General features: G+C 63.3%; 46 protein-coding genes and 3 tRNA genes (2 of these 49 only partly in view). 25 read left to right on the top strand and 24 right to left on the bottom strand.

Going from position 1 to position 57,671, the window contains the following annotated elements; translation table 11 throughout:
• From LVJ94_04275 to LVJ94_04260, 4 genes are all read left to right on the top strand, one after another.
• Positions 1 to 333, top strand: the 3' portion of a protein-coding gene (locus LVJ94_04275; GenBank protein ID WXB06459.1) for a hypothetical protein. 123 nt of this gene lie to the left of the window's left edge; only the last 333 of its 456 coding nucleotides appear in the window; the start codon falls outside the window, past its left edge; the stop codon is at positions 331 to 333.
• Positions 320 to 1,756 carry a hypothetical protein gene (locus LVJ94_04270; protein ID WXB06458.1) on the top strand — a complete coding sequence of 479 codons (1,437 nt, stop codon included), beginning with the start codon at positions 320 to 322 and terminating at the stop codon, positions 1,754 to 1,756. Before LVJ94_04275 ends, LVJ94_04270 begins: the two co-directional genes overlap by 14 nt.
• A 91-nt stretch (positions 1,757 to 1,847) precedes the next feature.
• A complete protein-coding gene (locus LVJ94_04265) occupies positions 1,848 to 2,276 on the top strand; it encodes a hypothetical protein (GenBank protein WXB06457.1) in 429 nt (142 codons plus the stop codon).
• Positions 2,277 to 2,285: 9 nt separating this feature from the next.
• Positions 2,286 to 3,266 (top strand): hypothetical protein, encoded by a 981-nt coding sequence (locus tag LVJ94_04260; protein WXB06456.1) that lies wholly within the window; start codon positions 2,286 to 2,288, stop codon positions 3,264 to 3,266.
• Between the two features lie 16 nt (positions 3,267 to 3,282).
• Here LVJ94_04260 and LVJ94_04255 read toward each other — a convergent pair whose 3' ends face one another.
• Positions 3,283 to 3,528, bottom strand: coding sequence for a hypothetical protein (locus LVJ94_04255; GenBank protein ID WXB06455.1), 246 nt, complete (start codon positions 3,526 to 3,528; stop codon positions 3,283 to 3,285).
• Positions 3,521 to 4,729: a cyclopropane fatty acyl phospholipid synthase gene (cfa, locus tag LVJ94_04250; GenBank protein WXB06454.1), complete on the bottom strand. Its 1,209-nt coding sequence runs from the start codon at positions 4,727 to 4,729 to the stop codon at positions 3,521 to 3,523. Before cfa ends, LVJ94_04255 begins: the two co-directional genes overlap by 8 nt.
• A gap of 567 nt (positions 4,730 to 5,296) precedes the next feature.
• Here cfa and LVJ94_04245 point away from each other — a divergent pair.
• Positions 5,297 to 6,940: a hypothetical protein gene (locus LVJ94_04245; GenBank protein ID WXB06453.1), complete on the top strand. Its 1,644-nt coding sequence runs from the start codon at positions 5,297 to 5,299 to the stop codon at positions 6,938 to 6,940.
• A 73-nt stretch (positions 6,941 to 7,013) separates the two neighbouring features.
• Here the strand turns inward: LVJ94_04245 and LVJ94_04240 are convergent, their stop codons facing one another.
• Positions 7,014 to 7,553, bottom strand: coding sequence for a hypothetical protein (locus LVJ94_04240; GenBank protein ID WXB06452.1), 540 nt, complete (start codon positions 7,551 to 7,553; stop codon positions 7,014 to 7,016).
• 1,937 nt (positions 7,554 to 9,490) lie between these two features.
• Here LVJ94_04240 and LVJ94_04235 point away from each other — a divergent pair.
• The 4 genes from LVJ94_04235 to LVJ94_04220 all read left to right on the top strand — a co-directional run bounded on the left by LVJ94_04235 (position 9,491) and on the right by LVJ94_04220 (position 14,892).
• Entirely contained in the window at positions 9,491 to 11,113 is a 1,623-nt protein-coding gene (locus LVJ94_04235) for a DUF4157 domain-containing protein (protein ID WXB06451.1), read from the top strand.
• Positions 11,114 to 12,531: 1,418 nt separating this feature from the next.
• A complete protein-coding gene (locus LVJ94_04230; protein WXB06450.1) occupies positions 12,532 to 13,326 on the top strand; it encodes a TIGR04255 family protein in 795 nt (264 codons plus the stop codon).
• A complete protein-coding gene (locus tag LVJ94_04225; protein ID WXB06449.1) occupies positions 13,323 to 14,030 on the top strand; it encodes a hypothetical protein in 708 nt (235 codons plus the stop codon). The genes LVJ94_04230 and LVJ94_04225 overlap by 4 nt, the downstream gene beginning before the upstream one ends.
• Before the next feature lie 4 nt (positions 14,031 to 14,034).
• A complete protein-coding gene (locus LVJ94_04220) occupies positions 14,035 to 14,892 on the top strand; it encodes a hypothetical protein (GenBank protein ID WXB06448.1) in 858 nt (285 codons plus the stop codon).
• Between the two features lie 436 nt (positions 14,893 to 15,328).
• On the opposite strand, the gene LVJ94_04215 is transcribed toward LVJ94_04220, so the two are convergent.
• Positions 15,329 to 15,402, bottom strand: a tRNA-Pro gene (locus LVJ94_04215).
• Between the two features lie 76 nt (positions 15,403 to 15,478).
• Here LVJ94_04215 and LVJ94_04210 point away from each other — a divergent pair.
• From LVJ94_04210 to LVJ94_04200, 3 genes are all read left to right on the top strand, one after another.
• Positions 15,479 to 16,546: a site-specific DNA-methyltransferase gene (locus LVJ94_04210; GenBank protein WXB06447.1), complete on the top strand. Its 1,068-nt coding sequence runs from the start codon at positions 15,479 to 15,481 to the stop codon at positions 16,544 to 16,546.
• A gap of 34 nt (positions 16,547 to 16,580) precedes the next feature.
• Positions 16,581 to 16,669: transfer RNA gene (locus LVJ94_04205), tRNA-Ser, on the top strand.
• A gap of 421 nt (positions 16,670 to 17,090) precedes the next feature.
• The gene (locus LVJ94_04200; GenBank protein WXB06446.1) at positions 17,091 to 17,426 is read left to right on the top strand and encodes a hypothetical protein; all 336 of its coding nucleotides are present in this window, start codon (positions 17,091 to 17,093) and stop codon (positions 17,424 to 17,426) included.
• Here the strand turns inward: LVJ94_04200 and LVJ94_04195 are convergent.
• From LVJ94_04195 to LVJ94_04185, 3 genes are all read right to left on the bottom strand, one after another.
• Positions 17,423 to 19,231, bottom strand: a complete 1,809-nt coding sequence (locus LVJ94_04195; protein WXB06445.1) for a family 20 glycosylhydrolase — start codon at positions 19,229 to 19,231, stop codon at positions 17,423 to 17,425. The genes LVJ94_04200 and LVJ94_04195 overlap by 4 nt on opposite strands.
• A gap of 240 nt (positions 19,232 to 19,471) precedes the next feature.
• On the bottom strand, positions 19,472 to 20,134 hold the full coding sequence (locus LVJ94_04190) for a hypothetical protein (protein WXB06444.1): 663 nt from the start codon (positions 20,132 to 20,134) through the stop codon (positions 19,472 to 19,474).
• Positions 20,131 to 20,712: a hypothetical protein gene (locus tag LVJ94_04185; protein ID WXB06443.1), complete on the bottom strand. Its 582-nt coding sequence runs from the start codon at positions 20,710 to 20,712 to the stop codon at positions 20,131 to 20,133. Before LVJ94_04185 ends, LVJ94_04190 begins: the two co-directional genes overlap by 4 nt.
• A gap of 453 nt (positions 20,713 to 21,165) precedes the next feature.
• Between LVJ94_04185 and LVJ94_04180 the strand changes: the two genes are divergently transcribed.
• Positions 21,166 to 21,912, top strand: a complete 747-nt coding sequence (locus LVJ94_04180) for a TetR/AcrR family transcriptional regulator (protein WXB06442.1) — start codon at positions 21,166 to 21,168, stop codon at positions 21,910 to 21,912.
• A 15-nt stretch (positions 21,913 to 21,927) separates the two neighbouring features.
• Here the strand turns inward: LVJ94_04180 and LVJ94_04175 are convergent, their stop codons facing one another.
• Genes LVJ94_04175 through LVJ94_04155 form a run of 5 tightly spaced genes read right to left on the bottom strand, consistent with a single transcriptional unit; the run spans position 21,928 to position 29,020 of the window.
• A complete protein-coding gene (locus LVJ94_04175) occupies positions 21,928 to 22,122 on the bottom strand; it encodes a hypothetical protein (protein WXB06441.1) in 195 nt (64 codons plus the stop codon).
• Between the two features lie 34 nt (positions 22,123 to 22,156).
• A complete protein-coding gene (locus LVJ94_04170) occupies positions 22,157 to 22,846 on the bottom strand; it encodes a hypothetical protein (protein ID WXB06440.1) in 690 nt (229 codons plus the stop codon).
• The gene (locus LVJ94_04165) at positions 22,843 to 25,101 is read right to left on the bottom strand and encodes a hypothetical protein (protein ID WXB06439.1); all 2,259 of its coding nucleotides are present in this window, start codon (positions 25,099 to 25,101) and stop codon (positions 22,843 to 22,845) included. Before LVJ94_04165 ends, LVJ94_04170 begins: the two co-directional genes overlap by 4 nt.
• Positions 25,102 to 25,160: 59 nt before the next feature.
• Positions 25,161 to 27,554, bottom strand: a complete 2,394-nt coding sequence (locus tag LVJ94_04160; GenBank protein WXB06438.1) for a hypothetical protein — start codon at positions 27,552 to 27,554, stop codon at positions 25,161 to 25,163.
• Between the two features lie 32 nt (positions 27,555 to 27,586).
• Positions 27,587 to 29,020: a M28 family peptidase gene (locus LVJ94_04155; protein ID WXB06437.1), complete on the bottom strand. Its 1,434-nt coding sequence runs from the start codon at positions 29,018 to 29,020 to the stop codon at positions 27,587 to 27,589.
• Positions 29,021 to 29,152: 132 nt separating this feature from the next.
• Between LVJ94_04155 and LVJ94_04150 the strand changes: the two genes are divergently transcribed.
• Positions 29,153 to 31,078 (top strand): hypothetical protein, encoded by a 1,926-nt coding sequence (locus LVJ94_04150; GenBank protein WXB06436.1) that lies wholly within the window; start codon positions 29,153 to 29,155, stop codon positions 31,076 to 31,078.
• On the top strand, positions 31,075 to 31,845 hold the full coding sequence (locus LVJ94_04145; GenBank protein ID WXB06435.1) for a hypothetical protein: 771 nt from the start codon (positions 31,075 to 31,077) through the stop codon (positions 31,843 to 31,845). Before LVJ94_04150 ends, LVJ94_04145 begins: the two co-directional genes overlap by 4 nt.
• Here LVJ94_04145 and LVJ94_04140 read toward each other — a convergent pair.
• A complete protein-coding gene (locus LVJ94_04140) occupies positions 31,766 to 32,710 on the bottom strand; it encodes a LysR family transcriptional regulator (protein WXB06434.1) in 945 nt (314 codons plus the stop codon). The two genes, LVJ94_04145 and LVJ94_04140, sit on opposite strands and share 80 nt — an antisense overlap.
• 75 nt (positions 32,711 to 32,785) lie before the next feature.
• Here LVJ94_04140 and LVJ94_04135 point away from each other — a divergent pair, with 75 nt between their 5' ends.
• Both LVJ94_04135 and LVJ94_04130 read left to right on the top strand, forming a co-directional pair.
• Positions 32,786 to 33,811: an alcohol dehydrogenase catalytic domain-containing protein gene (locus LVJ94_04135; GenBank protein WXB06433.1), complete on the top strand. Its 1,026-nt coding sequence runs from the start codon at positions 32,786 to 32,788 to the stop codon at positions 33,809 to 33,811.
• Positions 33,812 to 33,881: 70 nt separating this feature from the next.
• Positions 33,882 to 36,674, top strand: coding sequence for a beta galactosidase jelly roll domain-containing protein (locus LVJ94_04130; protein WXB06432.1), 2,793 nt, complete (start codon positions 33,882 to 33,884; stop codon positions 36,672 to 36,674).
• Here the strand turns inward: LVJ94_04130 and LVJ94_04125 are convergent.
• The gene (locus LVJ94_04125; GenBank protein ID WXB06431.1) at positions 36,671 to 37,954 is read right to left on the bottom strand and encodes an APC family permease; all 1,284 of its coding nucleotides are present in this window, start codon (positions 37,952 to 37,954) and stop codon (positions 36,671 to 36,673) included. The two genes, LVJ94_04130 and LVJ94_04125, sit on opposite strands and share 4 nt — an antisense overlap.
• Before the next feature lie 75 nt (positions 37,955 to 38,029).
• Entirely contained in the window at positions 38,030 to 38,983 is a 954-nt protein-coding gene (locus LVJ94_04120; protein WXB06430.1) for a hypothetical protein, read from the bottom strand.
• Between the two features lie 171 nt (positions 38,984 to 39,154).
• On the opposite strand from LVJ94_04120, the gene LVJ94_04115 reads away from it, so the two are divergent.
• Together LVJ94_04115 and LVJ94_04110 are read left to right on the top strand one after the other, a co-directional pair.
• Positions 39,155 to 39,700: a peroxiredoxin gene (locus LVJ94_04115; GenBank protein ID WXB10679.1), complete on the top strand. Its 546-nt coding sequence runs from the start codon at positions 39,155 to 39,157 to the stop codon at positions 39,698 to 39,700.
• An 8-nt stretch (positions 39,701 to 39,708) separates the two neighbouring features.
• A complete protein-coding gene (locus tag LVJ94_04110; protein ID WXB10678.1) occupies positions 39,709 to 40,242 on the top strand; it encodes a carboxymuconolactone decarboxylase family protein in 534 nt (177 codons plus the stop codon).
• Between the two features lie 118 nt (positions 40,243 to 40,360).
• Here LVJ94_04110 and LVJ94_04105 read toward each other — a convergent pair whose 3' ends face one another.
• From LVJ94_04105 to LVJ94_04095, 3 genes are all read right to left on the bottom strand, one after another.
• On the bottom strand, positions 40,361 to 41,149 hold the full coding sequence (locus LVJ94_04105; protein WXB06429.1) for a hypothetical protein: 789 nt from the start codon (positions 41,147 to 41,149) through the stop codon (positions 40,361 to 40,363).
• A gap of 236 nt (positions 41,150 to 41,385) precedes the next feature.
• On the bottom strand, positions 41,386 to 42,738 hold the full coding sequence (locus tag LVJ94_04100; protein ID WXB06428.1) for a HAMP domain-containing histidine kinase: 1,353 nt from the start codon (positions 42,736 to 42,738) through the stop codon (positions 41,386 to 41,388).
• Positions 42,735 to 43,406, bottom strand: a complete 672-nt coding sequence (locus LVJ94_04095) for a response regulator transcription factor (GenBank protein ID WXB06427.1) — start codon at positions 43,404 to 43,406, stop codon at positions 42,735 to 42,737. The genes LVJ94_04100 and LVJ94_04095 overlap by 4 nt, the downstream gene beginning before the upstream one ends.
• A 123-nt stretch (positions 43,407 to 43,529) precedes the next feature.
• Between LVJ94_04095 and LVJ94_04090 the strand changes: the two genes are divergently transcribed.
• The 3 genes from LVJ94_04090 to LVJ94_04080 all read left to right on the top strand — a co-directional run bounded on the left by LVJ94_04090 (position 43,530) and on the right by LVJ94_04080 (position 49,875).
• A complete protein-coding gene (locus LVJ94_04090; protein ID WXB06426.1) occupies positions 43,530 to 44,684 on the top strand; it encodes an efflux RND transporter periplasmic adaptor subunit in 1,155 nt (384 codons plus the stop codon).
• Between the two features lie 2 nt (positions 44,685 to 44,686).
• Positions 44,687 to 49,006 (top strand): CusA/CzcA family heavy metal efflux RND transporter, encoded by a 4,320-nt coding sequence (locus tag LVJ94_04085; GenBank protein WXB06425.1) that lies wholly within the window; start codon positions 44,687 to 44,689, stop codon positions 49,004 to 49,006.
• A 521-nt stretch (positions 49,007 to 49,527) separates the two neighbouring features.
• Complete coding sequence (locus LVJ94_04080) at positions 49,528 to 49,875, top strand: hypothetical protein (GenBank protein WXB06424.1); 348 nt, start codon at positions 49,528 to 49,530, stop codon at positions 49,873 to 49,875.
• A gap of 59 nt (positions 49,876 to 49,934) precedes the next feature.
• Here LVJ94_04080 and LVJ94_04075 read toward each other — a convergent pair whose 3' ends face one another.
• The 3 genes from LVJ94_04075 to LVJ94_04065 all read right to left on the bottom strand — a co-directional run bounded on the left by LVJ94_04075 (position 49,935) and on the right by LVJ94_04065 (position 54,112).
• Positions 49,935 to 52,340 carry a hypothetical protein gene (locus LVJ94_04075; protein ID WXB06423.1) on the bottom strand — a complete coding sequence of 802 codons (2,406 nt, stop codon included), beginning with the start codon at positions 52,338 to 52,340 and terminating at the stop codon, positions 49,935 to 49,937.
• Positions 52,341 to 52,482: 142 nt separating this feature from the next.
• Complete coding sequence (locus LVJ94_04070; GenBank protein WXB06422.1) at positions 52,483 to 52,914, bottom strand: hypothetical protein; 432 nt, start codon at positions 52,912 to 52,914, stop codon at positions 52,483 to 52,485.
• 247 nt (positions 52,915 to 53,161) lie between these two features.
• Positions 53,162 to 54,112 (bottom strand): cation diffusion facilitator family transporter, encoded by a 951-nt coding sequence (locus LVJ94_04065; GenBank protein ID WXB06421.1) that lies wholly within the window; start codon positions 54,110 to 54,112, stop codon positions 53,162 to 53,164.
• Between the two features lie 104 nt (positions 54,113 to 54,216).
• Here LVJ94_04065 and LVJ94_04060 point away from each other — a divergent pair, with 104 nt between their 5' ends.
• Positions 54,217 to 55,467, top strand: a complete 1,251-nt coding sequence (locus LVJ94_04060; protein ID WXB06420.1) for an NAD(P)-binding protein — start codon at positions 54,217 to 54,219, stop codon at positions 55,465 to 55,467.
• Positions 55,468 to 55,682: 215 nt separating this feature from the next.
• Here LVJ94_04060 and LVJ94_04055 read toward each other — a convergent pair whose 3' ends face one another.
• Positions 55,683 to 56,141 (bottom strand): GAF domain-containing protein, encoded by a 459-nt coding sequence (locus LVJ94_04055; GenBank protein ID WXB06419.1) that lies wholly within the window; start codon positions 56,139 to 56,141, stop codon positions 55,683 to 55,685.
• Positions 56,142 to 56,202: 61 nt separating this feature from the next.
• Positions 56,203 to 56,289 (bottom strand) — tRNA-Ser (locus LVJ94_04050).
• A gap of 177 nt (positions 56,290 to 56,466) precedes the next feature.
• Between LVJ94_04050 and rpoZ the strand changes: the two genes are divergently transcribed.
• Both rpoZ and LVJ94_04040 read left to right on the top strand, forming a co-directional pair.
• Positions 56,467 to 56,709, top strand: coding sequence for a DNA-directed RNA polymerase subunit omega (gene rpoZ, locus LVJ94_04045; GenBank protein WXB06418.1), 243 nt, complete (start codon positions 56,467 to 56,469; stop codon positions 56,707 to 56,709).
• 11 nt (positions 56,710 to 56,720) lie between these two features.
• Positions 56,721 to 57,401 (top strand): YggS family pyridoxal phosphate-dependent enzyme, encoded by a 681-nt coding sequence (locus LVJ94_04040; protein ID WXB06417.1) that lies wholly within the window; start codon positions 56,721 to 56,723, stop codon positions 57,399 to 57,401.
• Positions 57,402 to 57,406: 5 nt separating this feature from the next.
• Here the strand turns inward: LVJ94_04040 and LVJ94_04035 are convergent, their stop codons facing one another.
• Positions 57,407 to 57,671, bottom strand: the 3' portion of a protein-coding gene (locus LVJ94_04035; GenBank protein WXB06416.1) for a 3-deoxy-7-phosphoheptulonate synthase. It continues 800 nt past the right edge of the window; only the last 265 of its 1,065 coding nucleotides appear in the window; its start codon lies off the right edge, out of view; its stop codon occupies positions 57,407 to 57,409.

Below are 57,671 nucleotides of genomic sequence, written 5' to 3'. Positions count from 1 at the left end.
GCGGGCATCGTCATGCGGCACGCCGCGACGGTCACCGCACGTTATGCATCCGTGACGCAGGGCAAATGCATGCCGGGTAGTCCCGCATCCGACCTGCCCGCCGCGGCAAAGGCGGCGCTGGGACCGTGGTCGTCGAAGATCGAGGTCCAGAGCGTGGAAGCATCGTACTCGGGCGCAGGACCGTACGGCCCGCTGCCGGCGACCTTGCGATTTGCATACACGTGCAATGTGCCGCTGGGAAAGAACATCGTCTGCAACGGCGGAAAGCTGCAGAAAGAAATCCGCGTGACCCTCCCGCATCACGGAGCGCCCTACAGCCATGCTTGCGAGTGAAACCCGAATCGGAAACGCGTCCCTGAAGGACGATCAGCGCGGTGCCATCATGGTCATGGGCCTGTTCATGGCCCTGTCGCTGGTGGCCTCGCTCTGGTTCTTGATCGGCATTGGCCAGGCCATCATCTTCCGCGATCGCGGGCAAGAAGCCGCCGATGCCATGGCGTTCTCCGTCGCGGCCGTGGACGCGCGGGGGATGGACCTCATCGCGGTCATCAACATCATCATGATGGCGCTGGTGGGCATTTACCTGCTCATTCAAATCGTGGCCGACGCCATGATGGCCTCGATCATTTTCGAACCCGAGGGGATCAGCGTCGATCGGTTCAACACCAACGTCGTGCAGAACGGTGTGCTGACCGTCGCGCTGCCGGTTCTCGGCGCAAGCCAGGCGGTCATTGCCGTGGCAACCCCGTGGGTCGGTACCTTGATGATCGCCCCCGAGGTCGCGTCGCACTATCAAGGATTCGAGAACAGCGGGCCATTCCCCGCGTTCGGACTGCAAAATATACCCGGAGCTGGATTCTCCACGGGCAAGGCGGTGGTCAAGAACAAGTCCAGAGCCAAGAAGAATGCCAAGGAACGCGAGGGCGAGGAGCCGCTCTCGCCGGAGAAGCAAGCGGAGCGCGATCGCGAAGACAAGATGAAGGATGTCAACGACGTTGCCGGAACGATCCGTCTCGGGTTGCCCGTGGCCTTCGAGCCGAACAAGACGTTGTGCGTCCGCGCCATGATCTTCGTGCCCGATCTCATTGCGGATTTGCTGCATCTTCCCGATCCGGTGAAGTGGGCCATCGATTTGGTCATTGGCACGGTGGCCGGTATCTACGCCGACCGCGCCTGCAGCAAGAGGCCATTCGATTGGCCTGGCCCCAAGAAGATGGCCGGAAGCAATGGCGGCGCGCAGATGCAAGTCTACGGATTCGCGAACGGCCAATTCGCCGACAAGTGGGAGCGCAAGGTCAAATTGGGCGGCGCGCGATCGATCTGGGGTGGCGGCGACGGCGGGTCGAAGGAGTACGCCTACAACGCCCAGGCCGAGTTCTTCTACGAGTGCAAAGGGTACTTCTTCGAACGCGACTGCAACGGCCAATCCATTGCCGGCACCGGCGTCGGACGCGAGCATGCGCTCTACTCGATTGGCTGGAAAGCCCGGCTGATGAAGTATAAGAGCCCCGCGCAGCTTCTGTTCGAGAACCTGGTCGGTGGCACGCAAACGGCGGTCCTCGGTCTGGCCTTCGACGGGCTCGAGGCCGGCCTGAAGGGCATCGGCGCACCCGACAAGCTCGCAACGGCGGTCACCAAGCAGGCACGCAACGCCTTCGACAGGTCGGACTTCGCCAACAAGGAACTGCCGAAGGCGACCAACGCGATCAAGAACGCGGGCAAGGAAATCCTCGACGATGCCGAGAACTACCACTGATCATCCGGAGAATGTGCTCGTGAACGCTTCCTCTCGAAAGGCCCTTCACCGAAGCCGCATCCGACGCGCGATCCGAAGGCGCGGTGCGGCCATGATCGAAGCCGCGGTGATCATGCCGGTGCTCATCGGCTTCTTCGGCTTTCTGACCTTCTTCTACGCGGGCTACAGCACCAAGCAGGAGGTCATGGCCGCGAGCCGCAATGGAGCCTTTTCGCAGGCGCTTCAGGGTGGATGCGGCGGCGGAAAAGCCTTCCCCATCAAGCCGGAGATGCCCAGCGAGCAAGGCGCTGGCGAGGTTGCGGCGAATAGCCCCCTCAATGGCATGGTGAGCCAAGGCGTTTTCACGACCACGGGCAACGCCAGCAAGGCTGCGACGAATGCCGGCCTGAGCGTGCTGAATTGGACGAAGAACGTGACGGCGAGTTCGTATGTATTTTGCAGCCCCGCCACCGGTTTCGATTTTCTTCTCGAGGCCTTCAAAGCCGGATTCAACGCGCTCAAGGGCGCCGCAGGACTGTAGGAGCCGATCATGTGGGCACTGATGTGGATGGCCTTGCGCAACAAGAGCAATTTCAATTCGAAGCGCGCCCGTTCCTACCGTGGCATCGCGCGTGTCTTCGGGTACGTGCTTTTGCTCGCACTCGTGTTTGGTGCATTTTCCATGCACTCGGCGCGCGCCGAGGTGGTCAAAACCGGCATGCGGCTCGGGCGCAGTTTGGCCCCGTTGGCGCACATGATTCAGGAGCACTCGAAGATCGATATCGATGGAGAATCGATTTCGATGGGCATGGGCACGAGCCCCGATGATTTGAACACCGTGCTGGACAAGTTCGAACATCACTGCCGCGAGAACGGCGTCGTGGGCACGTGGAGCAAGGCCGCGGTGGACTCGGCCAAGGTGCTACCGCAGGCGCTGCCCGACATGGGCGTGATCCGCTCGACGACGAAGCTCGAGGGCGTGGTGCTCTGTTTCATCAAGGCGGACGACACGCCGGATACCTTGCTCGCCAAGCTGCACCAGTTCGACAGGACCCACGATCTGAGCGCGCTGGGCAAGCTTCGCTATGCGTATGCCGCCGTCGACAAGGGCGTGACGAGCATTACGACGCTGTGGACCGAGGGGCATTTTCGCGTCGATCGGCTGCTCCCGACGGAGAGCTTCGAGCCGGGCTCGGACAGTCCGCTCCTCCCCCGCCCCATTCAAGCGCGCCGCATTCTCTCGGGCACCGTGGAGGGAACGCCCTACGGCGTGCGAGGTTACCTCTCCACGGCGGCACCGCGCGCGGTGCTCGATCACATGGACACGGATATGAGCAACGGCGGCTGGAAAGGCCTGCAGCACCCGGACGATGCGCTCGGGCGCGCGTACCTGAAGGACGGAGTCATCGTGTTCGCGAGTGCCGTCGAGAAGGACGGCAAAACCATGGTGTCGATGGCTGAAATGGGCGGACAGCAACCGGTGACGTTGGGCATCGAGGCGGCGAAGTCGCTGTCCGTGACGGAGAACTGAGGGGGCGGGATTCCGATCACGGCCAGCGCATCAAAGCTCCATCGGGGAGCGCGAGGCGCTGCTGCGCGATGCCACCACCCTCCAGCTCGATCGAGAAATAGAAACTCGGCGAGCTTTCCGCGTAGCCGTCCCACTCGAACCGGCCCGTGATCCAGCCGCCCGAGCAGCAAAGCTGCACGATATCACCGCCACTGAGCGGACGGCCGAGAAGGAAATAACGAGGCGCGCCCTGTGCGTGCCCGATATGAAGAGATTCAGACATTTGCAATGAGGCCTCGTCTACCGGCTCCGTCCGTTCCTCGACCGGCGACCACGTCGGTGATCCGGCCGGTAGCCGGCTGGGGCGCGCCCGTGGGGGTGAGCAGGAGGTGCCAATTGTGGAGGGCGCGTGCTCGGAAGTAGCCTGCGATCATGCGGAAGTAGTAACTGAAAATGCGATGCACGCGCTCACCATAGCGCGAGCGGAGGTCGGGCCAGGCTGCCTCGAGGCGCGCATCCCATGCCCGTAGCGTCTTGATGTAGTGCGGGCCGAAGTTGTGAATGTCCTCGGCCACGAAGAGCCCTTCCAAGGCACGGAAGGTCTGGGCGCCCGACGGGATCGTCGCCCCGGGAAACACGTATTTGTCGATCCAGCCGTCGATACGGTTCATGGAAACGTTGCCCCACACGCCCTCGAGCAGAAACGCACCCGTGGGCGCGAGGACGCGGTGGATTGCCGCCATGAAGGCACGGTAGTTTCGGCGGCCAATGTGGGTAAACATCGCGATCGCGGCAACCTTGTCGAAAAGCCCGCGTACGTCGCGGTAGTCGCAGTGCACGATGCTCACGTCGAGCCCCTTGCAGTGCTCTCGAGCAAAGCGCATCTGCTCTTCCGAAATGTTGATGCTGGTAACCACGGCCCCGTATTCCTTCGCGGCGTGGCGTGCGAGCTCCCCCCAGCCACCGCCCACGTCGAGAAGTCGGTCACCGGGCCGCAAATCGAGCTTTCGGCAAATGAGATCGAGCTTGAGACGTTGGGCGCGGTCGAGGTCGTCGGTATCCTGGAAATAGGCACAACTATAGTTCCTGCATTGTCCGAGAAATGCAGAAAACAGATCGTTGCCCAAGTCGTAATGCTCCTCCGCAACCCGACGAGCGAGAATCTTGCTCTGCTGGTTGAAAATACGTTCGCCGAGGTTTTGCCAAATAGCACGGGGCAGCCACTCCGCCACACGTTCGAGCCGTGCCGATGCCAGGCGGAAGGCAAACCCTTCGAGATCGTCCGTGCTCCACCACCCATCGAGGTAAGCCTCGCCCAACCCTACCGATCCTTGCAGTGCGACGCGCATGAACGCGCGTGGATCATGGATGCGCACATCGTGAGGCCGATTTCCGTCCAGCCGTATGTCGGCCTTTTCGAGAAGCCTTTGGAATGCCGCGCGGAGGCGTGTGCTTGGTGATCCCCATCTCGAGAAATGACTCACGGTATCGAGAGAATCATTGCGTCATATGGATGTCCACCTTCTTCCAGTAAGGTCGGCGATAGCGTGAAATTCATAGTGGGGGACGAGCACGAGTCGCGACGTCACGACTTTCATATTGAATACCGCATTGCGCAGGACGTCAGTGTCCCGGGGTGGCGATCCAAAATCCGGAACGCCGGAATGAGCAACAGGCGCGCGCATGCCTTGGCCATGCCCGACTTGATCTCCTCGGGCATCCTCCGAGCGCGGTCGTAATATTCCGAGCCCTCGAGGGGGTCCTGGTTTCGACATTGTGCGTCAAGCCATGGTGGTGGCGATCTCCATTGCGTGGCGGACGGAGCTTCGGTAAAGGTTTCTCATGGGATAATGACACCGGTATCAACGCCGTACTTTGGCAATGACACCGGTGTCAATATTGAGTTCGAAAGCATGAAGGGTTGCGCATAGCTCGATACCCGCGAGCGCATGCCGGAGGCACCGGTGTGCCTTTTCGGCGATGGACGCAGCACGGCGTCCATCGTCACCAGACTTTCTCTTTCGTTTGCGATGCAGAAGGAGCGACGAGATATGGATTTGAATTCGTTCCGCATTCCATTCATCACCTCCGCTTTCTTGGTGTCGGCCTTGGTCGCAAAGCCGGCGGGGGCCCAGACGGTCCCCGCTCCGGAATCGCCCGGCGGTGCCGAGGCCAAGCCACCGACGCCGCCCGCGCAAACGCCGGCCGCAGAGCCACCGTTGGAGCCGCCGCCGCCATTGCCCCCGATGGGTGCGACGGCTCCGACGGCCGCGCCACCGCCCGCCGGACCGGGCCCCGTGCCCGAGGGGCCCCCCAAGGCTGCCGCGGCGCCATCCGCCCCCGCGTTCCCACAAACGCTGGTGGGACACTATTTGAAAGACCCCGCGTCGACCATGTTCAATGGCTTTCGCGTCACGCTGCTGAACTTCATCGAGCTCGATGTCATGCACGATTCGACCCAGAGCTTTCCCCAAGGGGACGGATTTGGCGGGAGCCCGGCCCTCGCGCGGTCGACGCTCACGGACGGAACGCCCAATTATGCGGGCCAGCATGGTCGGCTCGTCATATCGCCCCGGAACACGCAACTCGGTCTTCAAGTCGAGGCGCCGGAGTTCGCAAAGATCAAAGGCACGGGCCACTGCCGCATGGACTTCATGGGCCACGAGCCCTCGAACCCGCAGTCGCCCCCGTCCAATCTAAGCGAGGCCGGCTTCTACAATTCCCCCACGGCGCGTGTCTTCCATTGTTACGCAAAGGCGGAGACACCCTACGTCGATGTCCTCGGCGGTATGACGTACACGTTGTTCGGGCAGGCGCCTCACTTTTTCCCGGCGTCCATCATCTATTTGGGTTTGCCGGGCATGGTCTTCGCTCGGGCTGCACAGGTTCGCCTGTCGCACCAATTTCATACGGATCCGATCGACGTCTACGTGGGGGCTGGCGTTTTTCGGCCGCCGCAGCGCGATTCGGGCGAGCCTGATCTCGAGGGCGCCCTGCGCGTGATGTTCAATGGCTGGCGCGGGGCGCACACGTTGGGCGCCCTTGGGACGAAGATCGATCCCCTCTCCCTCGGCGTGTCGGGCGTCTATCGCAACTACAAGGTGCAAGAAAGGACGGCTGTCCCGGTCAACCTGAACAAAGCCACCGGCGCAGGCGTCTCGTTCGATGCATTGATCCCCATCATTCCGGCCAAGAACAACCGCGATGTCGGCAATTCATTGACAGCGAACGCATCGTTCGTCACGGGCACGGGCATCGCCGACCAATGGCTGGGCGTCACGGGAGGCGTCCCCGCGCAAACCCGTCCACCGGCCACGCCGAGCGGGCCCCCGGGGCCGATGCTCAACATCGATCCCGGGCTTGCATTGTACGACCCCAACGGCGACCTCAAGACGGTCAATTGGCAGTCGTACCAAGTCGGCCTTCAGTATTACCTTCCGGGCCCGCTCGACATTTGGATCATGGGCAACTACACGCATCTATCGTCGAGCAATCTGAGTCGGATTGCCCCTTGGGACGGAAAGAGCGTGTCCACGGTCTTCGACAAGCAAGACTATTTCGACGTCGATCTTTTCTGGGCCCTCACGCCGAACCTTCAAATCGCGTTCGGATACGCGAACACTCGGCAAACGTTCCTCGACGGGGGCAAGGAGACGAACGACCGCTTCATGGGCGCCACGTATTACATTTTCTAGCGCCGCGGGCGCGTCCCGGTGAGTTGGAGACGACCCCGTGCGCGCGGGGTCGTCGTTTCCGGTGACCTGCGATTCATTGCGCGCTCGACGCGGGCGCGGTGCCTGCAGCTTGCGTGGCAGCTGGAGCCGGGGCGGCGCTGGGGGCAGGCGCCGGAGCGGGATTGCCTGCGGGCGCGGCGGATGTTCGAGGCAGGTTCGCGGTAATGCGATCGAAAACCTCGCGGTAGTCGTCTTTCGCCGTGACGTTCGTCGCCATGGCCTTCTTCGCGTAGAGACGCACGTAGGCGCCGCCGTCTTGCTTTTCCACGACCACGCGCACGTAGCTTCCCCAACTGGTCATATTCGCGCCATCTTTGCCGAGAACCATCCACGTGTGGTCGTCGACGGCATAATTCAGTTCGATGTCGAGTCCGCCGTCGGTGAGTGCCTTGCGCGATGCTTCGATGATCGTCTTGTAATCACCCGTGAACAGTCGGGGGGTGCCATACGTAAGCGGTTCATCCCGCACGCTATCCATGGTGGCGCACCCCTGGAGAGTCGGGACGAAGGCTGCGCCGGCGAGCGCGACGAGAACGAGGCCAATGAGCTTCACGGAGCGATGACGAACTTGCATGAAATGGGTAACTCCTATTCCAGGAAATGGCGACGGACGGAAATCCAAGAACCGAGCCACTGCGTTTTTGCATGACACACGCAGGTATTCGGCTCGAACCGCGCATCGCCGCGTCCGGGCGTGCACCAGATAGCACACCGATACAGGGATGCATTCGATACACACGTCGGCATCATTAGGTTGCCTTCGACAAGCCCCGCCACGGATCCGCGACATGGCGCTCGGCCACCGTTGTCGTCCGCATTTACCTTGGCGCTACTGGCAAATTCGCACTCCGCGGTCCCTCGTAAAAAGAGCAAATGCTGCCAACATGGCGCGAGAGTCTCACTTGCCTGCTGCTATAGCGCGTAACGTACTCAGCTGCGGCTGGCCCTCCGTTGCGGCCAACGCAGCGCTCGCAACACATGGGAGGCAACGGCGACGAGGCATGCACGAGTTGCATTTCCTCCAACTGCGAGAGCATCACGGAAGAATGCGCGGAGTCGGGCGGGTCGTGCAGTTCGTACATGGAATGCGCCCAGCAAATGCGAATGCGGCGACACGAGGCGCACGAGCAAATGCGGCCAGCCCTCGAACGCGTGCCCAGGGTACCCAGCGCTGGGGAATCGGTTTCCAGTCCTTCGCGGGCGGGGAAAGAACGATGACGTAGCCGAAACCTCCTTCGTCGGCGTCGTCCTGTGGAAACGGCTCCCCGTCTCGATGTGCGAAGAGTCGATGAACGTCGACGCGGTAGGTTCCAGGCGGGCCCCGAAAGCCATGATCCAGCTTCTGGGGAAACTTCTCATCCGCGTACTGCGCGCACATCGTTAGTGAGGTGTAGCTCGAGAGACACAATCCTCGTGTCGTGAGGAGCGCGCTCATCGAAGCGTCGACTTTCGCGAGCTGCTGTTCCGTGAGAGGCCGATGCGTGATCGGATCGAAAGCTCCACATCGGGGCAACTTCAGGCCACGATGTGCCGTGCGTTCATCTGGGCGACAATCTTTCTCGGTCAGGGACGGGTACTCCCAGTCCGGCATGTGGTTCTCGTAGGTGGCGACATCCATGAGCGCCATGTACGCCGACTCGCCGTCCACATCGAGGACCAGGTCGTTGGTCCCAAGATCAGAGGCCTTTTCGTCATTCCGCCATATAGGGCGACGGCGGAGCACCTTGTCGCAATCTTTTTTCGTGCGCGGGGCAAATACATCGAGCGATGCACGCGTCCAGCATCAAGTTTTCGAGTCTGCCGGCACACAGCAAGCTGCGGCGTTCGATTTAGAACATGCAGGTTCGGCCCGATTTGTTGCCGATCCCCGTACATGCCGTCAAACGCGTTGCGGGTGCAACGTTGCACGCGCAACATGCAACGCCGACTCGTTCGACTTTGCGTGCTTTTTCACGAGTAGATACATGGCTCGGAGTTTGCGATCGTGCGACCAAAACAGCGAGGACCGATGATGACACGTGCGATCGCGGCCGAAGGCATTTCTGAGAATACGGGCGCGATGACCAGAATCCGCCCTCTCTCGGCCGTCATCATGCCTGTCGACGCCCCATCGTGCTGCTCGACGTTCGGAGCTGGCCAGTGAGCGGCGGTCGATTCTTCCCTTCACAGCCCCTGTTTCAGAAGACCACGCCTAGCTCATTGCTCGCACCGCCGAAGCCCACTCTCAAACGATCTCGCGAACTGGAGCCAGTTGAGTCGTTCCCGGATTTGCCCCCGCGCGGGTTTGATTTCGCCGGGATTCCTGCCCACGGTCCAGAGGGGCCACGTCCGCACGCGCTCCTCACCGTCAAAAGGCCTCTCTGGCACCGAGCGACCGGGAACGCTCCCCGCCTCCAAACAAAACTGGAGATTGGTGCGGTCGATAACCCGCTCGAACGAGAAGCCGACCGGGTCGCCGACGAGGTTGTGCGTGCGCAGGGTCCCGCGGCGGTCGCGAAGTCAGCGTCTGGCGTGGACGCCGTCCAGCGACAATGCGCAGCGTGCGAAGAAGAATTGGATGCGGCCCTGCAGCGAAAACCCGCGGATGCGGCAACCGCGATGACCGGCGGCCAAGCACCAGGGAGCGTCGAGCACGCGCTCCGTTCCCCCGGTCGCCCGCTCGCAGCGCCGGCGCGCGAGTTCATGGAGCTGCGCTTTGGTCGCGACTTTAGCAACGTGCGCATTCATGACGATGCGTCGGCACATGCATCCGCAACCGCTCTGGGGGCCCGAGCATACACGGTCGGCAAGGAGGTCGTGTTCGGAGCGAACCAGTACCAGCCCGCGAGCGCGGATGGACGAAAGTTGCTCGCCCACGAATTGACTCACGTGGTGCAGCAAAGTGGCGGTAGCGCGGTCATTGAGCGGGCCCCCAAGCATGTCGCCCGTGATGTTGGAGGGGCGGAACGCGAGAGCGGGCAGAACTCAGAACGAGCGCAGGTTCAGGCCCTCCAGCCGCAGGAGATCGCCGGTCGCTGGGTGACGGAGAAAGAAAAACTCGTTCACGTCGCCGCCGATGCATCGAATAGGCTTAGTGCGAAACAGATGTACATAATTTGGCTTCTCCACTCAAAAGAAGAGTGGAGTGCAGCCGGAGAGGAGGTTCGTCGAATCGAGTCCGCGCTGCGGAAGGCCGATGAAGTCGCGTTTGCCAACAAGAAGATGCTATTCGAGCAAGGCGCCCGTCGCGATATACTTGGACCAGAATACGAAAAAGCGAGAAATCGGCTCGCCACCGTGGACGCGCAGCTCTCGGACCTGGAGTCCGTGATGGCGTGGCTCGAGGCGCGCGCCGTTCTCGACCAGCACGTTACGTTGGCACAGGTGGAGGCTGAGGCGAGCGAGCACGCCAAGGCGAGCGCTATGTATCGGCGCTTCGCCGGACCGTTCGTCTTTGGGGTGCAGGCCGCCGGTGCAGGCATGCGGGCGGGAACGTTCGAGCCTGCAGGACCGCGAACTCTTTGGACGGAGACGAGAATACGGGAGGCACGGTCCTCCGCGATGAATCCTGAGGTGCCAGCCACGCGGACAGATGTACCCGTAGTTGAAGGTTCGGGGGCTCAGGAACTTCCCCCGGTCCCACGGGTTCCCGCTCCGCGACCAGCTGCCGGCAGACCGGCAGATGTCGTCGTTCCAGATACCGTTGCACCGGCAGCGGACGAAGGCGTAGTGGCTCCAATTTTCGGGCCCGGGGGCGCACTCAAAGGAACCGGGGCCGCCTACGGGGAGCAGCTTGCCACCCGGCTCGCCGCGGCCGGCAGGCGGGCAGCGCGGGTCGTGCGTCCCCTTGTCGATGACTTGAACGCGCAGTCGTCCATGCCAGCTAGGGCGAAAGCCGAGGCAGCACATGCAGCTTGCCGGGCACAGATGCCCACTTGGGGTCCTGGTCCGCTCGTTGAAATGCCAAATGGAGATTTTGTGATAACTTCGCGGCAGGCCATGCTGGACGCGCCCGTCATCATTGTCGAGTCGAACGGGAATGTGTCGACAGGAAGAGCGAACATGGCGAACGTCGAGAACAACGGCCTGATAACAGGAGTGAGAGTCTGGAACGTCCGCGTAGACGCCCCGTCATCGGGCGGTGGTCCACGATGACAACCTCGCACGCGTTTGAATTTTATCTCATGACGCTCATGCGTGGCGAGACCAAGGTCGACGCAGTACTATCCTCAGTTGGAATGACCGCACACGAGATGCGCGACGCCGTCCGTGAAGTCGAAGAGGATGTGGCATTCGAATTTCGCATCGGCCGACCAGCTCCACGACTTGACGCGTATTGCCGGCACTTAGGCGCCCCCCTTGAGACGGCGTCGGAGCCCATGGATGCATCCGCTCAGAGCTACGTCGGCTCTCTCCGACATAGGTTTCGCTTGATACTCTTCCCTGATGTGGACTTCGTCCTTCGCACCCATCCCGAGGGATGGGTCTGGGGTCCTGAATTCGTCCGACGTCCCGGACGCCCCCCTTTGCAGGTGACGCGCCTCGAGGATCTCGAACCGTGGAAGGTCGTGGAGTCGGATGTGATCAGAAGTCTGGGTCCGTTTGCGTCTGAATCCGCCTGGAACCTCGGCAAAGACGTAAGCTATTTGGTCGACCGGGATGGAGTCCGCCGAGAGATATGGCTTGTCTTTGACCTCGCACTTCTTCAGCGTGTCGAGATCGGCGGTTGAGGAAGCGCGGCCGACGCGAGGCTTGGCGGAGCTTCTGGCTATTGAGAAACTGGGGAGTCTTCGAAGTACAGAAACGACGAAGCCCACCTCGATGGCGCAGCGCACGCTCACGCGAAGCAAGGGTCGGGGAGGGGGGATTTGCTCGTTCCTGTACGGAGTCTTCGAAGTACAGGAACGACGAAGCCCACCTCGATGGCTTTCACGCCTACGTGAAAGCAAGGGTCGGGGAGGGGGGATTTGCTCGTTCCTGTACGGAGTCTTCGAAGTACAGGAACGACGAAGCCCACCTCGATGGCTTTCACGCCTACGTGAAAGCAAGGGTCGGGGAGGGGGGATTTGAACACCTACCGAGCATGGGTCCGCATGGGAATCTTCGGAACCCGTCGGCCTCTGGGGCCGGATACCAGCCACAGAATCCGCCAGCATTTCTACACGGCACCACCGATCGCCCACGCGTCAACACCTCGTTGGTAGAGCAACAACATACGTATCGAATTTCTCGAAGGATTTCTTGTGCCGGTTGCCTAGGCAGCGCAACTTCGGGAGATCCGACTCGGACACCGCCCAGCGCAGCGCCATCAGAAGTGCCAGTTTTCCCCTTACCCCATCCTGGCGCGCGTCGAGCTCATGACTGTATCGAGCGCGACGGCAAAGGTTTCCATCGAGAATCTAGAGAGAGAGGAGGTCGAGAGCGATTTTCCCAGAAGGCTGCAATTCTTCCCCCCAAAGATTGCAGTACGCTATGTCCGGACGAGCGCTGCGCAGCTGGCACAACATTTGCTTCAAATATCGACAGATCACCCTCTACTTCACAACTCAAGGTGCCTGCCGTAAGGTCCTAAAGTGATCGTTGACTTTGACCCATTTGCAATGACGGAGCCAGATGAGGTTCCTCTTGAGCGAGCGCCGCTAACGCGCGTTATCGCCCAAGTACGGTTTCCCACCCTCACATCTCTGGGTCGCGCGGATTTCATAATTCCGTTTCAAGAGCGCATCCGCGAGCGTTACCCAATTCTTCACCCCGAGCATGGGGCGGGGTTCCTTCTTGGACCAGCGGGCGTGACTATCCAAAAAAATGACGTCACAATTTGGCGATTCCAAAGCACAGCGAACGATTGGCGCGTCTCACTCGCTCCCGATTTTGTTGCACTTGAGTCAACAGCCTACAAGGACCGCGACGATTTCTTTGAACGCCTAGAGCACATCGTTACTGCTCTTGAGGTAGTCGTCAATCCAGTAATTTCTGACCGCCTCGGGCTGCGCTATATAAATCGCATCCGAGGTCCTGAGTTTGAAAGGCTGGGCACGATGATTCGACGGGAGATCCTCGGCATCGGGGCCACAACGATTGCTGGTAGAGTCTATTCCGTTTGCGAGAGCGTATTCACGCAAGGTACCGTCTCGCTTCACACTCGATGGGGGTTGGTCCCGCCAGGAGCCACTACTGACCCGACATCAGTAGAACCCATTGGCGAGCCGAGCTGGATTCTTGATTTGGACATGTCCCGTGCCGAGCAGGTACGCTTTGATGTTCGTGGGATCGTGGCCGACGGTCGCTCATTCGCAAAGACGATCCACAATTTCTTCCGTTGGTCCGTTACGCCTGATTTTCTGAAAGCTTATGGGGGCAAACCATGATGACCAGCGAGATCAACGACGCATCAAATAGCGCGCCGCGGGTATCTGTTCCGAGCAACGTAAGACGGACGCCCAGGACCATCGTTGTCCTGGGCGCGCTTAGTATTCTGCCAAGCCCCGACGCTACCGCCGCAACTCAGATTGAACCCCATGACGCGCGTGGGATGGTCGCGGCCGATTGGACGACCAGCGGTGTCCAAGTGGAAATGTCACCGGGCGAAGCCGAAAGGCGAAATGCTGAAGTTTTCTCGTCCAAGGATGCCGTCTTGGAGGTTAAAAAAATCAGCGGCTTATCGTGGGAGCAACTCGCGTCTCTTTTTAAAGTCGACCGTCGTTCAGTTCACCTTTGGGCGAGCGGTCGCCAAATGAACGGACAGAACCGTACAATCCTGTTCCGTGTCCTGACAACACTTCGAACAATAAATCGTGGGACGCCATCGGCAACCAGGACTTGGTTAGAAACCCCGTCGTCAGAGAACGTTATCCCTTTGGATTTGCTTCGAAATGGCAAGTTCGATGACGTGGCGTTCTCCCCACCTTCCGCAACCGCGCCCCGTGCGGCGCCGCGTTTATCAAAAGAAGCGAGAGAAGCTCGCGCGCCCCTTCCACCGCACGTTCTAGTTGAAGCCCTTCAGGACTCGATTCATATCGAGCAGGGGCGCCTACTTTCTGCAATCCCTCTAAAGGTATCTAAGACGAAGTAATCCAGTGGCCCGCCTAATTCGCGAAGATCCTCAGTCGAAAGCGATCGACACTCGCTTGAAAGAATGGCGACAGGGTGATCTAGCTTGCCACGAGAACTGGTTCGTTCATATTGGTGATGGCAGCTCCGGACTCACACCGGAGGCCGCTGACGCTGAACACGGGGTGCAACTCCTACAAGGGTACGCCCCGGGACTTGTCGTACTAACTCAGACGTGCGACATCGTTCGTTCTTGCATTGATCGCCCGTTCATTGAAGTTGCTCCGCTTGTCGAAGTATCGGGCGAAGATGCTCTTCAAGTCAAACGAGCCAGGCGCCCCCAGTACGCGCACATTCCTGCTCTCTGTGAACGTCGCCTGGTGGCGCACCTTGATCGTACTATGACGGTCGAAAAATCGGTGGTTGCTCAATGGGAGCGAACGGCTGGATGGAGCACCGATGCGGAAGCTAGAGATTTTGCAAAAGCGCTGGCGCGAAAGAGAGCGCGATTTGCGTTTCCAGACGACTTCGTCGACATCGTTGGACCATTGCAAGATCGTATTAGTAATCGTCATGAGAAGGCTGCAGTCGATGGCCTCGCCCTTAGGGCGCTGCGTGAGATTCGAGTTGCTGCAAGTCCGTCATGGGATAACGAGATCGTTGACCTGCATTTCTCGTTCGTGAGAAAGGACGAACAAAGCACATTTGATGGAAAGCAATGGGACGAATTACTCGAAGGATGGCTGGCTCTCGTCAAACCAGACTCCCAGAGCCGATTTAAGACGGTCGAAGGCGCAATCTTGCAGCTAAAGGATCTCACCGCCCAAGAATACGTAGAGAGCGATCCACTCGACCTCGACCATCTGAGCATTCCACGAAAATAGGATTCACTCACTGTCAAGTTCGAGATGGGCGCCTGAGTCCGGCCAAAGCTATAAAACTACGGCAGGAAGTACACTGTGCTCGCTTGTCTCCGCTCTCTGCCCGCCCATTTTTCACGCCGAAGAAGAGCGGGCGCTGAATCCACTCGCGCATCTTGCCGAGCAACGCCCGCCGGGGAGACGCGCCGTACGCCCAACTCGCGGCAGACCTTTCGTCCTCGCTTGCGCATCGCTACGATGAAGCCACAAGGACATCGTTGAGCGGCTCACCTCAAGGTCGAGGGTGACATCACACTTACACGACTCGGGGTGGGGCCACTATCGAAGGGGGCAGCCACGCTATTAAAACCCCTTCCACAGAACACGGTTGCACTCTGCATGCATGTTGACGGATTTGTTGACGCTTTTCAGAAAGCGCTCAAATCCTCGTAGAATTTAGTCGGGGAGGGGGGATTTGAACCCCCGACGACGAGCACCCAAAGCTCGTGCACTACCGGGCTGTGCGACTCCCCGTTGAAGCTGGTGAAAACCTAGCACACGTTGGGGAGCGCGTTCCATCCGAACCAGAACGGTCGTAACCTGGCCCGGTATGAAGAGAATCATCCTCGGCGACAACGCGGAGGTGCTCCCGACTTTGCCCGAGGGTTTTGCACGGCTCATCTACATCGATCCGCCTTTTAATACGGGCGAACCCCAGAAGCGCGAGCGCATCCGGGTCGTTTCTACGGATGGGGCCGGTGACCGAGGCGGGTTCGGCGGCCGCCGCTATGAGGTCTCCAAGGTCGAAAGCGGGTCCTACGAGGACGATTTCGGCGATTTCGAAGCGTTTTTGATGCCCCGGATCGAGCTGGCCCTGCGCTGTCTCACGCCGGACGGCTCCCTGTTCGTCCACCTCGACTACCGGGAGGTTCACTACATCAAGGTGGCGCTGGACCGCCTTCTCGGGCGGAAACACTTCAAGAACGAGATCATCTGGGCGTACGACTTCGGTGGCCGCTCGCGAAATCGCTGGCCTTCGAAGCACGACACCATCCTCTGGTACACCAAGGATCCGAACGACTACGTCTTCCACTTCGACGAGATGGACCGCATCCCGTACATGGCGCCGGGCCTCGTCTCGAAGGAAAAAGCCGAACGCGGGAAAACCCCGACGGACGTCTGGTGGCACACCATCGTCCCCACCGCGGGACGCGAAAAAACGGGCTACCCCACCCAAAAGCCGCTCGGCATCCTGAACCGCATCATCAAGGTGCACTCCAGCCCGGGTGACATGGTGCTCGATTTTTTCGCCGGTAGCGGCACAACGGGAGAGTCCGCCATCCGCCACGACCGCGGATTCGTCCTCGTCGACAGCAACCCGGAGGCCGTTCGTGTCGCCGCCACGCGGCTGGCCAGCTTCGAACCCGAGTGCATCGGCTTCGAGCTCGCGCCGCCTCCGCCACCTTCCCCGCCGACGCCAAACCCGCCGATTCCGCCCTCGCCTACCCCGCTGCCGCCTCCTCCACCGTCTTCACCGATCCCCTCGTCGGACTCGAGCCCGGACCTTTCGAGCCCGGTGGTGTGCCCCGAGGTGGAGGCCCCCCTCCCCATCCAGGTCCACGCCGAACCCGCCGAAGCAGTTTCCTCACTGCACGACTTTACGTTCCCTTCGGAGTGAGATAGGTTCGGCGCCTCTTTCGGAGCTCATTCTTGGAGAGGTGACCGAGTGGCCGAAGGTACCCGCTTGCTAAGCGGGCGCAGGGATAAAACCTTGCCGCGGGTTCGAATCCCGCCCTCTCCGCAGATTCATCCGAGAAGTTCGCAAATTCCGGTGGCCAAGTGCCCCAGTTTTTGCTCGGTTTTTCCACAGGTTGTCCCGGCGCGCTCGCGTCCGTACCGACCGCCGTCGCGTCGACATCACCATCGCGTCGAAGGTTCGCGTTGCGCGGACGGCAGGACCAGCTCTCGAGCAACTCGTCGTGGTGGTGACGAAACCACGCAACGTTGAATCGTGAGCGGTCGACCCCCGACTCGCTGGAGACGCGATATCCTTTTCTCGCGCGCGCGCAGATTCTCTTGCCCGAAGAGCAGCGCAGCTCTACGTCGCAGATATGTCGACGTGCCGGCACGTTCTTCCTGGATTCAAAGCGTCCTGCATGACCGTGGCGGTTCTCTACGTTCTACTCGGCGGAAGCATCTTGCTCCGAGGCACGAGTGCAAGCATGGAGCCCTACGGCGTGCCCGAGGCGACGCTGGCTTCTCCACATTACCAAGATGCGATTCTCTGGGTGTACTCCCATATGATCGTGATTGGTCTGCTGACGGGATGCCTCGGCATCATCGCCGAAGGAGAGCGGGCCAAGAAATGGACAGCACGGCTTCTTCTCGTCGTGCACCTCTACTATACATACCTTGATACCCGCTCATCCGACTCGTTCCTCGGGAATGCCCTGTACAAGGGAACCGCGTCGATCGCGCCCGCGCTCATCGTCGCGATGGTGAGCATTCTCTTCGCACATGCCAGTTTTTGCACGCGATCTCGTTCCTCGAACGGCTAGATTCGTCCGTAGACCTCGACCTCGTAGAGCGAGTAGCCATACTGCGTGCCGCGCTTCTTCAGGTTCAATCGAAGGTAACGCGCGTGAGCATCGAGCCCGCCGAGGGTCTCGGTGAGGCCCCGGCCGCTGGTCGTGCGGTAGATCGTCGTCCAACGGGAAGCATCGTCGGAGATCTGCAGTTCGTACGAGGTCGCGTACGCGGCTTCCCAGTTCAAGATGACTTTGCCCACGGATTTGCGGCTGCCCAAGTCAATCTGTAGCCACTGGGCATCCCTCGCCGCGCTCGACCAGCGCGTGGCGTGCGTGCCGTCGACGGCGCCCGAGCCGGGGAAGTTCGGTGTCTCCGTGCTCGATACCGTCACCGGGCGGCCGAAGGCGAGATCGTCGGCCTTCACGTCGTTCCCGCCGGGGGCTTGCCCGACGGAGACCATGACCGTTTGGAAATCGGTGTACGAGGCCGCGGGCTTCGTCGAGCCCCACGTCTGCTGCGCGAGAACCCTCAACGCGGGACGGATGCCGTCGCGAATGTGCTCTTGGGTCTCCGCATTTGGATTGTCGCACCACACGTGAACCTTCGAGCCGAGGTTGTGCGGCTCCGTCGGGGAGACCGTATTTTCACGCTCGAAGACGCTCGGCGTCCACTGCTCGTACCCGTACGTCAAATCCGGCTTTGCGCCGTCCAAAACGTAATACGTGGGCGTCCAGCTGCTGTTGTTGACGTCATGCCCGGTGTCGATGAGCTGCTGCGGCTTTAGCCCGGAGTTGGTCCAATAGTCGACGACGATGTTCGCGTCCACCTTCAGCGAATCCGGTGCACCGTGGCTCACGATTCCATCGTTCCACATCCGCGTGGTTTTGCCCGCCGCGCGGACGATGCCGTTGGCCCAGTGGATGAATCCATAATAGACATCGCGCGCCGTCGCGTTGGGCCCATACTTCGTCCGGGCGTAGGCCAGCAATTGCGGATAATCTGAATACTTGCTGACGTATTCGTCGGCACCGATGTGCCAATACCCCGACGGAAACGAAGGCAGATGCTCCTCGATGAGATCCTGGAGCAGCACGTAGGACCTCTCCATCGAAAGATCGATGAAGCCGTTTTGGACCGTCCCGTTGGAGCTCCTCAACTTGAGCTCCGGGTGTGCGGCCAGGATGGGATCCATGTGACCCGGCATGTCGATCTCGGGAACGATCGCGACGTGGTACGCCTTCGCGAGCGCGATCAACTCGGCGATTTCGGCCTTGGAGTAGTGGTCGGTGGAGACGATTTCGGGGTGCGCGAGGCTTTCGAGTCGGAACCCTTTGTTGTCCGAAAGATGAAGATGGAAGTAATTCATCTTCAAATACGCCAACTCTCGAATGTGCCCGCGAAGCCAACCGACCGTGAAGTACTTCCGGCCCGCGTCGACCATGAGCCCGCGTTCTGGATAACGTGGCCAATCCCGCGCCGTGCCCGCATCGAGTGTGTACTTCTTGGAGAGCCATTGGAGGAGCGTCCGCGTGCCGTAGAAGACACCGTCGGAAGCGCGCGCCTGCACCGCGAGCGACGGTCCCACGGCCAGCGTGTACCCTTCGACGCCGAGGGCCGCGTCGGTAGCTCCAAGGGCGAGAAAGATGTCGCCCTCTCGAACGTCGCTCGCCCCACCAGCGACGATCGCGATGGGAAAACCGGTGAGGCTCTTCAAATCGGCGGCGAACACGGCGGCCGTGTCGAGCAAATCGGATGCGTCGTCCGAGTGCACCACGATGCGCGTGTTGCTCGAGAAGGTATAGGCTGCCCCCGATGTGCCCCTCCACTCGCGCAAGGCGGGAATCGTTGGCGGCGGAGAGGCCACGACGGCCTGGGGGAACGGAGACGAACGGTCACTAGGTTCCGCGCGATCGCTTGCCGTGCAGCCAGCGAGTAGGAGCAATCCACAGCAGAATACTGCGCCGTTCGAATCCGATTTCATCGGCATCGCCTCCGACCCCCTATGGCCGTAGGCGCCAAAGCACGTTTGGCCATGAACGCGATCATCGCATTGACACTGCGATGTCGCCCTCACTCAACGAGGTGGCGCGCGGTCGTCGATTCGGGAAGCCAATGGCACCAGAGCAGCCATGACCACCGACGCTTTCTCGGCTTGGCCAACGTGCAAGGGCGTGCCATTCACATCCTGCAACGGCGTGAGGTAAAGACCGTCGTCTTCCTCGCGCCCCATGAACCTCGCCTGCAGCGCGGGGACTTCCACCAGAACGACGCCCTTCGCATGACGTGCGTCGAGCTGGTTTCGAGTCGCATGCAGAGCCCTGGCAAGGCCCGCGCGTCCGAAACTCGACGGTACCCAACGGCCTTGGCGCTGAACCATCACCACCGACGAGCGCACCTCGTCGCCGACGGTGATGGGGTACAAGAGCGCGCCGTTGTCGATGAGCAGGCGCCGAGCATCCTCCGCGGCATGATAGGAGCGAAGTGCATCGAGCCTCACCATGCGAACTGGAATACCTTCGCCGACGGCGGCCCCGTCCAGGTGCACGGCCGACGGCGTCACGTCTTGCCCCGCGCTTCGTTGATTCTGGGTCACGTGACGCAACGTCTCGATGGCCGCGGCAGCGGCCTTTTCTGGGCTCGGGCTTTGCGCCGTCGGTGCGGCATCCTCGGACGAAGATGCGCACCCGGTGGCCATGGCCAAGGAGAATAGCGCGGCGGCGATCATTCTCGAGCTCATGGCGTCACCCCCGTATTCCTGGTGATATCGTAGTAATCCATTTGATGCGAATGGTCGTAGCCATCCCCGCCGACGTATTCGTCGTAGGGAATGGTTTGCTCTTCACCAACACCGACCGGTCCCGGATTGTTCAAGGTGACATACATGACGCCGTCGGCATCTTGCGACCAGCCGGTGCCGACCATGATGTGTCCTCCGCCGCCGTTCCATCCCCAGGCGAACGCAAAAGGCGTTCTGCGGCTGTCGATCTGGCTTTTGACTTGGTTCTGCGTGAGAGCATATCCCCACGACGTGGTCCTGGACGAAAAGCCGTACTTGTCGAATTCGGGCCAACCGCCATCGTCGCATGCCTCCGGCGTAGGGGACGCGCAGCAATCCGTCCGACCGAATCGCACGTTCGCCTGCTTACACTGGCTCGGTGCATTGGCCGGCGAAATGTACGTCATGATCATTTGGCCGCTGGCCGCCCAGCACCACATGCTCTGCTTCTGTGCAAACAATCTCACGTCGAGGCTACCGTCGGCGGAGGCGTGACGTGCCAATAGCAGTGCCGGGATGGCCGCCATGGCGAAGAACATCTTTCGCATGTTTCTCCTCGCGATTGAAAGGTTAGCGCCGCGCTCCGCAAGCGTCTTCGCGGGCCGCTGCTTCGAGCCGCAAAACCACTCATCCGGGGGACCGTTCACCATTCGAATAGCACGCAAACGTCACATGCGAAATTTAATTTCAATAAAACGAGCCGACTATCCAATTATGTAGTTCGCACCCATCGATCGCGGATTGCGGCATAAGCATCTATCGAACACATTGCCAACCGTGCTCCACTCCGAGGCTCGTCGCGGATTGTCCCAAATTGGTTCTTTGCGCAAATGCATTGGACGTCACGAAGCGCACACCCCGACACAACGAACCACGTCGGCGACCTTCTTCCCTGGTTCGTGTCCCGCGAGAGGACACTTTTTTTGACTGTGTATTGAGTACACTTTTATGTGTATACTATACACAGTGCTGGAAAGATTCTGCGAGCGCGCATGACGAAGAAGAAGAGCCTTTTCGGCGATCGGGCACGCAGCATCGAGCTGCTCTGGCAGATCGAGTCCTCGCGCGAGCGGCCAAATCGCGGCCCCAAGCCGGGACTCAGCGTCGAGCGCATCGCCGAGGCGGGGGTCTCCATTGCCGACGCCGACGGACTCGCGTCCGTGTCCATGCAGCGCGTCGCCGCCACGTTCGGCTTTACGACGATGTCGCTTTACCGGTACGTCCCGAGCAAGACGGAGCTCGTCGATCTGATGATCGACATGGCCATGGGCACCGCACCGCGGCTCGACCGCGCGACCGGCTGGCGGACCAACCTGGAGACGTGGGCCGGGCACCTGTGGGGCGTTTATCGCATGCACCCGTGGCTCCTCGGTGCAACGGTGGGGCACCGCGTGATCGGGCCCAACGAGCTTGGCTGGATGGAATCCGCGCTTGCAGCGCTCGAGGGCACGCCCCTCGACGGCGCCGAGAAGATGGACGCGACCTTCGTCGTCCTGGGCCACGTGCGGAATCTGGCACAACAGACGCTCACGACGAGCACCCAAGAGGGCACCGACGAACCGCGGATGCTCGAGTTGCTGGGGGAGCTCCTGCTCGGGCGCGCCGATCGCTACCCGGCCACCGCCCGGGCGGTCACCTCCGCGTCGACGAGCGCGCTGCAGAACCAGGGCTTCGAATTCGGTCTGGCCCGCATCCTCGATGGCCTCGGCTACCTCATTGGCCGGCGCTCGTATTCGTGAGCGGCCGGCGACTCGTCATCTCTTCTTTTTATCTTCGACCTTTTCGAGATGCTCGATGACGCCCGCGGAGGTACCCCCATTGGGATTCTCCACGGCGACCGCCTCGTCGGAAATGACCCATAGCTCCCGCCCGCCGTAACGAATCTTGAGTGCGTTCACCGCGCCCTTGGCGTTGGTCGCCACCACGAGGGTCTCACCGGCATCCTGCACGATGGTTCCCGGCGCAAGCGTCGCGGCGAGAGCCCTATGGTGCTCGCCCGCGATGTATTCGCCTGGCTCCGTATACGCATCGAGCGGCCCTGCTTTGGTGACCTTCCAGTGCGGCTGGAGGATCGCCTTCTCCACGTACGAGGTGAACTTTGCCTTGCGGGTCGAGCGCCAACTCGATGCGGGCGGTCAGGCTGTGTTCGACGAACCGGCCGTCGAAGCCTCCGTAGACTTCGGTCCACTTTTCCGGCGCATCGTACGTCCACGACATGTTCAAATCGACTTCGACGACGGTCTGCTCGTTGCGTTTGCGGAGCGTGAGTGTCTTCAGGTCGGGGGTGTACGCGACATTCTTTTTCCCGCGGTAGAATTCCCTGGCCGCTGCGCTCATCTTGGCGACCGATACTTGACGGAGCGTGATGAATCGCTCGACGATGGGTACGTAGTAATCGCGGTAAAACTCGAACGACGAGTCCTCGCCGTATCCACCGAAGTAGGCCTCGAGCAACTTCGCCACGTGCTCTTTGTCGATGACGTCCATGTTGGGACGCGGGGGAGCCTGCGCCACGGGCGCACTCGCAGAAGGCGCCGCAGGTGCGGACGGCGTCACGGGCGAAGCGGTCGCCGCGTCGGGTTCCGACGAGCCCTCTCGATGGCAGCCCGCCATCACGAGGAGGGCGCAGGCCGAGACGATCGTGCGATATCGCCCGTGCACGCAGAGGCTCATCGGCCGCCGCTCGAGTTTTCGAAAATGCCGTAGACCGAGGAAGCCGCGAAGAACGTGTGCAGACCCCAGGCAGGGGTCGCGATGACGTCGTTGAAGGAGAGCCCTCGCGTGCCCGCGTTGCTGGGACTCACTTGTTGGCCGCCACCGGTGATGCGGTAGATGCCCTGAAGCTCGGTGGCCGCCATCACGGTGCTGGGATCGTTCGGATCGACGGCCAGCCCCGAGATCTTGCCCGCGCCAAAAATCATATTGAACTGGCAGGTTTCACCACGATCCGTGGAGACGTACAGGTGGCCGTCCGTCGCCCCCATGTAGAGATAGGAACCGGAGATGGCCATCGACAGCAAACCCCGGTCCGGGCCAATGGTGGTCTTGCTGCAGTGGCTCGAGTTCGACCAACTCGCGCCGCCGTTCGTCGACTTCGCGAAGCCCTTGGCCGTGGCCGCGTAGAGCGTCTTCGGGTCCTTGGGATCGAGCATCAGGGCGTTGGCGTTGCCGGGAAGGCCCACACCACCGACGAACCACTGCTTGCCACCGTCCGTGGACTTCCACGCCGTGGCATGCTCGTCGGCCGCCCACAGATTCGTGCCATCGCTAAGCATCGCGACGGCGTCTGGGCCTTTCGCCGACACTTCTTGCCATGACGTGCCGCCATCCGTGGTCCGCCAGATGCTGCCATTGGCCGAGTGTATCCACGCGCCCCCTGCGTGCACCGGATCGGTCGCAATGGCTTTGGCGCCGATGTTGCCAGAAGACCACGTGCGGCCACCGTCCGCACTGCGAAGGATCCCACCGGGATACGCGAGCGCGTAAATCGTCGGTGACGCTCCTGCGCCAACCGCAAGGCGATCCACGCGGATGTTGTGCAAGCCCGTGACGATGGGGTTGAAGGTGCGGCCACCATCCGTCGATTTGACTGGGCCATCATATGCGCTGGCGTAAACGACGGCAGGATCGTTGGGATCGATCGTCAGGGATGTGTAATTTAGATACGTGTTTCCGGTTGAAGCGAAGGTTTCGCCGCCATCGAGCGATTTGTAGAGGCCCTCAGAACCGATGGCGTACACGGTCAAAGAATTTGACGGACTCGTCGCAATGGCACGGACAGATTGTAGATCGCCCAAGCCTGCGCCAGTCAGTGTGCGCCACGTCGAGCTTCCCTTGACCAGCTTGCGGATGGCGACGCCGGTGCACGACGATGCTGAACATTGGCCCCCCACGCTGTAGACGTTGCCCGCGTGATCGACATGATGGAACCACGTATTATAGAGACTAGGAAGCCCCGCTTCCACATTCTCGAAGCTCGTGCCACCGTCCCTGCTGCGACGACGCCCGGCATTGCACAAAAGGATATTCGAATCCGTCGGGTCGATGTCGAGTTGTGAGCACCCCGCATTGGCATTGACCTCGGTCCATTGGCCTCCTCCTGTGGCGCTATGGTAAAGCGCGCTCGCATTCGTGCCGGTGGCCCAGATGGATCCTTTGGTTCGGGCGTCCACGGCCACACTCGATACGGGCATGCCGAAATTGAGATTCGTCCACGATGCGCCCCCGTCGTTGCTCCGCCACGCGTGGTCGTCGTTGTCCAACGCGTACACGGCCGATGACCCGGGGTCGACGCCCACGACCCTCGCGGTGCGAGGCAGGTCTTTGCCCACGGCCGACCACGTTTTCCCGCGCGTCGTGGACGTGAACACGCCCCCGTTACCCCCGGAGACGTATCGGCCAACGCCACTGAAATAGAGCGTGCTCGGCGAGCTTGGGTCGACCGTTACCGTGCCAGCGCCGGCGCCTTCGAGCCCCTGGCCGGGCACGAACCAGTCATAGTTGCTAATCACGAATGGCCGGCTGGTGAGCGGGGCCAATCCCGGGGTGGATGCCACGAGCGAGTACGTGCCCGCGACATTGACCGAAAGGCCTTCGAACTCGCCCGTTCCCTCCACCGCCTTGACGGTGGGCTGGCCCGCCAAAACAGCCCCCGTCGTGTTCCCGCTCAAGGAGATCGTGATGGGCGCCGTCCACGATTTGAACGGCACGCCTTTGTCGTCGACGACCGCGATCCGCACCGTCGGAGCCAACGGCAAATCCGTTGCCGAGTCCATCGGTGGCGTGACGAACGCCAGCCCGGAAATGCGCGGGATACGATCCCCCGTATCGGGCCCCCCATGGTGGGCGGGATCCGAAGCGTCTCCGCAACCCGCAACCGTGACACCAAGGACGAGGAACGCGGCGGCAATCACCCCAATTCGTTTCATTCTGCTCGTTGTTTCGACCGAGCCCCGGGCGTGGTTGCGCCAAAAAAAACACGCTGCTCTTAAAAGCGAGTCACCCCCGGCCCGCCCCCCACGACACCGTGGCGCGTTTCGAGCGTCACCTCGCCGGCGGTGTGCAAATGACCATGGCCGCGACCATCGAGCCGGAGCACGCGGCTGGCAAAATTCCCTGCGCCCAAGGAGAGGCTTCCCCGCGAGGTCGGCTCGATGCCGAGCAAGCGCAAGTACGCCAGCAGCGGCTGCCCGTGCGCGTGCAGGTTGTTCACCGGGAACGGCTGCATGGCGAACTTCGGGGGACTCGCCCATGTGCGACCCGGCCGTGAAGCCTCGGGCGCGTTCCAGGCGTCGGGCCCCGACAGCGTGCCCTCCCAGACCTCCGGGTAGCTCGCCGTGTGGCTATGAAGCGACATGCGGCGCCACTCGTCCCACGCAAGATCCGGTGCCACACGGGAGGCCGCCCAGATCAGGGTCATGTTGATCGCGTACCAGATGCCTCCCTTGGTGCCCTGCCCCCAATCGGCGTCCGCGTTGCTCGGCCATTTGACGCGCGCACCGAGCGGTGAGTCTTCACGGTGCGCCTCATCGATGAAGTCGAGCAATGCGCGCGCTTGCGCGCGATTGGCCGCGCCGCACAAGATCGCCCACGGCTGCACCTCGAGCCAGCAATCGGTGTCGCCCACGACGGCGCCGCCCGGTCCGTACGCGCGATGAAACCAGCGACCATTCCACGCGGTGGCGACGAGCCGTCGCAGCTCCTCCGACTGCGCCCGCGCCTCGGTCGCCAGGGCGCGTTCGCCGAGCCGCTCCGCCAGCGCCGCGAAGACGCCGAGCACCCACGAGCCGAATGCGGAATTGAGCACAGAGCTTCCTCGCGCGATCATCGCGTCGCGGTCCACCCCCGCCGCATCGAGTGCGACGTCGTTCCAATCGGCATTGAGGATGCGCACATGATCGCGCGCTCCCCGCCCGACGCCGTCGACGAAGTAGCGAAATTGTCGTCGCAAGTGCTCGCGCAGCGGCACCGTCTCCGCGCCATACGCTGGATGGTACGCGAGCGGTTCGTCGAAGGCCTCGAGATGCCCCGTCGCCGCTGCGTATTCGGCGGCGAGCCACAAGGCCCACAGGTTCAGATCCGAGGGCCGCCAGAGCAAATTCGTCGGCCGCTTTGCGCCGTTCAGCGCGTAGGGAAGGTCACCATCCGGTTTGGCCCACGCCACCGTGTTGCGCAACACGGAGAGCGCCGTCTCGGGCTCGATGTAGACCAAGGGGAGAGCGTGCTGCAGCGGATCGCGCGCGGCGCCGTTGAAGCCGAGCACGTACGCATACGCCGAGCCTTGATTGAGCGTGTGCCCGCCCACCACGCGATCGCGCGTCAGGCTGCCGGTGAGAAGCGCCGTGTGCCAAGGGATCTCGTGCTCGGCTTCCGGCACATCGTCCACACGTGCCACGGGGAGCCGCGCGCGGAGCGACGCCAGCGACTGCGCCACGAGCAGGTGAGGCTCGGGCACCGGCCGCGCGTCACGAAGGCCGAAACGGAACCAGAGCTCGCGCGATTCTCCCGGCGCGAGCTCCAAGGCTGACTCGATCTCGAGCGTCGGATGCGCATCGCCGTCCACCAACCGGAACGAGCCCCTCCCCTTCGTCGCGCCGAGCGGCTCGAGCACGAGCTCGGCCGGCGCACCAAAGAGAAATTTCGCCGCCTCGGCCGCGGGCCCCGATCCGTTCGGATCGGCGAAGACCTCGCGCGCCAAGAGGCCTCGGTTCCCATGCGTCACATCGTAGTGCACGGCCAGCGCCGCGCGGCTTCGCGCCTGCTCCGCGGTCTGCCGCACCTGCAGAAACCGCGGGCGCAACGTCCATCGCTCCACGTGGCGAAGCCGCCGCCGACCCTTGTACGAGGGACGCAGCGACAGCTGCACGCGCACGAGCAGCCAGCGCATCTCGCCCTCGGGGCATAGCACCATGCGCTCCAGTGCGAGCCCATCGTGTTCGTCGCTCACCTGAAACCAGGTCGGCCCGAATACCCGCACCGACGGCGCCGTCCCCGCGCGCTCGGCGTAGCGGCTGCCCCAGCGTTTGCCCCCATCTTGCTCGTGCACGATCGAAACGCCGGACCCCTCGGGCTCCGGCGCGAGGAGCCACCGCAAACCGTACCCCTCGTCGAAGAGCCCGACGGTCCCATCGTTGGCGGCCCATAGCCGAATGCCGCGATTGCCGACCATCAGCCAATGGCGCCGCGTGCGCGGGCCCACGATGGGATCCCATTCGGCCCCAGGCATCGCGTCCTGGTCGGCATCGTAGGCGAACGCGGGCAGCCCAAAGCGCGACACCCATCGCCCGTACGGACTCACGCGCGTCGCCAATGGCAGCACCGATTCGTCCTGCGACGAAGCATCGACAATGGCCCCTCGACAGCCGAACCCCAAAGAACCCATGGACAGCAAGCGAAGAAAGTCGCGTCGTTGCATCATTCGCTCCGCATCGCCGCGGCCGAAACATCCCGCGTGGAGGCGATGATCTGCACCACCGCGCGGCTCAAAGGAACGAGGCTCGGGCCATGCACCTTGTCGATCGTGTCGCGCGAGTCGAACAGGTACATCGGTGCGGACAGAAAGTGCACGAGCGGCACACCCGCAGGATAAAAGTAGGCGCCGTCCGTCGGAGGCATCGCCGAGAGCGCGGTCGGAGGAAAGACGAACGAGCGGGTCAGCTCGTTGGCCGCAATGGCCTCGCGAACCGCCGCTTGCAACGTCGGGTTGCGGGACGTGAACCACCAGCGCACTTCAGGCTCCGACGTCGCGACGAGCCCGCCCGCGCCGTCGGGCTCGCAGCGCCGTGCCACATGCTCGAGATGCACCTCGAGCACCGTCTTGGCGAGAAGATCCGGATGGGCGGCGATGAAGGCGCGCGTACCCGCCGCATTCACCATGTGGCCGGCACAGAGCAGGAACAGCAGATTGTGCGGCCGCTCCGCGCGTGGGATGGCGGCCCAATGCATGGCCTGCGCGAGCACCATGGCTGTGCCCGAACCGTCCTCCACGGCCGAAGCCCACGGCCCGTCATGGTGCGAGGCAATGATGACCCATTCGTCGGAGCGGCCGGGCAAGGTACCGACGACGTTGTGCGAGGTCATGGGGTAGCGCGCGGCCTTCACCTCGAGACGCGCTTCGACGGAGCCCTGCGTCATGCGCTCCAGCAATTGGCGTCCATTGGCACCGGAAAGCCAGATGCCGGGGATGGGCCGAACCTCGGCGTCGTAGGGAACGTAATAATCCGACGTTTCCCAAGGCACCCCGGTGAGCAGGCCGACGAACCCCGCCGCGTGGGCCGCCACCGTCGAGTCCATGACATGGTTTTGCTCGGAATGAAACGGCACCGTTTGGAGCAGCGTGTCGAACTCGTTCGCGGGATCGTAGACGCTCGTGGCCAAACCTCGAAAAAGCGATTGTTGATACTTCGCAAACGCGATTTCACGCACCGCAATGCGCCCCTCGAGTGCGCCTGAATCGAAATGCGCCAGTTTGGCGGAGACGACCGCCGGGGTCGTATGAGGCAATGCGAACCCTGCGAATTTCGTCCCATCGGCCAGGGTGAGCTCGGCCACCTCCGGTTGCCAACAAGGGACCTCGACCGGTTCGAGGCGGGCATCCTCCAAACCGATTTCCCGAAAACGACCGAGGGCCCAGGTCTCGATCCAGGTATCGGCCGCATAACCCGGGCGCCGGATACCATGACTCACGATTTCCCGAATCCAATCGAGCATTTCGTCCGCACTCGGCAGATGAAGCGATCCGCTCGGTGTTGGGGAGTCGCTTGGCGAAGGAGATGCATCATCGCCACAGCCCATGACCGCAAGCGCCACGCCCGCCTCGGCGACACGGAGGAAGTCCCTGCGCTTCATGTCCGATGCTCCAATTTGGAGAACATAAGGAGGTCTCTCGGCGGCGGTAGCTCCAGGCACCACCAAGGCGCGTTTCGCTCATCGAAATAAGACGGAATCGATCGGCATCGGGCCGGCGTTCGTGCGGCGAAGATGCTGCGCTCCAACGTCGCCGTCCTCGCCGCAGCGCTATCGCCATGGGCCGTCTCATGCGATTTCGCCACGCCGCAGCCGAGTCACACCACCCGCGCGGCCGCATCGCAGCAGGCCGTGGCCACGAAGCCGACGCCCCCCGCGGTCGTGCGTTCGAACGCCGCGCGGCACGGGAGCGGAATACTCCTTGCGCAAGTCCTCGGACCGCGTCCTGCGACCTTGGCGTACGTGGCCGACGAAGACGACCACGCCATTCGCGTCATCGATGTCGACACGCCGACGGAGGTCTCCATGCTGCCGCTCCCCGGGACGCCGGCGCAATTGGTGATGCTCCCCACCGGGCGCCTGGTCGTAGCTCTTCGCGATCGTCACACCGTCGCCCTTCTCGACGGCGTCGGCACGGCCGACGCGCCATTGTCCGTGCGCGAGGAGGCAGCAACACCCAGCGAACCCATTGGCTTGGCGCTTTCGCCCGACGATGCGACCTTGCTCGTGACCAGCGGCTGGGGTCAGTCCTTGACGGCGTACGCGCTCGCCTATTCTGGAGAATCGACGCATCTCGAGGCACGCCGCACGTGGTCCATCGGACGTGAACCCCGTGCCGTCGTCGTATCGGACGATGGCAAACGCGCCTTCGTGAGCCATGCCGTCGGCTCCAACATCGACGTCATCGATCTCGCCTCCGACGGCAGCCAGGTCGCCGCGATCCCGGTCGACGGCATCGTTGGAGGCCGAGACGTCTCACCGTCGAGCGCATCCCTGAAGGCCTGCCAGGGATTCGCGCTGGCCAAATCGTTCGTCCCCGCAGGACGCATCCTGGCACCCCACGTCATCGTCGCATCCGGCGTGCCGGAATTTCCGTCCGAGGGCTACGGCGAGTCCATGGGGATCGAGGCCGAGTCCTTCGATGTCGCGGTGCTCGACGAAGACCGTGCCGCCGCGATGAAGGGCAGCCTCCTCCTCGCCGATGTAGCGCGGCGTGAGCGCGCATGCACCTTGCCGCGAGCCGCCGTCGCCGGCAGAAAAGGCGCGCTCTATGTGACGTGCCTCGGCGAAAACAGTGTGCTCGAGCTCGATGGCGCCGCGCTCAATCCGCACGACCTCGAGATCAAACGGTGGAAGGTCCCCGCAGGTCCAACCGCCATCGCGCTTCACGAAGCCTCGGAGCGCGCCTTCGTGTGGTCGCAGTTCGGTCACGCCCTGAGCACCCTTGCCCTCGACGCCCGTGCTGCGGTGGTGAGCGCGAGCCTCACGCTGCCGCGGACGATGCGGCGCGATCCGCACGTCGAACGCGGACGCCTCCTGTTTCACGCGGTGGACGATGCGCGCATCTCCTCGGATGGGCGTGCGTGCGCGAGCTGCCACCCCGATGGCCGCGACGATGGGCTGCTGTGGTCCTCGCCCGAGGGACCACGCCAAACGCCCATGCTCGCCGGACGCATCGTGGGGACTGCGCCCTACGGCTGGAACGGCACCGGCAACGATGTCGCAGCGCACCTCGAAAAGACGTTTCGCCGGCTTGGAGGCAAGGGCCTCGTCGACCGCGACCGTGACGCGCTCGTCGCGTTCATCACGGCGATGCCACCCCCAGCCGAAAAGCCCGCGAGCAGCGATGTCGCCAACTTGGCGCGCGGCGAGGCGATCTTTCGCTCCGCGGAGGCAGGCTGCGCCATCTGCCACGGCACGGATGGACGATCGCCGGACGGCGAACGCCATGATGTCAAAAGCCACACGCGTGGCGACGCTCTCCGGACCTTCGACACGCCCAGTCTGCGTTTCGTCGGAGGAACGGCTCCGTACTTCCACGACGGACGCTATGCGACCCTGCACGAGCTGCTCGTCGCGTCCAACGGCAAGATGGGAAACACCGAGCACCTCCACGCCGACGAGCTCGCGGCGCTGGAAGCCTACGTGAGGTCGCGATGAGAGCGGCCTTCGCGTTCGGCATCCTCGTCGCACGGCTGCTCGCGGCATCGCCAAGCCACGCCGACGTCGTGGACATCGCCAAGCTTCCCACGGGCGCAGGCCGCGCGCCGGCCTTTCGGGTCCAAGGCACGTTCACGAACCTCGAGGACAACTCCGGAAGGACCTTCCGCGCCCCCCCGGATGGCACGTGCTTCGTCTCCTTCGTGGACCGGCATCATTTCGGACGAAGCCAATGGCTCGCGGAAAGCGACATCGCCTTTCGCTCGACGGAGGTCTACTTGATGCACGGCGACCCCGACGCATCGGAAGCCTTCGGCGTCGAACGGCTCGTTCGAACGCGCGAGGGCTCGAAATTCGAGCGCGCGTTGGTCCTCTTTGGCCCGAAGACGGCGCCGGGCGTCACGATCCAACGGGCGGTGAGCATCCCGTTGGTCGAGATCCTGCACGACGCGCGAGGGCTGCTCGTCCTTGGATACCGCACGGCCACGGCGGTCCACGTCGTCGTGCGGTCCCGACCCAAAGCGACCATCACGCAGTTCGACGAAAACGGTGTCCGCCTCGAATCGGGCTCCCAAGGTGCCTGCACCGTGAGCGACATCCGTCTGCCCTTGCGCGACAACGGTGCATTCGCGCAGATGCACGCATCCCTGGACGTCCCCCACGAAAAGGCCCCCGTCGCATTCGTCCTCAATGCGAGCGTGACGCAGTCTTCGCGCGACCCCTCGCCCGTCCTTTCGCTCGCCGTTCGGTACTCAAAAAGTCGATGAGTGCCCGCAGCTTGAGCGGTACTTGAATCCGGCTCGGGTAATACAGAAAAAAGCCCGGGAAGGGTGCGCAGTAGTCCGCGAGCACACGCACCAACTCACCGCGCTCGAGGTAGGGGCGGGCCACTTCTTCCAAGGCATACGCTACGCCAAGGCCGTTCACCGCCGCACGCAACATGAGATCGCCGTCGTCCAGGACGATGCGGCCATCGAGGGCCATCTGGAACACTTTTCCATCTGGCTCGTCGAATTCCCATTTGTACATCTCACCGCTCGAGATGCGGCGGTATCCGATGCAATCGTGACCATGCAAATCGCGCGGGTGCTTCGGTTTGCCTCGCTTGGCGAAGTACGCGGGCGCGCCCACGATGGCCGAACGCTGGTCGCCGGAGATGCGCACGGCGATCATCTCCTTGTCGAGCACCTCACCCAGGCGCACGCCGGCGTCGAAGCCGCGCGCCGCAATGTCGACCAGCCCATCGTCGATGGATAGATCGAACCGTATCTCGGGATTCTCGGCGAGGAAGCCCGCCATCGCGGGCTCGAGGACGATGGCCATGGCCACCCGCGAAATCGTGAGGCGAAGGGTTCCCGCGGGACGATCGCGCAACTCCGCCAACGACTCCACGGCCTCGCGCACGTCCGAGAGCGCGGGGCGCACGCGATCCCAGAGCCGCTGCCCCGCCTCGGTCAGGCTCACGCTGCGCGTGGTGCGCTGAAAGAGGCGCACGCCGAGCCGGTCCTCCAGCTGGCGCACCGTTTGGCTCACCGCCGATGCCGTGACCCCCAACTCGGCCGCCGCCGTCGTGAAACTCCTCTTTTCGGCCACGCGTACGAACGTCGTGATGCCCGCCAGCTCGTCCTTCATTATTTAGCCAGGCTAATAAGCACATCAAGATTTCGCTACTTTTTCTTGAAGCTCCAAATCTCTAGCTTCACCGCCATGACGATTCACGAAACGATGAAGGCCGCCGTTGTCACCGCCCTCAAGTCCCCGTGGGAGGTGAAAGCCGTGCCCACCCCGCGCCCAGGCCCCACGCAGGTGCTCATCCGCATCCGCGCGAGCGGCCTTTGCTACACCGATGTGCACCTCACCGAGGGAGGCCTCATCGATCTGCAGCTCCCCTCGGTCCTCGGCCACGAGCCCGTCGGCGAAATCGTCGAGGTGGGCTCCGCGGTGCGCACCCGCAAGGTGGGCGACCGCGTGGGAACCAACAGCCTGCAGACCGGCTGCGGACGATGCGAATGGTGCAGCCGCGGCAAGATGATTTACTGCGCGGACCAGAAGATCCTCATGGTTCACCAATTCGGTGGCCACGCGGAATACCTCGTGGCGGAGGAAGCGGCGACCATTCTCCTTCCGGACCAACTCTCCTTCGAGAACGCGGCTCCGATCCTCTGCGCAGGCAACACCGTGTGGAGCGGCCTGCGCGCCGCCGAGCCATTGCCGCATTCGACCGTCGCCGTCGTCGGCATTGGGGGCCTCGGTCACCTTGCATTGCAATATGCAAAGACCGCGGGCTTTCGCACCATCGCCATCACCCGCTCCAAGGACAAGATTGCCCTGAGCCGCGAATTGGGCGCCGATGAAGTCGTCGGCAGCGGCGAGGAGCTCGCACGCGTGGGCGGCGCCGACGTCATTCTGTCGACCGGCAACGGGTACCGCACGGCCAGCGACGCGCTCCTGGGATTGCGCCCCGAGGGCAGCTTGGTCGTCATGGGCGCGGCCGGGCCCGACGAAGATCTGGTCATTCCGAACCGCACCGTGTTCCCCCAGATGATGGTCAATCGGCAGAAGATCATCTTCTCGCAGCAAAATGGTCGCGAGTATCTGCATGAGGCCGTGGCCATCGCAGGCCGGGGCAAAATCCGTGTACTGACAGAGACCTTCACCCTCGACGAAGTACGCACAGCCTACGACCGTGTGGCCGCAGGAACGGTGCGCTTCCGGGCCGTGCTGGTCCCTTGAGGCTTGCATTCGTTAAGAATCTTTACTAACTAACGAGTCATCCTTGGACCCGGGTGAGGAGGAGGTCGCGATGATTCGTTCTTTGACGATGTCCCGAAGGGCACTAGCCCTCTTGAGCACGGCTGCATTCGCCGCCTTGCTGCCCAATTGCAGCGATGAAGATGCCACGAATCCGCCGAGCCAGCCCGGCGATCTGGACAATCCGTCGGCGCTCGACTCGTCGACGGGCGACGCGTCGAAGGACGTGAGCCCCACACCTGCACCGCCGAACGATAAGTTGTTCCTGCGGAACGGCTGGGCAATTCGCACCTCGACGGGCCTCAACAAAGACGGGGCAACGCTATCGACGGTGGGATTCGATGCGAGCCAATGGATGCAGGCCACGGTTCCGACCACCGTGGTCTCGGCGCGCGTGAAGAAGGGGGATTTCCCCGATCCGAATTTCGGGATGAACATGCGCAACATCCCGGGCACGACCGACTATCCGGTGGGTGGAAACTTCTCGTTGTTCGAGATGAAGGATACGAATCCGTACAAAGTGCCCTGGTGGTACCGCACGGAGTTCGACCTTCCGTCCAATGGCGGCGCACGCACCTGGCTCCATTTCGACGGTATCAATTACCGCGCCAATATTTGGCTCAATGGCAAAAAGGTCGGCTCCAGCACGGACATTGCGGGCTCGTACCGCCGATTTGCCCTCGACGTGACGGATGCGGCGAAGCCGGGGCAGAAAAACGCGCTCGCCATCGAGATCTTCTCGCCGAAAAAGACGGATCTCGCGCCCAGCTTCATCGATTGGAATCCGACGGCGGCCGACAAGAACATGGGCCTCTGGCAGGACGTCTTCGTGGCGACCACCGGCCCGGTGAAAGTCGAATACCCGACCATCGTCTCCAAGGTGCCGAACACGAACGAAGCGCGCGTCACCGTCAACGCGGAGCTCACCAACACGAGCGATACGGCCATCACGGGCACGGTGAAGGGCACCCTCGGCAACATCGTGTTCACCGAGAGCGTGACCCTGGGCCCGAAAGAGAAGAAGCAGCTGAGCATCACGCCGGCCCAGCATCCGGAATTGATCGTCGCCTCGCCGAAACTCTGGTGGCCCTACGAATACGGCGAACAGAACCTGCACGACCTCACCCTGGACTTCGTGGTGAACGGCAACATCTCCGACCGGGCCAAAGCCCGCGTCGGCATCCGTGAAATCACGATGAGCCTCACCGATGGCTTGTGGGCCAACTACAAGGTCAACGGGAAGCCCATCTTCATTCGCGGCGGCGGCTACACGCAGAACATGCTCTACCGCTTCGACGATAAGCGCGACGAGCAGGAGATGAAGCTCGTCAAAGACATGGGGATGAACACCATCCGCATCGAGGGCAAGCTCGCCAACGATCACCTGTTCGAAGTGACCGACCGCGAAGGCATCCTGGTGCAAACCGGCTGGGAGTGTTGCAGCATTTGGGAATCCTGGGTGGATCCGGAGAACCACGGCACCTGGACGTCCGAGAGCGCCGGCATCGCGGAAGCGTCGATGAAGAGCCAACTCTTGCGTCTCCGCAGCCGTCCGAGCTCGCTCGGGTGGCTCTATGGAAGCGATAGCCATCCACCGGCGGACGTCGAGAAGATCTATTTGCGCGCGGCCGAGCAAGCGCGGTGGAATCTGCCGCTGCACAATCAAGCCTCCGAGCGCGATCCGAGCAAGCTCACCGGGCCCTCGGGATTCAAGATGCCCGGCCCGTACGATTACATTCCGCCGGTCTACTGGTACCAGGACAAGTACGGCAAGGGCGGGGCGTGGGGTGGCTTCATCAGCGAGGCGGGCATTGGCCCCGCGGTTCCCGAAATCGAGAGCCTGAAGAAGTTCCTCCCCGCAGACAAACTGTGGCCCATCAATTCGGTGTGGCATTATCACATGGGCGGCGGGCCCTTTGCCAACTTGGATATCCATACCGCAGCGCTCGAGGGGCGTTACGGCAAGGCCACGACGCTCGAGAATTACGTATTGAAGGCGCAAGCTTTGGCCTACGACGGAGAGCGCGCGAAGTTCGAGTCGTACCGCTGGGGCAAGGGCAAGACCACCGGCATCATCTCGTGGATGCTGAACAACAGCTGGCCGTCGATGCTCTGGCATTCGTACGACTATTACCTGGCCGCCGCGGGTGGTTACTACGGCACGAAGATGGCCAATCACCCGGTGCACATTCTGTACAATTACGAGACGCGTGAAGTGTCGGTGGTGAACGACACCGCGGCCGACGTGAGTGGGCTGAAGGCCACGGCCGAGGTCTACGACATCAATGCGAAGAAGCTCTTCTCGCAAGAGAAGGCGAATCTGGCCGTCAATACGACGAAGCGCACCTCCGCGCTGACCATTCCGGCGGTGGCCAACCTCACCCCGACGTACTTCGTGCGCTTGGTGCTGCGCGACAATCAAGACCGTGTCGTGAGCAACAACTTCTATTGGCTCTCGACCAAGACCGACAAAATCGACTGGGCCAAGCACGACTGGTGGGGCGCACCGACCACGCAGCACGCCGATCTGACGCAGCTCAAGTCGCTGCCTGCGACGAAGCCGACGCTGACCGCGGTGGTCGAAGGAACGGGCGCGCAGCGCAAGATCCGCGCGACCGTGCAGAACGACAACAAAGGCATCTCGTTCATGGTGCGCGTGCGCGTGACGAAGGGCGCGGGCGGGCCGGAAGTGCTGCCGTCGACCTGGAGCGACAACTACATCTCGCTCTTGCCGGGCGAGAAGCGTGAGTTGGTCGGGGAGTTCGCCGCCAGCGACCTCGGAAATGCACAGCCCACCGTCGTCCTCACGGGCTGGAACGCTCCAGAGACGTCGACGACGCCTTAGTCTCCCCCTACCCCAGCCCTCCCCCTGAGGGGGAGGGAGGAGAGTCGGCGCGTGACCCCGTACAAGATGGGGCCCGCGCCGACGACGAGGGCGCCGAAGACGAGGGCGTTCAGGCCGAAGGCGTCCTCGTGAAGGTTGTCGGCCAGCGTCACGCCGAGCACGAGCAACGGCCCCAGGCCCAGGAGAATGGCCACGGGAAGACCGCCGGGCACGAGGAAGGGGCGCGGCAGATCCGGCTCACGGCGGCGAAGCGCGACGAAGGCGACGAACTCGAGCACCAGGCTCGTTCCGTAGAGCAAGATGTCGAGCGAGACGAGCCGCTTGAAGCTGAGACCGAGCGACGCCGTCCAGAGCGCGGAGCATAGGAGAATCGCCACCCACGGAGCATCGTTCGCCTGAAAACGGCGCGCGCAAGCCGCGGGCAAGTAGCCGTCGCGCGCCAGGACGACGGGCAAGCGCGAATACGAGAGGCACAGGGCGTTGAACATGCCGAGGGAGCTGAGCATCCCGCCCACGACGACGGACGTAGCCAGCACCGCGCCGCCGTAGTGGCGCGCCACCTCGACCCAGGAGCCGGTCTGCCACGCCGAAGGGTCGACGCCGGCGTACCACATGGCGCCGACCGGAATGGTGTAGCTCGCGGCGATGAGCGCAATGGCGACGAACACCGCCACGGGGTACGTGCGCTGTGGGCGATGCACTTCGCCGGCGACCGTGGAGGCGTTGTCCCAGCCCATGTAGTTCCACATGGCGATGAGGATCCCCGACCCCGCGTCGCCCAGTGTGAGCGGCGACGGCGCGGAGGCGACCGGCATCGCGCGCGGTGAAAGAAGCGCGAACACGGAGAGCACCGCGAAGGGTGCCACGAGCAGCACGGTCATCAACGCCGAGCCATCGCCCACGGCGCGTGCGCCGGCCATGTTCCACGCGGCGCACGCTGCGATGACGAGCACGGAGACCAGCACCGGATACGGCGGCTGCCCCATGGCCGGCCAGAGGCGCTGCAGGTACAGCACGAAGAGCGTCGGGTAGATGGCCATGTCGAAGACGCTGGCCGCGAGCGACAGCCAGGCGCCCTGGTAGCCCCAGAAATCGCCGAGCGCGCGGCGCACCCAGACGTAGTAACCGCCGTCCTCGGGCACGGCGGCCGCGAGCTCGCCGACCATCAGCGCCGTGGGCAGACTCCACACGAGCGGCGTCGCCACCAAGATGGCGATGGCGGCGCCGAAACCGGTCTTCTGCACCAGCTCCTCGAGCCCGTACGGCCCGCCCGACACCATGAAGTAGAGCGCCCCGACGAGCGGAACGAGTGTGATGGGCCTGCGAAGGTGCTCGGGTTGCGTGGTTTGGCTATATCACTGCGAGCCGCAGAAGGTCGTACATGTTCCGGCGGCGCCTCCTTTGGCGTCGCAGCGGCCCTTGCACTCGGTCTGGGTCCCGAATCCGCCGTGGCAGCTTCCCCCCGCGGCCTTCAGTTCGGCGCACGTGCCCTGTGCACCGGCGGATACATCACAGTAGTAACCGGGATTGCAGTCCGCCCCCGAACGGCAGGCGCCGCCCGGACCCGAGCGGCCCTCCGAGCTGCACGTTCCCGAGCGGCAATGCAGCCCCTCGGCGCACTCGGTGTGCGCGTCGTCGCTCACCACGCAGCGTTCCCCTGCGGCCGCGCGCGGGATGCAGGTGCCGTTCGAGCAGCGGGCACCCCCTTCGCACGCGGGGTGCGATCCGAACTCGAGCGAGAGACTCCCCGACGACGATCCGCATGGCGCCCCCAAGGGAGGCGGAGGTTGGCACATACCATCGGCCGAGGCGGTGGCTCCGACGCAGGTGAGCCCCTCGTTGCACTCATGGTCGCCGGCACAGAGTTGCCCCGCGGCTCGAACGCCGGAGAACGCCTTGCGGCACGACGTGCCCGACGGATCGCTGAACGTCATCGTGAGGTTCGCGCACTTCTCACCGCCGCCCAAGCGGGCCGCGTACGCGGCGTAGCAGGACTCCGCCTCGCCGGGGTGAAGGAGGATGCGCTGCTTGCCCGTCGAGCGCTGCACCGCGTCCGCGCACTTCGGTGCCAGCGCCACGACGATGCCGTTGACCAGGCCGTACTCGGACGTGGTCTTGTCGGCCGCCGTACAGCACGCGTCGATGGCACCGGCGAGCACGCCGAGCGTACGGTCGCAGAAGTTCGTTGCATCTTGCGCGGTTGCGAGCCGATCGCTCCCACTCGCCGCGTCATCGTCCGAGGAATTGCACCCGGCACCGCACACCAACGCCAAGCCCACGAACCCTGCCGCCGCGAAGACTCTCACCAAAGGTCACCTCCTAGCAGCGGCCTGAGCAAGGTTCGTTCCGCCCTCTCTCATGACGCCTCGGTGCCATTTCGCGCTCTGCGTCGAAGCTTCTTGACGAGTTGAAAACTATTATTAGACTATGTCTAAATCTAAGACGTCACCAAGGAATCCTAAAGGAATTCAAGGAGATCTATCGCTATGTTGACCGTTGGAGACAAGCTTCCGGAGTTCAAGCTCAACGCTGTGGTTAGCCGCGAACACGGCAAAGAGTTTCAAGAGATCACCTCGGCGAGCTACCCCGGCAAGTGGAAGGTGCTCTTCTTCTGGCCCCTCGACTTCACGTTCGTCTGCCCGACGGAGATCGCCGAGTTCGGCAAGCGCGCGCAGGACTTCCGCGACCGCGATGCCGAGGTTCTCGGTGCGAGCATCGACAGCCAGTACGTGCACTTGGCCTGGCGCAACAACCACGCCGACCTGAAGAACCTGACCTTCCCCATGCTCGCGGACATCAAGCACGAGCTCTCGGCCGCCCTCGGCATCCTCCACAAGACCGACGGCGTCGCGCTCCGCGCCACGTTCATCGTCGACCCGGAAGGCATCATCCGCTTCGCCAGCGTTCACGACCTGTCCGTCGGCCGCAACGTCGAAGAGGTTCTGCGCACGCTCGACGCACTGCAGACCGACGAGCTTTGCCCCTGCAACTGGAAGAAGGGCGACCCCACGCTGGAGGCTGCGTGAGCACGGACATTCCCGCCACCGAGGCGCTTCGCGCGCTGATCCCGGAGGCGGCGAAAGACATCCGGCTCAATTTGCAGTCGACCCTCACGGGTACCAGCTCGCTGACCACGGAGCAGAAATGGGGCATCGCGATTGCCTCGGCGATCGCAGCCCGCAGTCCGCGCCTTCGCGCGGCCCTCGTTTCGGACTCCGCCAGCGTGATCGATGCCAAGGTCGTCGAAGACGCGAAGGCTGCCGCGGCCCTCATGGCCATGAACAACGTCTATTACCGATTCCGTCATATGATCGGTAAGCAGAGTTATTCGGACAAGCCGGCACGTCTTCGCATGAACCGCCTGGCCGCCCCCGCGACCAACAAGGCCGATCTGGAGCTGTTCTCGCTCGCCGTCAGCGCCATCCACGGATGCGAGATGTGCGTGCAAGCCCACGAAAAGACGGTGTTGGAACACGGTCTCAGCGAAGACCAAGTCCACGACGCCGTGCGCCTCGCCGCGACGATCCACGCGACGGCGATCTCGCTCGAAATCGACGCCACCGAATAGAAGCAACGACGCCCTCGTCGCTCCGAAGAGGGTGGGAAACGGTACGCACCTAACTAGGGTCCCCTCGTACTTTTTCCCCCTCTCTCCGGACTGGCGAGGGCGTTTTCTTATTTGCGGATCAGAAGTAGCCGAGAATGCCGGCGGTCGCGCCCAAGTAGAACTGCGTCGAGTCGAAGGATACGGAGGTCGTGGTATTGCCGTTCCTCACGTCCGTCTTGTTCTTACCGGTGACCGGGATGTCGATATTCGCACCGACCGTGATGCCGAAATGTGGCACCGGCGAAAGCACGAACATCGGCTCCAGATCGAGCGCGAACTGATCGACGGATGCGCTCAAGTCGGCGTCGCTGCTGTCCGGGCTCTGGAAGTTCCGACGGATGTACGAAAAGCCACCGCGCGGCCAGAACGCAACCGACGCGGAAAGAGGGAGAACGTAGCCAACACGCGGCGCGAACCCGAAGAAAGACTCTTTGCTGAGATCAACGTCCTGGGTGAGGTTGCCGCCCTTGTTGGTCCGGCTGTGGCTTACATCGAAGGCCACGAACACAGAACCACCGATGGTGAGATGATCGATGATCGCGTAATCGAGCGAGGCACGCGGCACGTCGAACACGCTGCGATGGCTAAAATTCGCAGTGAGAAGCGACATGCGGGCGCTCGACTCGGTCGTCGAGCCGCCGTTGGTGTCCGTCTTAACGCTTTCATAGGACACCACCGGCAACAACCGGTCGGCGCTGAGGATGAATTGTCCCTTCTGTCCGAGATCCGTTTTGCCTTGTGCATAAGCGGTGCTGCTCGCGAGAAGTGCACCGGCAACCATGCCGAGACCAAGAATCGTTCGTCGCATGAATAATGACTCCTTATTGCCCTTAGAGACGTCTTTCGAGGCGCTGCAAAGCAGGGTCAATCCAGTCGCGGTTCATTCGGGCCTAGCGGCCCTCATAGGCCTCATCTGCCCTCGATTTTGCATTCTGCGACCGGTTCATTCGGGCCTAGCGGCCCTCATAGGCCTCATCTGCCCTCGATTTTGCATTCTGCGACCGGTTCATACGACGAGAGACGGAAGCGCCTCAAACATATTCGTCCCAAAAGCTCAGGCACTAGGTCAGTAAGTACTAACCACAGCCGCTGGGCACCGTATTTTTACGACGCAGGAAGCACCACGAGAAACCGGGCACCCGGAAGGGACGAGGTCGTGTCGAGCTGCACATCGCCTCCGTGGGCGCGGGCGATCTCGCGGGCGATGCCCAACCCGAGGCCCGAGCCGTCGCGCGTCTTCACCGCGTGGGGCGCGCGGAAGAACGGCTCGAAGATGCGCTCGCGATCGACCTCGTCGATGCCCGGGCCCTGATCGACGATCCACGTGTGGAGCATGGAGCCGTGGTGCTCGCACTCCACGCGCACGACACCGCCCGAGGGCGAGTGCATGATGGCGTTCTCCAGCAAATTGCGGAACAGGCGCGTCACGTCGCCGTGCCGGTGCGACACCGTGGCCTTCGCGAGGTGGATGTCCAAAGAGACCGCCCGGGACGTGGCGAGATCGGCGACCAGCTTGCGCGCATCCTCGACCATGCGCTCGAGCGCGATCGCCTCGGGCCCTTCGCCCGCGTCCTGCCTCGTGCGGGCCAAGGTGAGCAAGTCGTTCGCGAGCAACTTGAGACGCCGCGTCGCCTCGAGGGCCTGTTGAATGGCCTGGCGGTACGCCACGGCCTCGCGATCCTTGCGCAACGCCTGCTGCAGTTCACCGTACAGCGCCGTGAGGGGCGAGCGCAGCTCGTGGGCGGCGTGCGCGATGAAGCGCTGCTGCGAGCTGACCAGCTCCCCGAGCCGCTCGACCATGTTGTTCATGTCGGAGCCGAGTTGCACGATCTCGGGATCGGGTGAGCGCACATCGCTGCGTGCCGTGAGATCGCCCCCGGCCACGCTTCGCGCGACCGCTGCGATGTTGCGGTGATCGCGGGTGAGGCGCCCGCTCATCCAATACGCGATGAGCGACGCCCACCCCACCGCCACGACCACCGCCGCGAGCATGGCGCGAAAAAGGTACGCCTTGTCCCCCTCGAAGTCTTCGCGCGACGTGGCCAGGAAGAGAAACGCATTGGCCTGCTGCGGGATGGGCATGAACACGCCCCGCATGTGCTCGCGCTCGAAGAGGAAGTCGAACGGCTTCGCGTTGGGATGCCGAATGTCGGCCAGGTGGGGCGGGCTCCGCTCGAATGGATACGTCGCCGCGACCACCGTGCCGCTATCCTGGTAGATGATTCCGAACTTGGTCAGCGGGCCGATGTCATTTGCCGCCGGCCCGGGCCGATCGGAAAAGCGCAACGCATGCTGCTGCACCTCGACGGCTTCGGTGCGTGCCACGGCGAGCAGCGATGCGTCGAGTTGCCGTTGCTGCAAGCCATTGAAGGCCACCAAGACGGCCGCGAAGGCCCCGCCCAAGGCGAGCGCAGTGACCGCGGCCAAAACCAGCGTGGTCCGCGCTCGAAAGCTCATGCTTCGTCGCGGCGCTCACGCAACCGGTAGCCCACCCCGCGCACCGTCTCGATGCGCCACGCGTCGGTTCCGAGCTTGTCGCGCAGGCGGCTCACGTGCACGTCGAGAATGCCCGAGCCGGGGTCGAACCCGAGGTTCCACACGTCGGCGAGCAAGGTCGCACGCGAAACCGGTTCGCTCCGGGCAATGGCCAGGCGCAAGAGCAGCTCGTACTCGCGCGAGCGAAGATCGAGCACGTTGCCGCCCAAGGTGCAGCGACGGCGCAATCGATCGATGACCAACTCGCCGACGCGCAGCTCCGCCAGCTGCGCACTGCGGCGCACCAGTGCATTGAGGCGCGCGAGCAGCTCCTCCACCTCGAACGGCTTCACCAGATAGTCGTCCGCCCCGGATTGGAGACCGGTGACGCGATCGCCCACCTCCCCGCGCGCCGTGAGCATCAAGATGGGCGTGAGCACCCCCGCACGCCGGAGCTGATCGCAGAACGTCGGGCCGTCGCCGTCGGGCAACATCCAGTCGAGGATGATCACGTCGTTCGAAGCGCTACGGGCGCGTGCCAGCCCCGTCGTCATATCGACCGCAAGCTCCGGCGTATCGCCCTCTTCTGCCACCACGCGAACCAGGAATTCACCAAGCGTGGGATCGTCTTCGATAATCAATACTTTCACGGCAGATCTCCGGCTGGAGGGCTAGAAAGACAGAGGGATAGTGTTCATAGGAAACTGCGGCCATCCCTATTACACGCATGTAAGCACCGACCATCCGCATGGCCGAGTACATTTTATACCATCGTGGCACGTCCAAAAAAGACCGGCACGCTCCGGTTTTTCTTTCTCTTCGGATGGTTGATGTCGGTTGGGGGATGCAAGGCACAAGGCGCGGAGCATGCGCCCTCGTCCAGCGCCCTTCCACCTCCCCCTTATGAGATCGTCACGAAAGACGAACTCCGCGTTCGGCACGATTTGTACGAGAAGCTGGCCTTCGCCACGGCGACGAAGAGCGACGTGGAGGCCATCGTGCAAGGCTTTGGGCGTGTGGCCTTCGCGCCCAACGGCTCGTACGCGGTGCGCGTACCGTTTTCCGGGTTCGTGCTGCGCGTGCACGTGGCCGTCGGGGACGACGTGCGCATCGGGCAGCCACTCGCCACGTTGCGCAGCAGCGATCTCGCGAAAATGCGGGCCGACGCGCGCAAGTTGCAGGCGATGGTCGACACGGAACGCGACACGGTCGAGCGCATCGAGAAGCTCGTTCCGGAGGGTGCGGCCTCGGGCCGGGAGCTCATCGAATCGAAAGGGCGCCTTTCGGCGGGGACCGCGGAGCTGCAAGGCATTCGCGAGGCGCTGGCCGCGGCCAGCACCCCGGGTGAAGGTGGCGAGGAGTTCGTCCTTCGCGCGACCGCGCCCGGGCGCGTGCTCGCCCGCCAGATTGCTCCGGGCGAGCGGGTGGATCCCAACTCGGACAAACCGATTTTCCTCATCGGCAATCCCACCGCCGTGGTGGTGCGCGCGGCCTTTCCCGAACGCGACGCGCCGCTTCTTCGCGAGGGTAGCCCGTGTTCGGTCTGCGTCCCCGCGTTGGGCAGCGGCAAAATCGAAGGCTCGGTGGTGAACTTGGTGCATGCGCTGGACATGCGCACGCACACCGTCGAAGCGTCCTGCGCACCGAGCACCAGCGATGCGCGCTTGTCGGCGGACATGACGGCCAAAGTGGACGTCACCGTGCGCGGCGCAGGCGTGCTCGTGGTGCCGCGCAGCGCTGTGCTTCTGCGGCGCGATGCGCGTGTGGTCTTCGTGGCCACGGGCGAAGAAAGGCTTTCGAGGCGCACCGTCGATCTGGGGGCGGCGGTGGGCGACAACGTGCAGATCGTCCGGGGCGTGCAGGCCGGCGAGCGCGTGGTCACCGCCAATGCGGTGCTCTTCGATGGCGAGCTCGATCGAGTCCTCTGACGATGTTCGCATGGCTCGCGCGACTTGGGGTTCAACGGGCGTGGTTCGTCTTGCTGGCGGCGGCACTGTTCGCCATCGCGGGCATTTTCGCGTTCCAATCCTTGCCGATCCAGGCTTTTCCCGATGTGACCGATCCTCAGGTGGACGTGGTCGGCGTCTACCCCGGGCAATCGGCCGAGGAAGTGGAGAAGCGCGTCACCTTGGAGTTGGAGCGCGTGCTCTCGGGCACGCCGAGCCTCATCGGCCTGCGCTCGGTCTCCGTGTTCGGGCTCGCGCTGGTCACGCTGACCTTCGATGACGCGCGCACCGATTTCGAGCTGCGCACCTTGGTGGCAGAGCGCCTCCGCGAGGCAAACCTGCCCGAATCGGCCACCGCGGACATGGGCCCGCAGTCCACCCCGGTGGGGCAGATCTACCGGTATACGCTGCGCGGCCCGCACAGCTTGAAAGACCTGCGCGCGATCAACGACTTCGTGGTCGAGCGGCGCTTGCGCGCGGTGCAGGGCGTGGCCGAGGTGTGGACCTTCGGCGGCTTCGAGCGGCAGTACCAAGCGCGCATCGATCCGGGCCGGCTGGCCGCGGCCGGCGTGTCGCTCAAGGAGGTGTACGACGCGCTCGCGCGCACCAACGCCAACGCCGGCGGCGGCTACGTGGGGCTCGGCTCGCAGGAGTTCATCGTGCGCGGCCTCGGCGCGGTGCTTTCGCCGGTGGACATCGGCCTGGCGGAGGTGCGCGAGATCGATGGTGTGCCCATCCGCATCGGCGATGTGGCCGACATCGTCGAGGGCTCGACCCCGCGCCGAGGCGCCGTCGGACGCGGGCACGAGGACGAAGTGGTGGAGGGCATCGTCATGCTGCGCCGGGGAGAAAACCCGGGGCTCGTGCTCAAGGCGCTGCGCGCCCGCATCGAGGAACTGCAGCACGACGTCCTGCCCAAGGACGTGACCATCGACACGTTCTACGACCGAACCTCGCTGCTCGATGCCACGTTGGCCACGGTGGGACGCAACATGAGCGAGGGCGCGCTCCTCGTCGTGTTCGTGCTGTACCTCTTTCTGCGCACCGCACGCGGCACCCTGATCGTCGCGCTGGTGATCCCGCTTTCGCTCTTCGCGGCGTTCATCGGACTCCGGCTCATGGGGCTCCCGGCGAACCTGATTTCGCTGGGGGCCATCGATTTCGGCATCCTCGTCGACGGGGCGGTCATCGTCCTCGAGGCGAGCCTGCACACGATGAGCACGCACCCCCACGCGCTCGGCCGCGAGGAGAAAAAGATGCTCATCGAGCGGGCCGCCGATTCGGTGGCCGGGCCGGTGGGCTTCTCGATGCTCATCATCATCGTGGCCCTGGGTCCCATTTTCGCCTTGGAACGCACCGAGGGCCGCATCTTCGCGCCCATGGCCTACACGTATGCTTTCGCCTTGATCGGGGCGCTCGCGTGCGGAACCTTCGTGGTGCCGGCGCTGGAGACGGTGCTCTTGCCCAACCGCGCACCGCCCGCCGAAGCGCGTTGGCTGCTGGCCCTTCGCGCGGCGTTTCTTCGGGCCCTCGACCTGGCAGGCCGCCAAAAGGGACTCGTTCTGGCCGGTGGCTTCGCCGCGCTCGTGGCCATTGGGCTCTACGCCAAGGGCATTGGCAACGAATTCCTCCCCGAGTTGAACGAGGGCGGTTTCTACATCACCACCACGTTCCCTTCGACCATCAGCCTCGACGAGGTCAAACACCCCACCGCCGACATGCGCGAGCGCATGCTCGCGTTCCCCGAGGTGGCCGACGTGCTCTCGCACATTGGCCGCCCGGAAAAGGCGACGCAGGCCGAAGGGTCGTTCAATGTCGAATTCTTCGTCAAGCTATGGCCCGAATCCAAATGGCCAAAAGGCATGACCCGCGCGAAGCTGGAAGAGCTATTGCGCCGGAGTCTGGCCGATATTCCCGGCGCGCATCACAATTTTTCGCAACCGATTACCGATCGCGTGTTCGAAACGATATCGGGCATCATTGGCCAGGTCGTCATCAAGGTGCATGGCGAAAACCTGGACAAGACCACCGCGCTCGCCCACGACCTCGTGGCACGTCTGGCCAGCGTGAAGGGTGTGGCAGATTTGTCTGTGTACCAAGCCGGAGACATTCCGCAGCTTCAAATCGAACTGGATCGCAATGCGGTGGCGCGGCGCGGTCTTTCCATTGGCGACGTACAAGATACGCTGGCGGTCGCGCTCGGCGGGCAGCCTGCCACGCAAGTGTGGGAAGGCGAACGCCGCTACGACGTGGCGCTGCGTCTTCCCGACGTGGTGCGCGGCAGCCCGGACGCGCTGGGGCGCCTTTTGGTCGGTCCGCCGGAGCGCTCGAGCGCGCTCTCGGAGGTGGCGGCCATCCGCTACGGAAGCGGTCACACCGCCATCTGGCGCGAGGACTTTTCGCGCTTCGTCGCAATCAAATTTAATGTTCGCGGCCGGGATCTGGGAAGTACGGTCGAAGAGGCAAAACGTGCGATCCGAGACATCCAAGTTCCCGATGAGACGTATTTGTCGTGGAGTGGCGAATTCAAGAACAAGGAGCGCGCCATGAAGCGTCTCGGGCTCACCGTGCCCCTCGCACTGTTTGCCGTATTCGGCATTTTGTACGCCCACTTCCGCCGGGTGCGGCCCGCCCTGCTCATCATGGGCGCGCTGCCCTTCGGCATCACGGGCGCCGTCGCCGGCTTGCGCTTGATGGGGGAGAATTTCTCGGTGAGCGGTGCCGTGGGGTGCGTGGCGCTGCTTGGACAAATGGTGCTCGCGGTGGTGCTGCTGCTCACGCGCATCGAGGAGGCCGAGCTGCAAGGCGAGAAGAACCCCATCGTGGAAGGCGCCAAGACGGCCTTCCGCCCCGTGCTTCTGACTACGTCGCTCGCGGTGTTGGGGCTCACGCCGAGCGCGCTCTCGCACGCCATGGGCAGTGAGACGCAGCGACCCTTCGCCATCGCCATCCTGGCGGGGCTCATCATTGGCATCCCCATGGTGATGCTGCTCGTGCCGCTGGCCTACGCGCTCACCAAGGGCCGCCGATGGCCCGCGGCGCTCGTCGCCGGTGCGGCGGCGTTGCTCCTGGGCGTGCCGAGCGCGCAGGCGCAAAGTGCGGCGCCGGTCATCAGCGTGCCCGAAACCGATGCGCCCCACGGCTTTACGCTGGAGCAGACCTTGGCGGCGTTGAAGCGCGGGCACCCGCTTCTCACGGCCGCGCGGGCCAATGTGCGGGCCGCCGAGTCGCAGGCCACCGCCGTGGGGCTGTGGACCAATCCGCAATTGGATGCAAGCTACACACGTTCCGTGGGGACCACGAGCTACGACCGATTTGGCTACGGCACGGCGGGGATCACGCAATTCGTCGAGGTGGCAGGCGCCCCCAAAGCGCGGCGGCGCGCGGCCGAGGCGGAGGCGCGTGCGACCGAGGCCGACGGCGCCGGGGTGGAGCGGAGGCTCGCCTTCGACGCGGAGGAAGCATACGTCGGGCTGGCCGCGCAGATCTCGCGTCGTGGGGTCGCCGAAGAGACGGTGCGCGACTTGGAGCGGGCGGATCGCATCGTGCGGGCGCGGGTCGGCGCGGGCATGGCCCCGCAGTACGATGCATCGCGCATCGCCATCGCGCTGGCATCGGCGCGGGCGGATCTGGGCGAGGCCGAGGCCCAGATTGCGCGCGCCCGAGGCGATCTGGCGACCGCGGTGGGGCCGGCGGTTGCGAGCTTGCGCGGGGATCCCGTGTACGACTTCGATGCCACGCCGCCCTTGCCGAATCTGCCCGATCTGCAGCGCGATCTTCTGTCGCACCGCACCGATTTGCGGGCCGCGCAGCACCGTGCGGAGTCTGCACGGCTCGACATCGTGAGCGCCGAGCGCTCGGTGTTTCCCGGAGTCGGGGTGCGGCTGGGCGCGGGCTTCGGCCAAGCGCCGAACCAGACGGATCTGGGCGTGGGCATCGTGCTGCCGATCCCGTTGGTCGACCGCGGGCAAGGCCTCGTGCCGGCCGCCCGCGCGCGCGCCGAGGCCAACGAGGCCATGGCCGACGCCATCGTGGTCGCCGCCCGCGAGCGCCTCACCGCCGCACACGCCGAGCTGGTACGGCGCCGCGAGACCTTGGAGAAGTACCGCACCGAGACACGCCAGATCAGCGTGAGCATGCGCTCCGAGGCGGAGGCCGGCTACCGCGAGGCGCGGCTGTCGGTGCTCGAATTGGTGGACGCGTACCAAAGCTTCCACGACGCGCGGATCAAGGTGATCGACCTCTCCTCCAGTGCCTCCCTCGCCGGGGTGGGCGTGCGCCGCGTCCTCGAGGGCGCGCAGTAGAGAAGAAAGATCAGTCGGGTCGACCCAGAGGTCACCCTCTGCGTCTCCCACGGATCCGGACGTGCGGGACTATTGGTGCAGCAGGTTCGCTAGGCTCGAAGTGAGCGCAGTTTCGTCGAGTCGAGCGCTGGGAGCGGGTGGTGATTAAGGAGGACTCTCATTCGTTCCCAGGTCATGCGAGCTCGTTGCGATCGTCGATTTAGCCACGATCGCCACGCTGCATAGAGCGCGCGGCTGAATCGCCAGAGCGCGTTTGCGTTGTTTCGGGATATCGATCCAACGGACCGGTGGGGCCCGGTATGTCCCCGCCTTCGCTCGCTCATTCAGAGCGAAGGTTCTTTTCCAGTTCATTTGCGTACTCGTCGGCTGTCGTTCCATCGACACCCGCCGCCCCCATTACGAGTGCGTCGGTATGCTTCTTGCCGCCAATCGACCTCGATGTGATGCGCGAGCGTGAGCAACCATCTCGGGTGCTTCTTTCGCCCGTTTTGCTATCCGTTCGAGTTTCGTTGAGACAGTTTGTGAGCTCGGGGTCTCTTCCATCGTTCCTTGTCGGGTCGATCGCCGGAAACGTACTTCGCGACTTCCGCGTCGGTATCGACTACGTCCGCGGGGTAACGTATCTCGAGCAGCATGCGGCGGCGCACGACGGCGATCTCGACTCGCCCGGGCTCGTCCTCAAGGTCCCGAACACAGGCGAGTTCCAGATCGTCGCACTGGCGAAGCCGCGTCGCTCCGAGATCGCATCGCCCGCGCTCCCAGGCGATCGCTTGCTCACGATCGACGGGTTGACCGCACCGGTGCGAGGCGCGGAGCGGTCTTCGATGCCCTCCGCGGGAAGCCCGGCCAGAGCCGAAAGCTCCGCATAGAGCGGAACGGACGGACGATGGATCTCAACGCGCCCGTTCAGCATCTTCTCTAGTTTCCTCTAGTTCAATTGCAGGGTCGATTCCATCAACTGGACCTGATACGGCCAGGCCGTCGAGACGAGATAGTGCAACGTCACGACCTTCGTCTGGGGATCGTAGCGCGTGTAGCGGTTGAGAAGATGCGGTCCATACAAAAACGCCGCCCTTTGATTCTCGACCTTGCGCGGGTAGAGGTTGTTCGGATCGCACGTTGGCAAAGGAGCGCCCGTGCAACGGTACATGTAGCGGTAGCTCGCGTCCCGTACGGGATCGAGGATTTCGATATCCTGGGCGCTCGCGAGATCCCAAGGCGTGCTGGCAATGCGTGCTTTGATCGGCGCATCCACGTTCTGTCTGTCGCCGGCGGCGTGGTAGATGACAATCCATAGATTCGTGCCCGGAATCTCTCCGAAGGAGAGGGAGGCCCACGGAAACACGGTCGTAAACAACGGCACTGCATCGGACTGGTTGGGCGACCAATTCTCGGTTCCCGAACCGGTGTAGTATCGGATGTCCGACAACTCCGGATTTCGCCCCGGAGTAAGTGGCAGCCACGCGAGGTGCACACCACCCTGCCACTTGTCCTCCTTGAGAATGGTCGCCTGTCCCAGCAGGAATGCTCCGTCCGCGGTGGGGGAGTGGAAACCGGGAAGTCGCGTGGCAATACCTCGCACGACCGAGGGCGCGATCTGCAAGAACTTGCCGCCCGGAGCGCCCTGCGGCCCCAGTGGAGGGAGACGGAACAGCAGATCGAAGGGCGCGGGCTCCATGGGACGAGAGGATGCGGTAAGCCACGGCGTCCACAATACCGGGCACGTTTCCTCTGGACACGTCTTCTCGTTCGCGCCGCTGAACACGAACGCTTTGCCGTCGTAACTGAAGGCGCCCGTTGGCGTGCCGTCGCCTTCCAACGGCCTGGTCTGACCGCCTTCGCGGATCGTATAGGGATGAAACTTGCCATTCGCCCCAAGAACGGGTCTCAGATTGAGCATCTCCGGATTGATGCGTCCGGGACCTTGCCAGGGCTGTCCTCGAGGAAGCCAGGATACGAGCATCTCGTCATTGAGGCCGCCGTAAAGGCCAATCGTCACGCTCTCGGTTTGCTTGGCGGCGGCGATGGGCGCGCCCGCGGAAGCGACGCTACCCGCGCTGGTCATCGCTATCGGCCCCGACCAGGTATTTCCTTCACCAGAAACCCAGTGGACATAGGGCTTCCCGCCATAGCCGACGAAGAGTGCGCTCGTCACGTCGGTCTCTTGCTTGACCAAAGCAATGTTACCGCCCGGCGGTGCAATCTCGGTGGAGTCAAATTCAAAGGGGCCCTGCCAAGGTGCACCGTCGTCGGACCGTAGCTCGGTGAGCTTCTCGTTGTCTCCGACGAAAACCATGCTGGCGCGATGGAGGCCGCGCCGGATGGCGGCGACACTTCCACCCGGTGGCGCGAAATCCGCATTTTCGGTCATGGGGCTGGGGCCTTGCCATGTCCCGCCGCCGTGGACCCAATGGACAGTGGGTTTCCGATCCTTGCCAATGACGGTCACGGCCAACAAATCAGTGTTCTGTTGAATCGCGGCAACGGAGGCCCCCGGCGGAGCGGTCGTCTTCGCAAGATCCCCCACGATGGTCGGTCCCGCCCAGTCCGTGCCTTGGCCCACTACCCAATGAACGTGAAGCTTCTCATCGTTGCCGACGAAAAACGCGTCGAGCTGGTTGGCGGATTGCGGGGCGGCCGCGACTCCGGCTCCGGGCGGTGCCGTGCCCTGGCCGCTGATTTGGAAGGGCGCCTGCCAGACGCCGTCGCCGCTCACCGAAGAGACGAGCAGCTGGCCTTCGTCTCCAACGTAGAAGACGTCGAGCTTTTCGGCCGTTTGCTTCGCGGCGGCGACAGGAGCCCCCGGAGGTGCGGTGCTCAACGGGCTGATTCGGTGTGGGCCCTCCCAGAAATGCCCATCGACGATCCACGCGACATAGAGGGCACCATCGTTTCCGATGAAAAACGCATCGAGCTGGTTCGAAGTCTGCCACTCCATTGCAACATGTCCGTTGCGAGGGAAGGCAACGTCGTCGATGACCGCGACGGGATCGGCATAGGGGGCTCGAGCCTCGTCACCGAAGAAGATGATCGTTCGCCCGTCGTATTCCGTATTGGCCCCCAGATCCACGCCCTCGACGCCCCAAGGGACCGTATTCCCAAAGTGAGGCTTCCCCTCAGGGTCGTAGTTTCCGGTCAATTGCGCAAGGCGCTCCGTGCTTCTCCAGCTCGCCGCGGTCGCGAGTGGATGTGCAGAGGCCGAGCCCGCGCCGGCATCCTTGGGCGCGTCGCCCTTGGAGCCATTTCCGCCGCACGAGGCGGCGAGAACCGCGAGGGCGGTGACGCAGAAGAACGGGAAGGTCAACCATCGTCGGGGCCGTGAGTCTCGAAGCATGACTTCCTCTCATGGGGTGCGTTGCCGGACGCAGCGCACGTGGATCCGCCAATCCCGTGAAGGTAAACGCGGATTCACGTTGAGGACAACTCGCAGATAGCGTTATTCGGATCGACTGGAACTCGGAAAAGTTGCGAGAAAATCAGGGCGTCGAAAGTGGCGCGATCGTGACGCTGGTAAGTCGGTCGGGATTGCTTCGAAAGGATGCAACCATTTCCATGTTGCCGCGCGTGTAGAGGCGGGCGTCGGGAAGGCTCTTGGCGACAGCCGTAGAACTGGACCATCCGTGCTTACGCATTTCTTCGTCGGGGGTTGCGACGGTCTCGGAGATTGTGCGGCCTAGCTCGTACATGCGCACACCGTACGCCTCGCCGTCAAACGTCGCCGCAAACGTGCGCCGTGAGTCGGGCGGTCGCAGCACGCCGTCGAAGTCGCCACCGGGTGCATCGCCCTCGGCGGGAAAAAGCACTTCGAGCGGTGCGGCCGATTCGGTGGCGACCGTGATGATGCCCGTCGTGTCGGCGTCGGCGTCGGCGGGCTTTCGCAGCCAGGGTTGCCCTCTGTCGCCACGCAAGACTCACTTTCCGCTGGCTCGGCGTTCTTGGCGGGGTGACGTTTGCCCGTCACCGGGCTCCAGCATGAGGTTTAGATTTTCGATATCACCTCCTCAATTCAAGCTTACTTGGCGCACCAGGGAGGAGGCGGGGAGGGAAACTCGCGGGGCGACGCGCACCGAGGCTATTTTTGGTTTCCCATTGGCCCAGCGAGGAAAAATGGAAACACAAAAAAGCTCCCCGCCTCCCCGTGAATTTCTTCTCCGCCTATTCCGCTTCGTCCGAGACGAGGCGGCAGGGCACGTCGCAGGGGACCTTGGCGTCGTGCGCTTCGACCTGCAAGGTGGCGTGCCCGATGTGGAAGCGCGTGTGGAGCTCGCTGCATACGTCGCGCAGGAAGCCCGGGGATGATGCCCCGTCGACGGTCACCAGGTGCGCCGTGAGTGCGGTCTCCGTGGAGCTCATGGCCCAGATGTGCAGATCGTGCACGCCGCGCACGCCGGGGAGCCCGCCGAGGTAGCCGCGCACCTGGCCGGGATCGATCTGCTCCGGCACGGCATCGAGCGCCAGGTCGAGCGAGCGGCGCAGAAGCTGCCACGTCGATGCGAGAATGACGAGCGACAGCACGATGCTGACCACCGGATCGAGCACGCTCTGGCCGGTGAACCGAATGAGAATGCCCGTGATGACGACGCCGGCGGAAACCGCCGCATCGGCCACCAGGTGGATGAACGCCGCCTGCACGTTCACGTCCCGCTTTTTGCCCTTCATCAAGAAGAGCGCGGACGCACCATTGACGAGCACGCCTACCGCGGCCACGATGGCCACGAGCCCACCGTCGATGGTGCCGGGCGTGCGAAGGCGCCCGATCGATTCCCACACGATGGCGCCCGTCGCAACGACGAGGAGCAGCCCATTGGCCAGTGCCGCGAGGATGGTGGCGCGCCGAAACCCATAGGTCCGCCGGAGCGACGGTTTTCGCCGGGCGAGCAAGCTGGCACCGCCGGCCACCAGGAGGCCGAGCACGTCCCCCAAATTGTGCCCTGCATCGGCGATGAGCGACATGGACCGGGCAAAGAGGCCAAACGCCACCTCCACCACCACGAAGCCCAGATTGAGCACGATTCCGATGAGATACGCGCGCCGATCGTCGAAACCTTCGCCCCCCGACTCGAAGTGGGCGTGGGCGTGATCGTGGTGCGCGTGGTCATGTCCCATGGGCTGGCCAAGGAAAGATGCGGCGAAGGGGACGGACCTGCAAGCAGATGACGCTCCGATGACGCCGTCGTGGGCATTTCGTGGCAGCATGCATCCGAACATCCATGGAAACGTGCCGTCATCTTATCGTTGGCGCCGGCATCACCGGCCTTACCGCTGCCGCTTTTCTTCGCGATCCCGACTACCTCGTTCTCGAGGCCGACACCCAGATTGGTGGCTACTGCAAGACCATCAAGAAGGAGGGCTTCGTCTGGGATTATTCGGGCCATTTTTTCCACTTCAAGCACCCGGAGATCGAAGCATGGCTGCGCCAGCGCATGCCCAAGCAGGATATCCGCGTCGTGGAAAAGAAGACGTACATCGCCTTCGGCGATCGCAAGATCGATTTCCCATTTCAGAAGAACATTCACCAGCTCCCGCAGGCGGAGTTCATCGAGTGTCTGTACGATTTGTACTTCGCGGCATCGCAGGGTGAGGCGGCCAACTTCAAAGAGATGCTCTATGCGCGATTCGGGCGCGGTATCGCGGAGAAGTTCCTCATTCCGTACAATGAAAAGCTGTACGCCTGCGATTTGTCGACGCTCGACAAGGACGCGATGGGGCGGTTCTTTCCCCATGCCAACCTCACGGACATCGTGCGCAACATGCGCGTGGCCGACAATGCAAGTTACAACGCGACGTTCACCTACCCCGAGGGCGGTGCCATCGAATACGTGAATGCCATCGCCAGCGAGGTGCACCCGCACAACATCGCGCTGGGCGAAGCGCTGGTCAGCTTGGATCTGCGCCACCGCGTGGCCCGCACCACGAAGCGCGAGATCCAATTCGAGCGACTCGTGTCCTCGGCGCCGTTCCACAAGCTGGTGAAGCTCGCGGGCCTGGCCTACGACGAGAGCGCCTTCTCCTGGAACAAGGTGCTCGTCTTCAACTTGGGATTCGACCGCAAAGGCGCCCGCGACGTGCACTGGATGTACTACCCGGACCGCGCGCGGTCGTTTTACCGCATTGGCTACTACGACAACATTTTCGACACCGATCGCATGAGCCTCTACGTCGAACTAGGCTTCGCCAAAGACGCCCCCGTCGACGTCGAAACCTCCCTCGCCCGCGTCCTCGCCGATCTGGAAGCCGAAGGCGTCACGCAAGGCCACCGCCTGGTCGCCCACCACTCCGTGGTGATGGACCCCGCATACGTGCACATTACACGCAAGTCGATCGCCGAACACCAACGCCTCTCCCGCATCCTGCAAGCCCACGGCGTCTACTCCGCGGGCCGCTACGGCGGCTGGACCTACTGCTCCATCGAAGACAACATCGTCGAAGCGAAAGCCCTCGTCGCCAACTTCGAGCCGTAGGAACGGCCGGAGGATTGAACATGAAGGGGGGAAGGCGGGAAGGGATACGGCACAAATCCCACCGCGCACCGAGGCTGGTTTGGGTTTTCAGTTGGCTCACGAAGCCAACTGAAAACCAAAAAAAGCCTAGGCACGCGGTGGGATTCGCGTTGTTTTCCTTCCCGCCTTCCCCCCTTCCTGTGAATCCTCTCCAGCCGGAACTCGGGTGCGCGCCGTTACTGCCAGAGGGGCAGCAGGGCGGCCGCGCACTCTTCCAAGAGCTCGCGGTGGGCTTTCGAGAAGGCGTGGAGGCGTTCGCTCTGGACGTCGATGGTACCGACGACGGTGTCGCGGGCGGTGCTGATGATGGGGACGATGATCTCGGACTGCGTGTTGCCGTGGGTGCTCACGTAGCGGGGATCGCTCTTCACGTCGCCGGCGACCACGGTCTTGCGAAGCGCAACGGCCTCGGCCGTGAGACCTTTGCCGCCTGCGAAGCGGAAGAAAGCGGGCGCGGCCGGGCCGCTCCATGCGACCACGGCGTACTCGCTCTTGTGCACGTCGTAGATGCCGACCCACTTCTGGTCGAGTCGGGTGCGGATGACTTTGCAGACCTGGCTGCCCTTGGTTGCACGATCACCGTCCGCCAAAAGGATGTCCTTGATTTGGAGAACGAGGTCTTGCTTCGGCTGCATCAACGGATCACTCCACCGGGAGAAACTCGACTTTTCAAAGACAAGAGCAAGCGGTGGGGGGCGGAGGAGGAGGGATTCGAACCCACGGATGACTTGCGCCATCGCCGGTTTTCAAAACCGGTGCCTTAAACCGCTCGGCCACTCCTCCAGGGCGGTGAAACAAGGATAGCGTCTTTTATCAGCCCTACCCTTGTTCGAGGAGCACGAAAACACACCGTGAGCGCTGTTTAGGGCAGTAAAAACGAGGGACTTGCCGGAATGGCGCAGGCGGACTAGGTTTCCGGGCCCCTGTTCCCGTATCGGCAGCCCTAGGAGTAAGACCAGCATGGCCCGCGTTACCGTCGAAGATTGCCTCGAGCGTGAGGAAAACCGTTTCGCCCTCGTGGTGCTTGCCGCTCAGCGAACCCGCCAGCTCATGAAGGGCGCCACCGCCCTCGTTCACTCGAAGAACAAGCCCGCCGTCACCGCGCTGCGTGAAATTGCGGCCGGCAAGGTCCACTACGACCGTCTGAGCAACGACGTTGTTCAGGAGTGGATCGAGGGACAGAAGCGGCACACCGTCATCTAATTGCGGCTCCTTTGAGCGGAATCGCGGAGCGGCTCGCACACATCCAGGAGCGCGTCGAACAGGCGGCGCGCGCCGTGGGGCGAGATCCGAAATCCGTCCGCCTCATCGCCGTTTCGAAGAAAATGCCGCCGGAAGCCATCCGGGAGGCGTATGCCGCGGGACAGCGGCTTTTCGGCGAGAATTACGCGCAGGAGCTCGGCACCAAGGCCGACGCCCTCGACGATTTGAGCGACATCGAATGGCACTTCATCGGGCACCTGCAGTCGAACAAGGCGCGCGTGGTCGCGCCCCGCGCCCGCGTGGTTCATACGGTCGATAGCGCCTCGCTCGCCAAAGAGCTCGCGCGACGCGCCGAGGCCGCGGGCCGCACCCTCGACGTGCTCATCGAGGTCAACGTGAGCGGCGAACCGCAGAAGCACGGCATCGTGGCGAGCGAGCTCGCCGAGGTCCTCGCTGGAGTGCGTGCGTTCCCCACCCTTTCGGTCCGCGGCCTGATGACCATGCCGCCCGAAGGTGATCTCGACGTCGCCCGCCAGGTCTTCGAGACCCTGGCCTCCCTCCGCAACCTGCATGGAGGCCCGAGCGTGCTGCCCGAGCTCTCCATGGGCATGTCCGGCGACTTCGAGACCGCGATTGCCGCAGGCGCCACGATCGTGCGGGTCGGAACCGCGATCTTCGGCGCCCGGAGCTAAGCAGGCTAGCGCGCTTCGCGGCGTTTGCGGACGTCGGCGGCGAGTTGGTGGAGGACTTCCACCGTGTGATCCCAGCCGAGGCACGCGTCGGTGATGCTCTGCCCGTAGGTGAGCTGCCCACCGTTTTTCGGCACGTCTTGCCGGCCGGCCACGAGGTGGCTCTCGAGCATGACGCCCACGATGGCGTTGTTGCCGCGGGCGAGCTGCCCGCCGATGTCGGCCGCCACCAACGGTTGGCGCGTCGGATCTTTGCTGCTGTTGCCGTGCGAG

It is taken from the genome of Sorangiineae bacterium MSr11367 (genome assembly GCA_037157805.1).
Classification (GTDB): Bacteria; Myxococcota_A; Polyangia; order Polyangiales; family Polyangiaceae; genus Pendulispora; species Pendulispora rubella.
This window is presented reverse-complemented; position numbering and strand designations above follow the sequence as displayed.

Coding starts and splice junctions, on each gene's coding strand:
- LVJ94_04270 (WXB06458.1), top strand. CDS start 320: ATGCTTGCGAGTGAAACCCGAATCGGAAACGCGTCCCTGAAGGACGAT.
- LVJ94_04265 (WXB06457.1), top strand. CDS start 1,848: ATGATCGAAGCCGCGGTGATCATGCCGGTGCTCATCGGCTTCTTCGGC.
- LVJ94_04260 (WXB06456.1), top strand. CDS start 2,286: ATGTGGGCACTGATGTGGATGGCCTTGCGCAACAAGAGCAATTTCAAT.
- LVJ94_04255 (WXB06455.1), bottom strand. CDS start 3,528: ATGTCTGAATCTCTTCATATCGGGCACGCACAGGGCGCGCCTCGTTAT.
- LVJ94_04245 (WXB06453.1), top strand. CDS start 5,297: ATGGATTTGAATTCGTTCCGCATTCCATTCATCACCTCCGCTTTCTTG.
- LVJ94_04240 (WXB06452.1), bottom strand. CDS start 7,553: ATGCAAGTTCGTCATCGCTCCGTGAAGCTCATTGGCCTCGTTCTCGTC.
- LVJ94_04225 (WXB06449.1), top strand. CDS start 13,323: ATGATGACCAGCGAGATCAACGACGCATCAAATAGCGCGCCGCGGGTA.
- LVJ94_04210 (WXB06447.1), top strand. CDS start 15,479: ATGAAGAGAATCATCCTCGGCGACAACGCGGAGGTGCTCCCGACTTTG.
- LVJ94_04200 (WXB06446.1), top strand. CDS start 17,091: ATGGAGCCCTACGGCGTGCCCGAGGCGACGCTGGCTTCTCCACATTAC.
- LVJ94_04190 (WXB06444.1), bottom strand. CDS start 20,134: ATGAGCTCGAGAATGATCGCCGCCGCGCTATTCTCCTTGGCCATGGCC.
- LVJ94_04185 (WXB06443.1), bottom strand. CDS start 20,712: ATGTTCTTCGCCATGGCGGCCATCCCGGCACTGCTATTGGCACGTCAC.
- LVJ94_04180 (WXB06442.1), top strand. CDS start 21,166: ATGACGAAGAAGAAGAGCCTTTTCGGCGATCGGGCACGCAGCATCGAG.
- LVJ94_04170 (WXB06440.1), bottom strand. CDS start 22,846: ATGAGCCTCTGCGTGCACGGGCGATATCGCACGATCGTCTCGGCCTGC.
- LVJ94_04165 (WXB06439.1), bottom strand. CDS start 25,101: ATGAAACGAATTGGGGTGATTGCCGCCGCGTTCCTCGTCCTTGGTGTC.
- LVJ94_04160 (WXB06438.1), bottom strand. CDS start 27,554: ATGGGTTCTTTGGGGTTCGGCTGTCGAGGGGCCATTGTCGATGCTTCG.
- LVJ94_04155 (WXB06437.1), bottom strand. CDS start 29,020: ATGAAGCGCAGGGACTTCCTCCGTGTCGCCGAGGCGGGCGTGGCGCTT.
- LVJ94_04150 (WXB06436.1), top strand. CDS start 29,153: ATGCTGCGCTCCAACGTCGCCGTCCTCGCCGCAGCGCTATCGCCATGG.
- LVJ94_04145 (WXB06435.1), top strand. CDS start 31,075: ATGAGAGCGGCCTTCGCGTTCGGCATCCTCGTCGCACGGCTGCTCGCG.
- LVJ94_04140 (WXB06434.1), bottom strand. CDS start 32,710: ATGAAGGACGAGCTGGCGGGCATCACGACGTTCGTACGCGTGGCCGAA.
- LVJ94_04135 (WXB06433.1), top strand. CDS start 32,786: ATGACGATTCACGAAACGATGAAGGCCGCCGTTGTCACCGCCCTCAAG.
- LVJ94_04130 (WXB06432.1), top strand. CDS start 33,882: ATGATTCGTTCTTTGACGATGTCCCGAAGGGCACTAGCCCTCTTGAGC.
- LVJ94_04125 (WXB06431.1), bottom strand. CDS start 37,954: ATGGTGTCGGGCGGGCCGTACGGGCTCGAGGAGCTGGTGCAGAAGACC.
- LVJ94_04100 (WXB06428.1), bottom strand. CDS start 42,738: ATGAGCTTTCGAGCGCGGACCACGCTGGTTTTGGCCGCGGTCACTGCG.
- LVJ94_04085 (WXB06425.1), top strand. CDS start 44,687: ATGTTCGCATGGCTCGCGCGACTTGGGGTTCAACGGGCGTGGTTCGTC.
- LVJ94_04075 (WXB06423.1), bottom strand. CDS start 52,340: ATGCTTCGAGACTCACGGCCCCGACGATGGTTGACCTTCCCGTTCTTC.
- LVJ94_04065 (WXB06421.1), bottom strand. CDS start 54,112: ATGGGACATGACCACGCGCACCACGATCACGCCCACGCCCACTTCGAG.
- LVJ94_04060 (WXB06420.1), top strand. CDS start 54,217: ATGGAAACGTGCCGTCATCTTATCGTTGGCGCCGGCATCACCGGCCTT.
- LVJ94_04055 (WXB06419.1), bottom strand. CDS start 56,141: ATGCAGCCGAAGCAAGACCTCGTTCTCCAAATCAAGGACATCCTTTTG.
- rpoZ (WXB06418.1), top strand. CDS start 56,467: ATGGCCCGCGTTACCGTCGAAGATTGCCTCGAGCGTGAGGAAAACCGT.